55 protein-coding genes, 1 rRNA gene and 1 riboswitch (1 of these 57 only partly in view) are annotated in these 52,915 nt (G+C 72.4%); of the genes, 24 read left to right on the forward strand and 32 right to left on the reverse strand.

Annotated elements, in window-relative coordinates:
- Positions 1 to 758 carry the 3' portion of an undecaprenyl-diphosphate phosphatase gene (locus tag ACIQ9G_RS22990; RefSeq protein ID WP_403612509.1) on the forward strand. It extends 118 nt beyond the left edge of the window, so the window shows 758 of its 876 coding nt (coding positions 119-876); its start codon lies off the left edge, out of view; its stop codon occupies positions 756 to 758.
- 7 nt (positions 759 to 765) lie between these two features.
- Here ACIQ9G_RS22990 and ACIQ9G_RS22995 read toward each other — a convergent pair whose 3' ends face one another.
- Positions 766 to 1,704, reverse strand: a complete 939-nt coding sequence (locus tag ACIQ9G_RS22995; RefSeq protein WP_403612512.1) for an N-acetylmuramoyl-L-alanine amidase — start codon at positions 1,702 to 1,704, stop codon at positions 766 to 768.
- On the opposite strand from ACIQ9G_RS22995, the gene ACIQ9G_RS23000 reads away from it, so the two are divergent.
- Positions 1,703 to 1,855 (forward strand): hypothetical protein, encoded by a 153-nt coding sequence (locus ACIQ9G_RS23000; protein ID WP_403612514.1) that lies wholly within the window; start codon positions 1,703 to 1,705, stop codon positions 1,853 to 1,855. The two genes, ACIQ9G_RS22995 and ACIQ9G_RS23000, sit on opposite strands and share 2 nt — an antisense overlap.
- 45 nt (positions 1,856 to 1,900) lie before the next feature.
- A complete protein-coding gene (locus ACIQ9G_RS23005) occupies positions 1,901 to 2,080 on the forward strand; it encodes a hypothetical protein (RefSeq protein ID WP_392193436.1) in 180 nt (59 codons plus the stop codon).
- 25 nt (positions 2,081 to 2,105) lie between these two features.
- Here the strand turns inward: ACIQ9G_RS23005 and ACIQ9G_RS23010 are convergent, their stop codons facing one another.
- Positions 2,106 to 2,846, reverse strand: coding sequence for an SDR family NAD(P)-dependent oxidoreductase (locus tag ACIQ9G_RS23010; RefSeq protein ID WP_403612517.1), 741 nt, complete (start codon positions 2,844 to 2,846; stop codon positions 2,106 to 2,108).
- A 268-nt stretch (positions 2,847 to 3,114) separates the two neighbouring features.
- On the opposite strand from ACIQ9G_RS23010, the gene ACIQ9G_RS23015 reads away from it, so the two are divergent.
- Entirely contained in the window at positions 3,115 to 3,600 is a 486-nt protein-coding gene (locus tag ACIQ9G_RS23015) for a nuclear transport factor 2 family protein (RefSeq protein ID WP_403612519.1), read from the forward strand.
- A gap of 134 nt (positions 3,601 to 3,734) precedes the next feature.
- Positions 3,735 to 5,309, forward strand: coding sequence for an apolipoprotein N-acyltransferase (gene lnt / locus ACIQ9G_RS23020; RefSeq protein WP_403612522.1), 1,575 nt, complete (start codon positions 3,735 to 3,737; stop codon positions 5,307 to 5,309).
- Here the strand turns inward: lnt and ACIQ9G_RS23025 are convergent.
- Positions 5,227 to 6,138 (reverse strand): Gfo/Idh/MocA family protein, encoded by a 912-nt coding sequence (locus ACIQ9G_RS23025; RefSeq protein ID WP_403612658.1) that lies wholly within the window; start codon positions 6,136 to 6,138, stop codon positions 5,227 to 5,229. The two genes, lnt and ACIQ9G_RS23025, sit on opposite strands and share 83 nt — an antisense overlap.
- An 11-nt stretch (positions 6,139 to 6,149) precedes the next feature.
- Complete coding sequence (locus ACIQ9G_RS23030; RefSeq protein ID WP_403612661.1) at positions 6,150 to 7,334, reverse strand: FAD-dependent monooxygenase; 1,185 nt, start codon at positions 7,332 to 7,334, stop codon at positions 6,150 to 6,152.
- A gap of 149 nt (positions 7,335 to 7,483) precedes the next feature.
- Here ACIQ9G_RS23030 and ACIQ9G_RS23035 point away from each other — a divergent pair, with 149 nt between their 5' ends.
- The 3 genes from ACIQ9G_RS23035 (at position 7,484) to ACIQ9G_RS23045 (ending at position 9,225) form a co-directional block, all read left to right on the forward strand.
- Positions 7,484 to 8,089 carry a TetR/AcrR family transcriptional regulator gene (locus tag ACIQ9G_RS23035; protein WP_403612524.1) on the forward strand — a complete coding sequence of 202 codons (606 nt, stop codon included), beginning with the start codon at positions 7,484 to 7,486 and terminating at the stop codon, positions 8,087 to 8,089.
- Between the two features lie 27 nt (positions 8,090 to 8,116).
- Complete coding sequence (locus tag ACIQ9G_RS23040) at positions 8,117 to 8,629, forward strand: DinB family protein (protein WP_403612526.1); 513 nt, start codon at positions 8,117 to 8,119, stop codon at positions 8,627 to 8,629.
- 125 nt (positions 8,630 to 8,754) lie between these two features.
- The gene (locus ACIQ9G_RS23045; protein WP_403612528.1) at positions 8,755 to 9,225 is read left to right on the forward strand and encodes a hypothetical protein; all 471 of its coding nucleotides are present in this window, start codon (positions 8,755 to 8,757) and stop codon (positions 9,223 to 9,225) included.
- Positions 9,226 to 9,355: 130 nt separating this feature from the next.
- Here ACIQ9G_RS23045 and ACIQ9G_RS23050 read toward each other — a convergent pair whose 3' ends face one another.
- The 7 genes from ACIQ9G_RS23050 to ACIQ9G_RS23080 all read right to left on the reverse strand — a co-directional run bounded on the left by ACIQ9G_RS23050 (position 9,356) and on the right by ACIQ9G_RS23080 (position 15,508).
- Complete coding sequence (locus ACIQ9G_RS23050) at positions 9,356 to 9,877, reverse strand: hypothetical protein (protein WP_403612530.1); 522 nt, start codon at positions 9,875 to 9,877, stop codon at positions 9,356 to 9,358.
- A 167-nt stretch (positions 9,878 to 10,044) separates the two neighbouring features.
- A complete protein-coding gene (ung, locus tag ACIQ9G_RS23055; RefSeq protein ID WP_392193445.1) occupies positions 10,045 to 10,728 on the reverse strand; it encodes a uracil-DNA glycosylase in 684 nt (227 codons plus the stop codon).
- 91 nt (positions 10,729 to 10,819) lie between these two features.
- Positions 10,820 to 12,397 carry an ABC transporter substrate-binding protein gene (locus ACIQ9G_RS23060; protein WP_403612532.1) on the reverse strand — a complete coding sequence of 526 codons (1,578 nt, stop codon included), beginning with the start codon at positions 12,395 to 12,397 and terminating at the stop codon, positions 10,820 to 10,822.
- Positions 12,398 to 12,607: 210 nt separating this feature from the next.
- The gene (locus tag ACIQ9G_RS23065) at positions 12,608 to 13,366 is read right to left on the reverse strand and encodes an SDR family oxidoreductase (RefSeq protein ID WP_403612534.1); all 759 of its coding nucleotides are present in this window, start codon (positions 13,364 to 13,366) and stop codon (positions 12,608 to 12,610) included.
- 17 nt (positions 13,367 to 13,383) lie between these two features.
- Positions 13,384 to 14,145 (reverse strand): 3-oxoacyl-ACP reductase FabG, encoded by a 762-nt coding sequence (gene fabG, locus ACIQ9G_RS23070; protein WP_403612537.1) that lies wholly within the window; start codon positions 14,143 to 14,145, stop codon positions 13,384 to 13,386.
- Between the two features lie 161 nt (positions 14,146 to 14,306).
- On the reverse strand, positions 14,307 to 14,747 hold the full coding sequence (locus ACIQ9G_RS23075) for a DUF3037 domain-containing protein (RefSeq protein WP_403612539.1): 441 nt from the start codon (positions 14,745 to 14,747) through the stop codon (positions 14,307 to 14,309).
- Positions 14,744 to 15,508 (reverse strand): HipA family kinase, encoded by a 765-nt coding sequence (locus ACIQ9G_RS23080; protein ID WP_403612542.1) that lies wholly within the window; start codon positions 15,506 to 15,508, stop codon positions 14,744 to 14,746. Before ACIQ9G_RS23080 ends, ACIQ9G_RS23075 begins: the two co-directional genes overlap by 4 nt.
- A 160-nt stretch (positions 15,509 to 15,668) precedes the next feature.
- Between ACIQ9G_RS23080 and ACIQ9G_RS23085 the strand changes: the two genes are divergently transcribed.
- Entirely contained in the window at positions 15,669 to 16,151 is a 483-nt protein-coding gene (locus ACIQ9G_RS23085) for a Rieske (2Fe-2S) protein (RefSeq protein WP_403612544.1), read from the forward strand.
- A 184-nt stretch (positions 16,152 to 16,335) separates the two neighbouring features.
- A complete protein-coding gene (locus ACIQ9G_RS23090) occupies positions 16,336 to 16,803 on the forward strand; it encodes a pyridoxamine 5'-phosphate oxidase family protein (RefSeq protein WP_403612547.1) in 468 nt (155 codons plus the stop codon).
- A 47-nt stretch (positions 16,804 to 16,850) separates the two neighbouring features.
- Here ACIQ9G_RS23090 and ACIQ9G_RS23095 read toward each other — a convergent pair whose 3' ends face one another.
- A complete protein-coding gene (locus ACIQ9G_RS23095; RefSeq protein WP_403612549.1) occupies positions 16,851 to 17,753 on the reverse strand; it encodes a LysR substrate-binding domain-containing protein in 903 nt (300 codons plus the stop codon).
- A gap of 75 nt (positions 17,754 to 17,828) precedes the next feature.
- Between ACIQ9G_RS23095 and ACIQ9G_RS23100 the strand changes: the two genes are divergently transcribed.
- Positions 17,829 to 18,872, forward strand: coding sequence for a DMT family transporter (locus ACIQ9G_RS23100; RefSeq protein WP_403612552.1), 1,044 nt, complete (start codon positions 17,829 to 17,831; stop codon positions 18,870 to 18,872).
- A 33-nt stretch (positions 18,873 to 18,905) separates the two neighbouring features.
- Here ACIQ9G_RS23100 and ACIQ9G_RS23105 read toward each other — a convergent pair whose 3' ends face one another.
- Positions 18,906 to 20,237, reverse strand: coding sequence for an aminotransferase class I/II-fold pyridoxal phosphate-dependent enzyme (locus ACIQ9G_RS23105; protein WP_403612555.1), 1,332 nt, complete (start codon positions 20,235 to 20,237; stop codon positions 18,906 to 18,908).
- Positions 20,238 to 20,272: 35 nt separating this feature from the next.
- Between ACIQ9G_RS23105 and ACIQ9G_RS23110 the strand changes: the two genes are divergently transcribed.
- Both ACIQ9G_RS23110 and ACIQ9G_RS23115 read left to right on the forward strand, forming a co-directional pair.
- Positions 20,273 to 20,956: a pyridoxamine 5'-phosphate oxidase family protein gene (locus ACIQ9G_RS23110; protein WP_403612663.1), complete on the forward strand. Its 684-nt coding sequence runs from the start codon at positions 20,273 to 20,275 to the stop codon at positions 20,954 to 20,956.
- Complete coding sequence (locus tag ACIQ9G_RS23115; protein WP_403612557.1) at positions 20,956 to 21,588, forward strand: FMN-binding negative transcriptional regulator; 633 nt, start codon at positions 20,956 to 20,958, stop codon at positions 21,586 to 21,588. The genes ACIQ9G_RS23110 and ACIQ9G_RS23115 overlap by 1 nt, the downstream gene beginning before the upstream one ends.
- 51 nt (positions 21,589 to 21,639) lie before the next feature.
- Here the strand turns inward: ACIQ9G_RS23115 and ACIQ9G_RS23120 are convergent, their stop codons facing one another.
- From ACIQ9G_RS23120 to ACIQ9G_RS23135, 4 genes are all read right to left on the reverse strand, one after another.
- A complete protein-coding gene (locus tag ACIQ9G_RS23120; RefSeq protein WP_403612560.1) occupies positions 21,640 to 22,593 on the reverse strand; it encodes a DMT family transporter in 954 nt (317 codons plus the stop codon).
- 178 nt (positions 22,594 to 22,771) lie between these two features.
- Positions 22,772 to 23,779, reverse strand: coding sequence for an EamA family transporter (locus tag ACIQ9G_RS23125; RefSeq protein WP_403612563.1), 1,008 nt, complete (start codon positions 23,777 to 23,779; stop codon positions 22,772 to 22,774).
- An 87-nt stretch (positions 23,780 to 23,866) separates the two neighbouring features.
- On the reverse strand, positions 23,867 to 24,586 hold the full coding sequence (locus ACIQ9G_RS23130) for a Clp protease N-terminal domain-containing protein (protein WP_403612565.1): 720 nt from the start codon (positions 24,584 to 24,586) through the stop codon (positions 23,867 to 23,869).
- Between the two features lie 329 nt (positions 24,587 to 24,915).
- Positions 24,916 to 25,530: a PadR family transcriptional regulator gene (locus tag ACIQ9G_RS23135; protein WP_403612567.1), complete on the reverse strand. Its 615-nt coding sequence runs from the start codon at positions 25,528 to 25,530 to the stop codon at positions 24,916 to 24,918.
- 162 nt (positions 25,531 to 25,692) lie between these two features.
- Between ACIQ9G_RS23135 and ACIQ9G_RS23140 the strand changes: the two genes are divergently transcribed.
- Entirely contained in the window at positions 25,693 to 26,520 is an 828-nt protein-coding gene (locus ACIQ9G_RS23140) for a PhzF family phenazine biosynthesis protein (RefSeq protein WP_403612568.1), read from the forward strand.
- An 18-nt stretch (positions 26,521 to 26,538) separates the two neighbouring features.
- Here the strand turns inward: ACIQ9G_RS23140 and ACIQ9G_RS23145 are convergent, their stop codons facing one another.
- Entirely contained in the window at positions 26,539 to 27,339 is an 801-nt protein-coding gene (locus tag ACIQ9G_RS23145; protein WP_403612571.1) for a CPBP family intramembrane glutamic endopeptidase, read from the reverse strand.
- 250 nt (positions 27,340 to 27,589) lie between these two features.
- Positions 27,590 to 29,107: a glutamate--cysteine ligase gene (locus tag ACIQ9G_RS23150; protein WP_403612573.1), complete on the reverse strand. Its 1,518-nt coding sequence runs from the start codon at positions 29,105 to 29,107 to the stop codon at positions 27,590 to 27,592.
- A 562-nt stretch (positions 29,108 to 29,669) separates the two neighbouring features.
- Here ACIQ9G_RS23150 and ACIQ9G_RS23155 point away from each other — a divergent pair.
- Positions 29,670 to 30,254 carry a hypothetical protein gene (locus ACIQ9G_RS23155; RefSeq protein WP_403612575.1) on the forward strand — a complete coding sequence of 195 codons (585 nt, stop codon included), beginning with the start codon at positions 29,670 to 29,672 and terminating at the stop codon, positions 30,252 to 30,254.
- A 406-nt stretch (positions 30,255 to 30,660) separates the two neighbouring features.
- A complete protein-coding gene (locus ACIQ9G_RS23160) occupies positions 30,661 to 30,867 on the forward strand; it encodes a DUF5999 family protein (protein WP_403612578.1) in 207 nt (68 codons plus the stop codon).
- A gap of 500 nt (positions 30,868 to 31,367) precedes the next feature.
- Here the strand turns inward: ACIQ9G_RS23160 and ACIQ9G_RS23165 are convergent, their stop codons facing one another.
- On the reverse strand, positions 31,368 to 31,595 hold the full coding sequence (locus tag ACIQ9G_RS23165; protein ID WP_403612666.1) for a potassium-transporting ATPase subunit C: 228 nt from the start codon (positions 31,593 to 31,595) through the stop codon (positions 31,368 to 31,370).
- A gap of 141 nt (positions 31,596 to 31,736) precedes the next feature.
- Here ACIQ9G_RS23165 and ACIQ9G_RS23170 point away from each other — a divergent pair, with 141 nt between their 5' ends.
- From ACIQ9G_RS23170 to ACIQ9G_RS23200, 7 genes are all read left to right on the forward strand, one after another.
- Positions 31,737 to 32,333: a hypothetical protein gene (locus ACIQ9G_RS23170; RefSeq protein WP_403612581.1), complete on the forward strand. Its 597-nt coding sequence runs from the start codon at positions 31,737 to 31,739 to the stop codon at positions 32,331 to 32,333.
- Positions 32,334 to 32,641: 308 nt separating this feature from the next.
- Positions 32,642 to 34,591 (forward strand): amino acid transporter, encoded by a 1,950-nt coding sequence (locus tag ACIQ9G_RS23175; protein WP_403612584.1) that lies wholly within the window; start codon positions 32,642 to 32,644, stop codon positions 34,589 to 34,591.
- A 95-nt stretch (positions 34,592 to 34,686) separates the two neighbouring features.
- The gene (locus tag ACIQ9G_RS23180; RefSeq protein WP_356193855.1) at positions 34,687 to 35,082 is read left to right on the forward strand and encodes a helix-turn-helix transcriptional regulator; all 396 of its coding nucleotides are present in this window, start codon (positions 34,687 to 34,689) and stop codon (positions 35,080 to 35,082) included.
- Positions 35,083 to 35,257: 175 nt separating this feature from the next.
- A complete protein-coding gene (modA, locus tag ACIQ9G_RS23185) occupies positions 35,258 to 36,094 on the forward strand; it encodes a molybdate ABC transporter substrate-binding protein (protein ID WP_403612669.1) in 837 nt (278 codons plus the stop codon).
- Complete coding sequence (locus ACIQ9G_RS23190; RefSeq protein WP_403612587.1) at positions 36,091 to 36,933, forward strand: ABC transporter permease; 843 nt, start codon at positions 36,091 to 36,093, stop codon at positions 36,931 to 36,933. Before modA ends, ACIQ9G_RS23190 begins: the two co-directional genes overlap by 4 nt.
- Entirely contained in the window at positions 36,930 to 38,021 is a 1,092-nt protein-coding gene (locus ACIQ9G_RS23195; RefSeq protein ID WP_403612589.1) for an ABC transporter ATP-binding protein, read from the forward strand. Before ACIQ9G_RS23190 ends, ACIQ9G_RS23195 begins: the two co-directional genes overlap by 4 nt.
- Positions 38,022 to 38,109: 88 nt before the next feature.
- Positions 38,110 to 38,529 (forward strand): molybdopterin-binding protein, encoded by a 420-nt coding sequence (locus ACIQ9G_RS23200; RefSeq protein ID WP_403612593.1) that lies wholly within the window; start codon positions 38,110 to 38,112, stop codon positions 38,527 to 38,529.
- 116 nt (positions 38,530 to 38,645) lie between these two features.
- Here the strand turns inward: ACIQ9G_RS23200 and gcvP are convergent, their stop codons facing one another.
- Complete coding sequence (gene gcvP, locus ACIQ9G_RS23205; RefSeq protein ID WP_403612594.1) at positions 38,646 to 41,531, reverse strand: aminomethyl-transferring glycine dehydrogenase; 2,886 nt, start codon at positions 41,529 to 41,531, stop codon at positions 38,646 to 38,648.
- Between the two features lie 174 nt (positions 41,532 to 41,705).
- Positions 41,706 to 41,800: riboswitch (glycine riboswitch) on the reverse strand.
- 113 nt (positions 41,801 to 41,913) lie between these two features.
- On the opposite strand from gcvP, the gene ACIQ9G_RS23210 reads away from it, so the two are divergent.
- On the forward strand, positions 41,914 to 42,285 hold the full coding sequence (locus ACIQ9G_RS23210; protein WP_356193842.1) for a PRC-barrel domain-containing protein: 372 nt from the start codon (positions 41,914 to 41,916) through the stop codon (positions 42,283 to 42,285).
- On the opposite strand, the gene ACIQ9G_RS23215 is transcribed toward ACIQ9G_RS23210, so the two are convergent.
- The 11 genes from ACIQ9G_RS23215 to rrf all read right to left on the reverse strand — a co-directional run.
- Positions 42,207 to 43,808, reverse strand: a complete 1,602-nt coding sequence (locus tag ACIQ9G_RS23215; protein ID WP_403612596.1) for a DNA polymerase IV — start codon at positions 43,806 to 43,808, stop codon at positions 42,207 to 42,209. The genes ACIQ9G_RS23210 and ACIQ9G_RS23215 overlap by 79 nt on opposite strands.
- Positions 43,809 to 43,877: 69 nt before the next feature.
- Entirely contained in the window at positions 43,878 to 44,561 is a 684-nt protein-coding gene (locus tag ACIQ9G_RS23220; protein ID WP_403612598.1) for a MerR family transcriptional regulator, read from the reverse strand.
- A 257-nt stretch (positions 44,562 to 44,818) separates the two neighbouring features.
- A complete protein-coding gene (locus tag ACIQ9G_RS23225) occupies positions 44,819 to 45,292 on the reverse strand; it encodes a bifunctional nuclease family protein (protein ID WP_003988851.1) in 474 nt (157 codons plus the stop codon).
- Positions 45,293 to 45,376: 84 nt separating this feature from the next.
- A complete protein-coding gene (locus ACIQ9G_RS23230) occupies positions 45,377 to 46,114 on the reverse strand; it encodes a MerR family transcriptional regulator (RefSeq protein ID WP_403612602.1) in 738 nt (245 codons plus the stop codon).
- 43 nt (positions 46,115 to 46,157) lie between these two features.
- Positions 46,158 to 46,982 (reverse strand): FHA domain-containing protein, encoded by an 825-nt coding sequence (locus ACIQ9G_RS23235; protein WP_403612604.1) that lies wholly within the window; start codon positions 46,980 to 46,982, stop codon positions 46,158 to 46,160.
- A 190-nt stretch (positions 46,983 to 47,172) separates the two neighbouring features.
- Complete coding sequence (locus ACIQ9G_RS23240) at positions 47,173 to 48,144, reverse strand: DUF881 domain-containing protein (RefSeq protein ID WP_403612607.1); 972 nt, start codon at positions 48,142 to 48,144, stop codon at positions 47,173 to 47,175.
- A 5-nt stretch (positions 48,145 to 48,149) separates the two neighbouring features.
- Entirely contained in the window at positions 48,150 to 48,482 is a 333-nt protein-coding gene (locus ACIQ9G_RS23245; RefSeq protein ID WP_003988855.1) for a small basic family protein, read from the reverse strand.
- On the reverse strand, positions 48,479 to 49,315 hold the full coding sequence (locus tag ACIQ9G_RS23250; protein WP_403612609.1) for a DUF881 domain-containing protein: 837 nt from the start codon (positions 49,313 to 49,315) through the stop codon (positions 48,479 to 48,481). Before ACIQ9G_RS23250 ends, ACIQ9G_RS23245 begins: the two co-directional genes overlap by 4 nt.
- Positions 49,316 to 49,492: 177 nt before the next feature.
- Entirely contained in the window at positions 49,493 to 51,988 is a 2,496-nt protein-coding gene (locus ACIQ9G_RS23255) for a sugar phosphate nucleotidyltransferase (RefSeq protein ID WP_403612611.1), read from the reverse strand.
- A 113-nt stretch (positions 51,989 to 52,101) separates the two neighbouring features.
- A complete protein-coding gene (locus tag ACIQ9G_RS23260) occupies positions 52,102 to 52,710 on the reverse strand; it encodes a CDP-alcohol phosphatidyltransferase family protein (RefSeq protein ID WP_392193480.1) in 609 nt (202 codons plus the stop codon).
- Positions 52,711 to 52,820: 110 nt separating this feature from the next.
- Positions 52,821 to 52,915 (reverse strand): 5S ribosomal RNA (gene rrf, locus ACIQ9G_RS23265); the annotation flags it as partial.

Below are 52,915 nucleotides of genomic sequence, written 5' to 3' on the forward strand. Positions count from 1 at the left end.
GCGCGGCCTTCACCGCGATCACCCAGATCGGCACGGAGTCGGCGGTGCTCATCTACTTCCGCAAGGACATCGGCCGGATCCTGTCCGCCTGGTTCCGCTCGCTCGCCGACAAGGAGATGCGCCGCGACCACGACGCCCGCACGGGCTGGCTGGTGATCGTCGGCTCGATACCCATCGGCGTGCTCGGGGTGACGCTCAAGGACCAGATCGAGGGGCCGTTCCGCGATCTGCGGATCACCGCGACCATGCTGATCGTCGTCGGCGTGGTCATCGGCATCGCGGACCGGCTGGCGGCGCGCGACGAGGCGGGCGGCCGGCACCGCGCGCCCAAGCAGCGCAAGACGCTGGAGAACCTGGGCGTCAAGGACGGTCTGGTCTTCGGCTGCTGCCAGGCCATGGCCCTCATCCCGGGCGTCTCCCGCTCCGGTGCCACCATCAGCGGCGGGCTGTTCATGGGCTACAAGCGGGAGTCGGCGGCCCGCTACTCCTTCCTGCTTGCCGTTCCGGCGGTCCTGGCCTCCGGTGTCTTCGAATTGAAGGACGCGATGGAGAGCGACCACGTGGCGTGGGGGCCGACCCTGTTCGCCACGGTCATCGCGTTCGCGTCCGGATACGCGGTCATCGCCTGGTTCATGAAGTACATCTCGACCAGGAGCTTCATGCCGTTCGTCTGGTATCGGGTGGCCCTCGGAGCGGTGATCATCGCCCTGGTCGGCGCCGGTTTCCTGAGCCCGCACGCGGCGGAGTCCGCGGGCTGAGCGCGCTTCAGGACCCCCTGGCCACCAGGGTGGTCAGCTCCGCGACCGCAGCCCGCAGGTTCGCGACCTCCCGGCGCAGCGCGTCCACGCCCTCGTGCGCGGCGCGGGCGTGCGCGTAGCCCGAGCCGAGCGCGGTGCTCACCGGCACCGAACCGTCCGACAGGGCGCCGTCCTCCGGCCACCGGGCCCGCGCCCACTCCGCGACCGTGACCGCGTCCGCGAGCGTCACCGCCGCGGGCTCGGCCGCGCCCTCGACCGTCCGGCCCGGGCCCACTCTGTCGGCCGTGCCCGTCCCGGCGAGGGCGGCGGCCGGTGCCGGACCGGCGGCGAGCGTCGCCTTCACGTCCGCCCGGACCTGCGGCATCGCCATGATGGTGTCGCGGGCCTGCCCCGGGTCCCACTTGTCCCTCGACCACTCGCCGTGCCCGATGACGGACTTCTCGGACCAGCCGTGGAAGTCGAGCACGGCCGCCGAGAGCCGCAGGGCCGTCCGGTACTGGACCTCGGCCATCGGGTGACTGCCGCTGTACTGGATCTCGACACCGTAGAAGTGGGCGTTGCCGTCGACGCCGTCCCGGTCCCCCTTGGCCGGGTGCAACTGCCCGGTGTAGTCCTCCTCGACGACGTGCCGCAGCACCACCGGGTCGCCGCCGCCGGCGTGGTTGGTGCGGCCCCAGCCGACGAGGTAGACGGTGCCGTCGGCGCCGATGGAGAAGTGGCACAGCGGGCCGGGCAGGCTGGCGTCCCCGTTGAAGAGGTGCCCCGCGGCGTACGCCCGCGCGTCGGGGACGTCGACGCCGGTGTGGTGCCAGACGAATCCGTTGACCGGGCCCCAGGGCCCCTTGTGGTTGCGGTTGTGGGTGGCCCATCCGGAGATCCCGGCGTGCCCGATCCGCCATTTCTTCAGCTGGTCGACGACCTGAGTGGCCGTCATGGGTGCGGCCATGTCGGCCTCCTCCCTGTCGCCGTGGGACGACGGCTGCGACGTCGTCCAGGCCATGGTGCTCCCGATCGGTCCCGGCGGCCGGTATCGACACCCGTGGGAAGCGGGCGGCCGGGGCGCGGCGCGGGTGACCGAGTCCATGCGGTCCGCGTAGCCGTCCGGTAGCGCAGAGTCAGCTCTTGCCCCTAGGCTGGTCGCCATGTTCCCCGAATCCATGGCCCGTGGTTCCGTGCGGTCCGCCGCCGAGCTGAACGAGCGGATCCGGGCGCTGTGGCTGCGCTCGGGCGGTTCCCTGTCGGCTCAGGAGCGCGCGGAGTACGAGCTGTTGGTGGTCGAGTGGGCCGCCGCCCTCCGGGGCGAGGTCATCGAGGCGGCCTGACGTCTTCCGGCCACGCGCCGGGCACTCACCGCCCGCCCGCCACCCGCAGCACCGCTCCCGTCGTGTAGGAGGCGTCCGGAGACATCAGCCAGGCGACCGCCGCGGCGATCTCCTCGGCGCGCCCCGCGCGGCGCAGCGGGATCGTCTCGGCGGCGCGCCGGGCCCGGTCCGGATCGCCCATCGCCGCGTGGATCCCGGTGTCGACGACGCCGGGCGACACCGCGTTGACACGGATGCCGTCCGGGCCGAGCTCCTTGGCGAGGCCCACGGTCAGGGCGTCCACGGCGGCCTTGGTCGCGGCGTAGTGGACGTACTCCCCGGGGCTGCCCAGAGTGGCGGCGGCGGAGGACACGTTCACGATCACGCCGCTGCCCCGGGGCGTCATCAGCTGCGCGGCGCGGCGCGAACAGAGGAGGGTACCCAGGAGGTTGACGTCCACCACCCGCCGCAGGTCGGTCACGTCCGCGTCCGCGAGGCGGCCCAGCGGGCCGGTCACCCCGGCGTTGTTCACCAGCCCGGTCACCGGGCCGAGCCGCTCCTCCGCGGTGGCGAAGAGCCGCTCCACGTCCGCCTCGGCCGACGTGTCCACCGGCACGGTGACGCTGCGCGCCCCGGCCTCGAGCACCTCGTCCGCCACCGCCTCGGCGGCCTCGGCGTCCCGGACGTACCCCACGACCACGTCGTGCCCGTCGGCCGCCAGACGCCGGCAGACCGCGGCGCCGATGCCCCGGCTGCCCCCGGTGACCACGGTGACGAGACGCTTCATACGGACCTCCGCTCCACCCACCGACACCCCCGCACGTGATCACCCTAGGCCCGCGGGCGGCCGGGCACATCGCCGTACCCCGTCGGTCTCCGCCCTGATGTTCCGCCCCGCGCTCCACCGCCGTACCCCGCGCCGCCCCGCGCATCCGCCCGCCCCGGCCGGATCACCCGTCCGGCGCAGCGCGTTCCTCCTCGCGAGCGGCCGTCCGCCTCACACAGTCCCGGCCGCACCCCTTGGCTCCTCGCGTCCGGTGCCCAACACTGAGCCGATGACGCAGCGGATCGAGCTCGCGACGGTGATGGACCGGCTGGCCGTGGACGGCCTGATCACGGAGTACGCGGTGGCGGTGGACGACGGCGACTGGGCCGCCTACCGGGGGCTGTTCACCCCGGACGGGCGCGCGGACTACCGGTCGGCCGGCGGGATCGAGGGCGACGCCGGGCAGGTCGCCGGGTGGCTCGCCGAGACCATGCGGCGGTTCCCGGTGCGCCAGCACCTCATCGCGAACCGTCGGCTGCGGTTCGGGATCCTCGACCAGGACACGGGCGACACCGCCCGGGTGCAGGCCGACTACGTCAACCCGATGCGCCTCGCCGGGGACGACGCGGGAGGGACCGCGCCCGACCTCGTGTGCGGCGGCCGGTACGCGTTCGCGCTGCTGCGCACGGACGAGGGCTGGCGGGTGCGCGAGGTGGTCGTCCACGAGAAGTGGCGCTCCCTGCCCGGCCCCCGGTCGGCGCCGGTGCCCGGCTGACCCGGCTCCCGTTGTGCGGGCCGAGCGGGTGAACCGGGTCCCGCTGTGCGAGCCGGGCGAGTGGGCCGGGGCCCTCTGTGCGAGATCGCCCACAGCACGCACACTGGAATGACCACGGGGTAGGAGGGCGCCGTATGAAGATTTTCGGCAACTGGCCGGCCTCCCCGTGGCGGCGCTCGCTCCTCGCCGCGCTCGCGGGTGCCCTCCCCATGCTCGCCTTCCCCGCGCCCTCGCTGTGGTGGTTCGCCTACGTCGCCCTGGTCCCGTGGATCCTGCTCGCCCGCGCCGCCCCGACCGGGAGGCGGGCCGCGTACGACGGCTGGTGCGGCGGCCTGGGCTTCATGCTGGCCGTGCACCACTGGCTGCTGCCCGAGCTGCACGTCTTCACCGTCGTGATAGCCGGGCTGCTGGGCGCCCTGTGGGCCCCCTGGGGGTGGCTCGTGCGCCGCTTCCTGGCCGGTACTCCCTCACCGGGGCGCGCCGCGGCCGCCCTGGTCGTGCTGCCGTCGGGCTGGCTGGCCGTCGAACTCGTGCGCTCCTGGCAGGGGCTGGGCGGGCCGTGGGGGATGCTCGGCGCCAGCCAGTGGCAGGTGGCTCCGGCGCTGCGGCTGGCCTCGGTCGGCGGCGTGTGGCTGGTCAGCTTCCTCGTGGTGGCGGTGAACGTGGCGGTGGCCGTGCTCGTCTCGGTCCGCGCGTCCCGGGTGCCCGCGGTGGCCGGCCTGGTGGCCACGGCCGCGCTGACCTCCGCGGTCTGGGTCTGGGCGCCGCGCCCGCACGTCGACGGCCGGGTCCGGATGGCCGTGGTGCAGCCGGGCGTCGTCGACGGCGTCGACAGTCCCGGCAAACGCTTCGACCTGGAGGAGCGGCTGACCCGCCGACTGGCTGGCCGGCACGTCGACCTCGTCGTCTGGGGCGAGAGCAGCGTCGGCTACGACCTCGCCCGGCGCCCCGACCTGGCGCGCCGCATCGCCGCACTGTCCCGCGAGACCGGCGCCGACGTCCTGGTCAACGTCGACGCCCGGCGCTCCGACCAGCCCGGCATCTACAAGAGCTCCGTGCTCGTCGGCCCGAACGGCCCGACCGGCGAGCGCTACGACAAGATGCGGCTGGTCCCCTTCGGCGAGTACGTGCCCGCCCGTTCCGTGCTCGGCTGGGCGACGTCCGTCGGCAAGGCGGCCGGCGAGGACCGCAGGCGGGGCACCGCGCAGGTCGTGATGGACGTCGGCCACGGCCTGCGGGTGGGCCCGATGGTGTGCTTCGAGACGGCGTTCCCGGACATGAGCCGGCATCTCGCCGAGGACGGCGCCGGGGTCCTGCTCGCGCAGTCCTCGACCTCCACCTTCCAGCACAGCTGGGCGCCCGAGCAGCACGCGACGCTCGGCGCGCTGCGCGCCGCCGAGACCGGCCGGCCCATGGTGCACGCGACGCTGACCGGCGTCTCCGCCGTCTACGGCCCGGGCGGGCAGCGCATCGGGTCCTGGCTCGGCACCGACGCGAGCACGGCCGCGGTGTACGACGTGCCGACTGCCCACGGGACCACCGTCTACGTCCGCTTCGGCGACTGGCCGGTGTACGGCGCCCTGCTCGTGCTGCTCGCGACCTGCGCCGCGGAGGGCGTGCGGGCGCTCAGGCCGCGGCGGAACGCTCCAGCACGGCTCGTACCACCCGCTCGCACAGGGCGTGGGTCTCCAGCGCGTCCCGGGCGCTGAGCGTCTTGCCGGAGCGCACCGCGTCGAGGAAGGCCAGCACGGCCTGCTCGATGCCGCGCTGCCGGGCGACCGGCACCCAGTCGCCGCGCCGCCGTACGGACGGCTGCCCCTTGTGGTCGACGGTCTCGGCGAGGTTGACGACCTGGCGCTTGGTGTCCTGCCCGGAGACCTCCAGGATCTCCTCGGCCGAGCCGCTGAGCCGGTTCATGACGCCGAGCGCGGTGAACCCGTCACCGGCGAGCTGGAGCACGACGTGGTGCAGCAGGCCGTCGCGCACACGGCCGCGCACGGTGACGTCGTCCACCGGGCCCGGCACCAGGAACCGCAGGGTGTCCACGACGTGGATGAAGTCGTCGAGGATCATCGTCCGCGGCTCCTCGGGCAGCCCGATGCGGTTCTTCTGCATCAGGATCAGCTCGCGCGGGTGCTCGGCGCACTGCGCGTATCCGGGGGCGTGGCGCCGGTTGAAGCCGACGGCGAGCGAGACGCCGCGCTCCTCTGCGAGGGTCACCAGGCGCTCGGAGTCGGCGAGTTCGTAGGCGAGCGGCTTGTCGACGTAGGTCGGGACGCCCGCCTCCAGCAGCCGGGTGACGATCTCCGGGTGGGCGGCGGTGGGGGCGTGCACGAAGGCGGCGTCGAGGTCCTCGGCGAGCAGCGCGTCCAGGCCGGCGTGCCGTCGGCCGGCCGGGAGGTGCAGGCTGTCGGCGACGCTTTCGAGGGTCGCGGGTGTCCGGGTCTGCAGGTGCAGCTCGACCCCGGGCAGGGTGCCGAGCACCGGCAGGTACGCCTTCCGCGCGATGTCGCCGAGTCCGACGCAGCCGACCTTCACTGGGGGCTCCCTCACCGCTCGCCTGTCCCCGCCTGCGTCGCAGCATACGGGGGCTGCGGCGGACGCCAGTCGGCGATCCCGTCGAAACCGCGCAGCAGCAGTGCCGGGCGGGCCCGCGACAACGCGGCCAGGGCGGTGTCTCGCACGGCGGCCCCGGCGCGGCTGCTCGTCATGTTCAGGCGGGCGGCCCGCACGGCCCGGCGGGCGACAGCGGTCGTACGGGGCAGCCGGGCCGCCGTGTAGGCGGCGAGGTCGTCGCGATGGTGGGCGAGCACGACCGCGTCCTCGAGGGCCTGGTTTCCGCCCTGCCCGAGGGTCGGCGGCATGGCGTGCGCGGCGTCCCCGAGGAGGGCGACCCGGCCGCGGTGGTGGGCGGCCAGCGGCTCGGCGAGGTGGTGCACGTCGTGGCGCAGCACGTCCTCGGGGCGGGCCGCCTCGATCACGGCCGGGACGGGGTGGTGCCAGCCGCCGAACCGGCGCAGGAGTTCGGCCCGCTCGTCGTCGGCCGCGTGCTGCCCGGCGGGCGTGACGGCGGCGGCGTACGCGTAGACCCGGCCGTCCTTGAGGGGGTGGGTGCCCCACAGGCAACCCCTTCCCCAGGTCTCGTGCGCGGCGAACTCGGCGCCGGGGACCGGGATCACCAGCCGCCAGGTGGTGAAGCCCGAGTAGACGGGTCCGGGGTGGCCGGGGAACAGGGCCCGGCGTACGGCGGAGTGCAGGCCGTCGGCGCCCACCACCAGGTCTGCCTCCAGTTCGCCGCCGGGGGTGCGGACACGGGCCGGGCGGTGGGCGTCGCCGGGGTCGGCGAGGTGCGCGGCCGTGCCCGTGCGGACCGCGTCGGGCGGCAGGAGCGCGGCCAGGCGGTCGATCAGGGTGGCGCGGTGCAGCAGGACGAGGGGGCCGCCGAAGCGCTCGGCCGCCGCGGCGGCGTCGGTCCTGGCGATCCAGCGGCCGCCCGGGGTGCGCAGCCCGCCGTCGCCCTGCCAGGCCGCGAGGTCGCGGATCGCGTCGCCGATGCCGAGCACGTCCAGGGCACGCAGCGCGTTCGGGGAGAGGGAGATGGCCGCGCCCACGGGCTCCAGGGAGCGGGCCCGCTCCAGGACGATGACCTGCCGGCCGGCCAGGTGCAGCGCGGCGGCCGCGGCGAGGCCCGCGATGCCGCCGCCGATGACGACCACGCGTGACGACTGGGCCATGGCCATGGCTCCTCCTGGTGCGCTGACTACAAGTGTAGTGTCCCGGTCCGCCGACTGTACTACGGGTGTAGTGAGCACGGCTACGGCCGTAGTGGGCGCGGTAACTACGGACGTAGTTCCCCGAGGGAGCCGCGGGTAGGTTCTTCTCCATGGCCGCACACCCCCCGAGCGCCTCGCGCGCCGACCTCGTCGCCGACACCGCCCTCGCCCTGCTCGCCGAACGCGGGATGCGCGGTCTGACGCACCGGGCGGTCGACGAGACGGCCGGGCTGCCGCAGGGCTCCACCTCCAACGTGGCGCGCACCCGCCTGGCCCTGCTCGAGCTGGCGGTGCGGCGGCTCGCCGACCGAGAGGCGCGGGTGCTGGCCCTGCACGAGATGCCGGACCCGCGCGGCGGACTCGACGCGCTGACCGACGGGCTCGCCCTGGCCACGCACCGCGCGCTGACCCTCAACCGCGAACTGACCGTCGCCCGCTACGAACTGGCCCTGGAGGCGACCCGCCGCCCGGAGCTGCGGGCCCACTTCGACGCGGCGGGCGCCCGCTTCCGCGACCAACTGGACGCGCTGGTACGGGCGATGGGCTCGACGGACGCCGACCGGCACGTGCTGTCCCTGGTCGCCTGGGCGGACGGGCTGATGTTCTCCTGCGTGGCCGGGGCCTTCCACACCCGGGTGCCGGGGTTGGACGAGGTGCGGGCGGGGCTGCGCGAACTGCTGGAGGGGATGTTCGGTGCCGGAAAACGGCTGGTGTGACGGCTCGGCCCGGGACAGGATCGGGACATGACGATCGAGCGCCGAGAACCCGCCCTGAACGCCGACGAACGCACCATGCTGGAGGGCTGGCTGGACTACCACCGGCAGACCCTGGCCTGGAAGTGCGAGGGCCTGACCGACGAACAGCTGCGGACCGCGGCCGTTGAGCCGTCCGAACTGTCCCTGATGGGGCTGGTGCGGCACATGGCGGAGGTGGAACGGGGATGGTTCCGCAAGGTGCTGGTGGGAGAGGACGCGGGACCGATCTACTGCACCGACGAGGACCGGGACCGCGACTTCCACCTCGGCGAGGAGGACGGGTGGCAGGAGGCGTACGCCGCGTGGCAGGCCGAGATCGAGGTCGCGCGGCGCAACTGCGTCCCGTTCGCCCTGGACGACCTCTCCAAGGGCCGGAGCAGATCTACGAACGAGCAGTTCAGCCTGCGGTGGATCTACACCCACATGATCGAGGAGTACGCGCGGCACAACGGCCACGCCGACCTGATCCGGGAGCGCCTCGACGGCGCGACCGGGGACTGAGCGCGGCGCCCGGCGTCAGCCGGACGGGCCGCCCGCACTCGCAGGGGGTCAGGAGATCACTCGTGCGGGGCATCCTCCGGCGGTCCGCCGTCCCCCGGTGGCCCTGACCCAGCAGAGTGGCGCGGGTGCATCGAACGACGACCACCGCAACGCTCCTGCTCTCCGTGGCCGTCTCGGCCCTCTCCGGTTGTGTCACGGTCCAGCAGCGGCCGCCCGTCTCCGACCCGCAGACGGCTCCCTCCCGGCCGTCGGCGCCCCGCCCTGACGGGAGCGCCGAGCCGCGGGACGTGCAGGCGCCCGCCCGGGAGGCCCTGGAGCTGATCAGCCCGCAGCGCACGCCCGGGGTGGCCGCCCACGTCCCGGCCGCCCCGGCGGAAGACCGCTCCCACCCCCCAGCGCACTTCCCCGCACCCCACCCGCCCCTCCCGGCACCACGGCACCGCCACGCACCGCCACCGCCGCGCATCGACCTCCCGAAGCTCCCGCCACAGGCGGCGCGGAAGAAGGCGGACGTCTGCGCCCTCGGCCGGAAGTACGGCGGCTGGAAGCCGGGCAGCCCGGAGGCGGTCATCTGCGGGCAGGCGTACGGCCGGTGAGACGGGCGCGGACACCGCGCGCGGCCGGGGCGTCCGGCGGGTTTGGCAGGTTTGGCGGGTTTGGCAGATCCGGCGGCTCCGGCGCGTCCGGCGGCCCCGGCACTTCCGAAGCGGATCGGGCGGGAGGCCGCTACTCCGGGCGCTGGCGGGGCGGGCTCCACCTGCCCCCGGTGGGACCGCCCTCCCCGAGCCGCAGTGCCAGGCGGTGGATCGCCGCGCGGACCCCGTCGCCGTACCGGTCGTCGCCGAGCGCGCCGGCCGCGCAGCGGGCCCGGTGGAGGTGGACGCGGGCGGCCTCGGCGCGGCCGAGCTTCACGTAGTCGGCGGCGAGGTTCAGGTGGAGGGACGGGTAGAGGGTGCGGACCGCCGGCGCGCCCTCGGCGCCGGCGAGCCGGTCGTCCCTGAGCTCCTCGGCCGCCGACAGCGCCCTGAGGTCCCAGGCCAGTTCGTCCTCGGGGTCGTCCTGGGTGTCGGCGAGGTAGTGGGCCAGGGTGCAGCGGTGCAGGGGGTCGCCGTCCTCGCCGATCTCCCCCCACAGGTCGAGGAAACGGCCCCGGGCCTCCTCTCGGTCCCCGGCGTGATGCAGCAGGACGCTCTGCCCGATCCGCGTCAGCACGGCGTCCGGCGCCGCCTGCTCCTGTCGCTCCACCACCAGCGCCTCCAGCCCAGTCCCGGACCCGATCCCCCGACGCTAACCGCAGCGCACACCGATCCGGCTCAGGCACCCCCGAAGAACACCGCCCCGGCGGCGCCTCACCCGGCCGGGCCCGGGCACGCGGCGCCCCCGCGTCCCCCCGGCCCCGTTGCCGGGCGGGACGCTCAGCCCAGGTTCGGGATGTGCCAGTCGATCGGCTCGTGGCCCTGCCGGGCGACCGCCTCGTTGATCTGGGTGAACGGCCGGGAGCCGAAGAACTTCTTGGCGGACAGCGGGGAGGGGTGCGCGCCCTTGACGACCACGTGCCGGGACTCGTCGATCAGCGGGAGCTTCTTCTGCGCGTAGTTGCCCCACAGCACGAAGACCGCCGGGTCGGGACGGCCGGCCACCGCCCGGATCACCGCGTCGGTGAACTTCTCCCAGCCCCGGCCCTTGTGCGAGTTGGCCTCGCCGCCGCGGACCGTGAGCACCGCGTTCAGCAGCAGGACTCCCTGCCGGGCCCAGGGCATCAGATACCCGTTGTCCGGGACGGGCGTGCCCAGTTCCTCGTGCATCTCCTTGTAGATGTTGCGCAGCGACGGCGGGATCCTGACTCCCGGCCGGACGGAGAAGCACAGGCCGTGGCCCTGCCCCTCGCCGTGGTAGGGGTCCTGACCGAGGATCAGGACCTTCACCTCGTCGTACGGCGTGGCGTCCAGCGCGGCGAAGACCTCCTCCCGGGGCGGGTACACCGGACCCTTCGCCCGCTCCTCCTCGACGAACTCGGTCAGCTCCTTGAAGTAGGGCTGCTGCAGTTCGTCGGCCAGAACCCCGCGCCAGGACTCGGGCAGCATGGCGATGTCGGTCACGTCAACGTCCTCACGATGTGCGGTCACTTCCAGGCCTCAGAACCTACCGGCGACCACTGACAGCGGACCTCCGCCCCGGAGAACGCCCCGCCTACCAGCTGGTCTTCCGGGACAGCTCCCACATCATCATGATGGTCGACGGGTCGAGCGCCCGCTCGCCGCCGGAGATGTCGTCGCTCGCGGCCACGTACTGCTTGCCCTGCCACAGCGGCAGCAGCCGCGCGTCGTTCACCAGGATCTGCTGCGCCTGCTCGAACTCCTTCACCACGGCCCCGCGGTCGCTCTCCCCGCGCGACTTCGGCAGCAGCTCCGTGGTGATCTTCGGCGCCGGGTAGGGCGTACCGAGCGCGTTCTGCTGGCCGACGAACGGGGCGATGAAGTTGTCGGCGTCGGGGAAGTCCGGGAACCAGCCACGCCCGAACACCGGGTACTCGCCCTTCTGGTAGCCGACCACGTAGGTCTTCCAGGGGCGGCTCTTCAGGGTGATGGTGAACAGGCCGGACGCCTCCAGCTGCCGCTTGAGCTCCTGGAACTGCAGGGCGGTCTCCGAGCCGTAGCGGTCGGTGGTGTACCAGAGGGTGAGCGGGACCTTCTGGTCGATGCCCGCCGCGGAGAGGATCTTGCGGGCCTTGGCCACGCTGGGGTCGCCGAAGTCGTCGAAGAAGCCGGTGGTGTGGCCGGTCAGGCCCTTGGGGACCATCGAGTACAGCGGGTCGACGGTGTCCTTGTAGACCTTGTGCGCGATCGCCCCGCGGTCCACGACCTGGGCGACTGCCTTGCGGACGGCGACCTTGTCCGCCCAGGGGTCCTTCGGGTTGAACACCAGGTAGCTGATGTCGGTGCCGGCGCCCTCGACGAGCTGGAGGTCCTTGGCGTCCTTGCGCTGCAGGGCGATGATGTCGTCGGCGGCCAGGCCACGGTAGGTGACGTCGATCTGCCGGTTTCGCAGCGCCTTGACCATGGTGGCCGAGTCCTGGAAGTAGCGGATGGTCACCGCATCGTTTCTGCGCTGGGCGAATCCCTTGTAGTTGCCGTTCTTGACCAGCTCGGCCTGCTTGCCGTCCTCGTACGACTTGAGGGCGTACGGCCCCGAGCCGAAGACCTTGTTGTCCTTGCGCAGGGTGCGGGCCGGGTACTCGTCGGGGTCGACGATCGACATGGCCGGGGTGGCGAGGACGAACGGGAAGGTGGCGTCGGGCTTGTTCAGGTGGAAGACGATCTGCTGGTCGCCCAGCACCTGCACCCGGTCCAGGCTGCCGAGCAGCCCCGCCGGGCCGCCGGCCACGTTGATGGTGCGGATGCGGTCGATGGAGTGCTTGACGGCCCGCGCGTCGAGCGGGTCGCCGTCGGCGAACTTCATCCCGGAGCGCAGCACGCAGCTGTAGGTGGTGTTCGCGCTGTCGGTGAACTTGCAGCTCTCGGCGGCGTCGGGCTGGGGCGTGGTCGCACCGTTCGGATAGGCCAGCAGCGTCTGGTAGATGTTCCGGAACAGCTCCCACGAACCGTCCCAGGAGGCGGCCGGATCCAGCGTGCTCGGGGCACTGGTGGTGCCCACGACGATCGGTCCCTGGTCGTCCGGGGTGCCGTCGGAAAAGACGCTGCACCCGGCGACCAGGGATATGGACGCAAGGCCCATTACGGGCCGCAGGCATCGGTTCCGGTTGAACACGCGCACGCTCCTCGATCCGCCATACCCAGGGTTGGCAGACCATACCGCAGTGCCCCGCCGGGTGAACCCGGTCTGAACCAGACCTTGATCAGCACGTGATTGACTACGTTGTCATCCGTGCGCGGCACGGGTCGTACATCGACGCGGGCGCCGTTTCCGTCAAGAGTTCCGCGGAAATCGTCACGGGAACGGAAACGGCGCCCGGGCCGGTCAGCCGACTCCGGCGTTGAGGAAGATGCCGCCGTCGACGACGAGCGTCTGCCCGGTGATCCAGTCGGACTGCTGCGAGGTGAGGAAGGCCGTCGCGCCGCCGATGTCCGAGGGCACGCCGAGCCGGCCGAGCGGATAGGACGCGGCCGCCTCCGCCTCGCGGCCCTCGTACAGGGCCTGGGCGAACTTGGTCTTCACCACGGCCGGCGCGATCGCGTTGACCCGCACCTTCGGCGCGAACTCGTGCGCCAGCTGCTGGGTCAGGTTGATCATCGCGGCCTTGCTGACGCCGTAGGCGCCGATGAAGGGCGAGGGCGCGAGGCCGGCGACGGAGGCGATGTTGACGATCGTGCCGCCGTTGTCCTTCTGCCAGGCGTGCCAGGTGCGCTGGGCGAAGCCCAGCGCGGAGATCACGTTGGTCTCGAAGACCTTGCGCGCCACGTTCAGGTCGAGGTCGGCGATCGGTCCGAACACCGGGTTGGTGCCGGCGTTGTTGACCAGGTGGTCGACGCGGCCGAAGGCCTCCATGACGCGCTCGACGGCCTCGGCCTGGTGCGCCTCGTCATGGGCCTTGCCCGCGACGCCGATGACCCGGTCGGCGCCGAGCCTCTCGACGGCCTCCTTCAGGGCCTCCTCGTTGCGGCCGGTGATGCACACCCGGTCGCCCCTGGCCACCAGCGCCTCGGCGACGCCGTAGCCGATGCCCCGGCTGGCGCCCGTGACGAGCGCGACCTTGCCGGAAAGTTCCACGGAAGTCATGTTCCCGTCCCCCTGCCTCAGTCGAGCGGTCCGCCGGCGACGTACAGCACCTGGCCGGAGACGAAGCCGGCCGCGTCGCCCGTGAAGAAGGCGATCGCGTTGGCGATGTCCTCCGGCTCGCCGACGCGGTGCACCGGGATCTGGGTGGCGGCGGCGGCCTTGAAGTCCTCGAAGCCCATGCCGACGCGCTCGGCGGTGGCCTTGGTCATCTCGGTGGCGATGAAGCCGGGGGCGACGGAGTTGGCGGTGATGCCGAACTTGCCGAGCTCCTTGGCGAGGGTCTTGGTGAAGCCCTGCAGACCGGCCTTGGCGGCGGAGTAGTTGACCTGGCCCCGGTTGCCGAGCGCGGAGGACGAGGAGAGGTTGACGATGCGCCCGAAGCCCGCGTCGACCATGTGCTTCTGGCAGGCCTTGGCCATCAGGAACGAACCGCGCAGGTGCACGTTCATGACGGTGTCCCAGTCGGAGACGCTCATCTTGAACAGCAGGTTGTCGCGGAGCACACCCGCGTTGTTGACGAGGATCGTCGGCGCGCCGAGCTCCTCGACGACGCGCGCGACGGCGGCCTCGACCTGCGCCTCGTCGGAGACGTCGGCGCCGACCGCGATGGCCCTGCCGCCGGCCGCCGTGATCTTCTCCACGGTGTCCTTGCAGGCGGCCTCGTCGAGGTCGATCACGGCGACCGCGCGCCCCTCGGCGGCCAGTCGTACGGCGGTCGCGGCGCCGATGCCGCGCGCGGCACCGGTGACGACGGCCACCCGCTGCTCAGTGGTGGACATTGCTGGTTCTCCTCGCCCTTGGAAAGCCTGGAACACCTTCGGAACATCTGCGGCTGCAACGGTACGCCCCTCAGGTGAGCGACCGCTTAGTACCTTCAGCAGACGTGACGCTAGAAGCCCTGGCACCCGGTGTCAACGGCACACCCGGTGCGTGTGATCCATTACCTCACCAGGAGGTCCAGCAACCGCTCCGTCTCCGCGGCCGGATCGGTGGTCAGTCCGGTGTGCGCGGGTCCCGGCTGGACGATGGTGGAGCGGGGCGCGATCAGCCAGCGGAAACGCCGTCCCGCGTCGTCGCCCGCGGCCTGCCCGGCGGCCTCGCCCCCCGCGCACACGCCCTCGACGGCACGCAGCGCGGCCCGCACGCCCGGGACGTCCGCCTCCGGGTCGAGCGCCAGCAGCCGCGCCTCGTCCAGGTGGGTGCGGGCGCCGACGTAGGCCGTGGCCCGGCAGTAGACGAGCACGCCGGCGTTGACGCACTCGCCGCGCTCGATGCGCGGCACCACGCGCAGCAGGGCGTACTCGAAGACGTGCCGGTCGCTCGCCGGGCCGCCCCTGATGATGTGGCGGTCGTCCGGACGGCCGCCGCGCTGCCCGCTCATGCGGCCTCCCCGATGCCCCGGACGCGCTCGTGGATGACGGCGGCCCGCGCGAGCAGGGGCCGCGCGTAGGCCCGGCGCAGTTCGTCCGGGCCGGCGAAGCCGGGCTCGCCGGTCAGCCAGGCGTCCGGGATCTCGGCGGTCACCTCGGCGAGCAGGTCCTCGGTGACCAGGGGCGCGAGGCGTGCGGCGGCGGCCGCGACATCCGGGTGGAAGGGCAGCAGGGCGTGCTCCGAGGCGTCGTAGGGACGGGCGGCCGAGGTCTCGGCGCCGGGCCAGTTGTGGTGCCAGATCATGGTGGCGCCGTGGTCGATGAGCCACAGGCCGCCCCGCCATCTGAGCAGGTTGGGGTTGCGCCAGGAGCGGTCCACGTTGTTCACCAGCGCGTCGAACCAGACGATCCGCCCGGCCTCCTCGGGGTCCACCGGGAAGGCGAGGGGGTCGAAGCCGAGGGCGCCGGAGAGGAAGTCCATGCCGAGGTTGGTGCCGCCGCTGGACCGCAGCAGCTCCTGCACCTGCTCGTCGGGCTCGCCGAGCCCCAGCACCGGGTCGAGGCCGACGGTCACCAGCCGGGGCACCCGGAAACCCAGCCGCCGGGCGAGTTCCCCGCACACCACCTCGGCGACCAGCGTCTTGCGGCCCTGCCCGGCGCCGGTGAACTTCAGGACGTACGTACCGAAGTCGTCGGCCTCGACGAGTCCCGGCAGCGAGCCACCCTCGCGCAGCGGCGTGATGAAGCGGGTCGCGGTGACTTCCTTGAGCATCGCCCCAGGTTACCGGCGTGCGGCGGGGCCGGTCACCGGCGCGCGGCCGGGCCCGGGCCCCCCGGCGGCAGGCGGCCCGCGGGGCCCCTCTGAACACCTCGGGCCCGCCGGCCGTACCCCTGTGCGGACGCACGAAGCCTGCGCGGAAGGGAACATCAGCATGACCAGCGAATCGCTTCAGCCCCCGGGGTCACCGGCCCGCCGCACCGTCGTGGCGGCGGTGGGCGCGGCGGGACTCGCCGCCGCGCTGGCCGCGTGCGGGTCGGACGACGAGTCGTCCGGCTCCTCCAGCACCGGCAACGACAGCAACGGCACTGGTGGCAGCGGCGGTTCGGGCGGCGGGGCCGCGGCCGGCGGCGCGGTCCTCGCGAAGACCGCCGACATCCCGGAGGGCGGCGGCAAGGTGTTCGCGAGCCAGGGCGTGGTCGTCACCCAGCCGACGAAGGGCGAGTTCAAGGCGTTCTCGTCGAAGTGCACCCACCAGGGCTGCGCGGTGAACCGGATCGCCGGCGGTGTGATCAGCTGTCCGTGCCACAAGAGCGAGTTCTCGGCCACCGACGGCAGCGTCAAGAAGGGTCCCGCGACCCAGCCGCTGCCCGCCAAGAACATCACGGTGTCCGGTGAGGAGATCACGCTCGCCTGACGCTCACGCCCGGCCCGCCGACCGGTCTCCCCTTGCCGCGGGCGGTGCGGCCGGGCGAGAGTGGCCACCGTTGCGTGCGGAGGGAAGACGACCCATCCTTTTCTGACGTGATGTCAGAGAATCTCTCCCGGGCGGGCCGGGGGACTTTCCCCTCTGGCACGACGTGAGACATGGAGGGGGCCGCATGACCGCCACACAGCGCCGGGGCCGGAAGATCATGATGACGCCGGGCGAGCTGGACGAGTTCCTCACCACCCAGCGCACCTGCCGGGTGGCCACGGTGTCCACCGGCGGCGCCCCGCACGTGAGCGCCCTCTGGTTCGCCTGGGACGGCACCTCGCTGTGGCTGTACTCCGTGGTGCGCAGCAGGCGCTGGGCCGACCTGCGCCGCGATCCCCGGGTGGCGGTCGTGGTCGACACGGGCGAGGAGTACGACCAGCTGCGCGGTGTGGAGCTGTCCGGCACGGTGGAGTTCGTGGGCGAGATCCCCCGCACCGGGGAGCTGCACGCCGAACTCGACGTGCCGGAGACCCTGTTCGCCCGCAAGAACTTCGGGCTGGACGAGATGCCCCACGACGGCCGGCACGCGTGGCTGCGCCTGACCCCGGAGAAGACCGTCTCCTGGGACTTCCGCAAACTCGGCTCGGCCTGATCCCGACTGAGGGCCCTCGGGACCCGCCCGTCGACTCGGGCCGCGGCTCAGGCGATCCCCTCCCCCGCCGCACGCAGGGCGTCGGCCGCCGCGCGGATGGAGGGGCGGCGGTCGGCGTCGGCCCGCCACATGGCGTAGACGTGCCGCCGCACCGCCTGCCGCACCGGGACCGTGCGCACGCCCGCAGGCAGCGGACCGCGCCCCAGCCGCGGGGCCACGCAGACTCCGAGTCCGGCGGCGACCAGGGCGAGTTGCGTGGCGTGCTCCTCGGCGCGGTGCGCGATGCGTGGTTCGACGCCCTTGGAGCGCAGGGTGTCCAGCAGCCACTCGTGGCAGAACTCGGCCTCGCCCCAGGTGATCCAGTCGTCGTCCGCGAACTCCTCCAGGTCCGCCTCGGCGCGGGCCGCGAGGGGATGGGCCGCGGGCAGGGCCACATCGGCGGGGTCGTCGAGGATCGGGGCCCGGCTGAGCCCGTCGGGGACGGGCAGCGGCTTGTTGTACCAGTCCAGGACGACGGCCAGGTCGACGTCGCCGCGCAGCACCGCGCGCACGGCCGCCGCCGGCTCCATCTCGGTGGTGGTGACCCGCAGGCCCGGGTGCCGGTCGCGCAGATGGCCGAGCGCGGCGGGGAACAACCCGCGCGCGGCGGTGGGAAACGCGCCGAGCCGCAGCCCACCGACGACCTGCCCGCGCTGCGCCTCCAGATCGGACTGGGCGATCTCCACCTGGGAGAGGATGCGCGCCGCGTGCTCGGCGAGCAGCCGGCCCGCGTCCGTCAGCCGCACCCCCCGGCCGTTCCTGGCGAGGAGCTGCTGGCCCACCTCCCGCTCCAGCTTGGCCATCTGCTGGGAGACGGCCGACGTCGTCACGTGCAGCCCTTCCGCCGCGCCGCTCACCGAGCCGTGGCGGGCGAGCGCGTCCAGGGTGCGCAGGCGCTCCAAGTTCAACATGTAAGCGATGCTACGAGATACAGCGCTCGAATTCTCGCTTGTGCTACGAGGTTGCCGGGCGGCATGGTTACGGTCATGACCATCGCGCCCGCCGCCCCGTCGACCCCGTCCCGTCCCGCCGCACGCGCCCGCGGGCCTCTTCCGTGGCGGGTCCGTTTCGCCTTCCTGTCGTCCGTGTGGGGCTTCAGCTTCCTGTTCATCAAGGTCGGCACGGAGGGGTTCGCCCCCTTCCAGGTCACGTTCGGACGGCTGCTGTTCGGCACGGCGGTGCTCGCGGCCGCGATGGCGGTGAAGCGGGAGCGGCTGCCCCGCGGGGTGCGGACCTGGATGCATCTGGCCGTCGCGGCGTTCTTCCTCAACGCGCTGCCGTTCTCGCTCTTCGCCTACTCGGAGCTCACGATCCCGTCGACGCTCGCGGGCATCTGCAACGCCACCTCGCCGCTGTGGGGCATGGCCCTGTCCCTGGTCGCCCTCTCGGAGGACCGCCCGAGCCGGGTGCGGGTCGCGGGGCTCGGGCTCGGCTTCCTCGGGGTGCTCACCGTGCTGGGCGCCTGGCAGGGCTTCCACGGCCTGGACGCCGCGGGCACGGCGATGGCCCTGCTGGCCTCGCTGAGCTACCCGGTGGGCTGGATCTACGTCCGGCGCACCCTGGCCGGTTCCACCGAGTCGCACCTGGCGCTGACCGGCGGGCAGTTGCTGCTGGCCACGCTGCAACTGGCGGTCGTCACACCGCTGTTCACCAGCCTGCCGAGCCACGTGTCCGCACTGCCCCTGCTGGCGGTCGCCGCGCTGGGCGCCCTGGGCACCGGCCTGGCCATGCTCGTCCAGTACGGCCTGGTGGCCGAGGTCGGCCCGACGACGGCGCAGATGGTCACCTACTTCGTCCCGATCATCGCCACGGCCGCGGGTGTCGCCGTGCTCGGCGAGCATCTGGCCTGGTCGACCCCGGTGGGCGCGGCGATCGTCCTGGCGGGCGCGGCCCTGACCCAGGCCCGCCCGAAGCGGCGGACCGAGCCCGCCCGGGAGCCTGCCCGGGAGCCGGCCCCGCGGCCCGAGGACGAGGTCCCCCGCTCCGGCGACGAACTCACGGCCTGCACGGCCCCGGCGGCCCAGGCCTGAGGCCCGGCCCGGAGACCGGAGGCTCCTGCACTCCTAGACGTAGCTGCGGGCGGGCGCCGGGCCGAGGGCGGCGGCGACCGCGTCCGCCAGTACGGCGATGTCCTCGTCGGTCAGTGCCGAGACGGTGATCCGGATGCCCGGAGGGGCGCTCATGCGGAAGCGTGCGCCGGGTGCGACGGCCCAGCCGGCGTGGAGCAGCCGGGCGACGGCCCCCGTCTCGTCCGGCACGGGCACCCACACGTTCATCCCGCTGCGCCCGTGGGCCCGCACCCCGCGCCGGGCCAGCGCGCCGATCAGAAGGTCGCGCCGTCTGCCGTACTCCGCCGCCACCGCCCGCGTGTCGAGCACGCCGTCCGCCCACAGCCGCACCACGGCCCGTTGCAGCAGCAGACCGACCCAGCCGGGTCCGAGCCGCTGCCGGCCCCGGACCCGGTCGACCGTGACGTCGTCGCCGGTCAGCAGGGCGAGACGCAGGTCGGGCCCGTACGCCTTGGCGACCGATCGTACGAAGGCCCAGTGCCGGGTGACCCCGGCGAGCGGGTGCAGGGGCAGGTCGACGATCCCGTGGCCGTGGTCGTCCTCGATGACCAGCGTCTCGGGGTGCTCGCGCAGGACGGCCCGCAGGGCACGCGCGCGCGTGGCGGTCACCGCGGCGCCCGTCGGGTTCTGCGCGCGGTCGGTGACGATGAGGGCCCGCGCGCCGCCCTCGAGGGCGCGCCGTACGTCGTCGGGGAGCGGCCCCTCGTCGTCGACGCCGACGCCGGCCGTGCGCAGGCCGAGGGCGGGGACGAGGTCGAGGGTCCGGCCCCAGCCCGGGTCCTCGACGGCGACCGTGTCACCGGGCTTGAGGTGGGCGGCGAGGACGCGTTCCACGCCGTCGAGCGCGCCGGACAGGACGGCGAGCGGGCCGTCCGGCACTCCGTCCGCGTCCAGGCCGGCGCGCGCGATCCGCGCCAGCTCGGGCTCCACGGCGTCGTCCCCGTAGAGCACCGGCTTGCGGTCGCCCTGTGCGGCGGCCGCCGTGAACGCGGGCGCCAGCGGCGGCAGCAGCGCCGGGTCCGGGTTGCCGCTCGATACGTCGCGCACGCCCTCGGGCACGTCCACGCGGATGTGGTCCCGCCCGGTCGTGGCGGGCGCGGGCCGCACCCGGCTGCCCCGGCGCCCGGCGGTCTCGATGACTCCACGCTCCCGCAGGATGCGGTAGGCGGCCGCGACGGTGTTCGGGTTCACGCCCACTTCGAGCGCCAACTCCCGCATGGGCGGCAGCAGTTGACCGGGCTCCAGCTCTCCTGAACCGACCGCGCGTTCGACGCTCGCCGCGATCTCCGCTGCGCCTCGCCCCTCGATCCGATATCCTCCTAGCACAAACGTGATTATGCACTAGTGCAATGGAGACCGCAATGCAGGGGACCCAGCAGCCGACGTCACCGCCCAGCGCCTACGCTCCGACCGACCGGACGGTCCCCACGCGCTCCGCGAAGCGGGCGTCGTACGACAGGGAACTGGTGCACGCGATCCTCGACGCGGACTACGTCTGCCACCTCGGCTTCGTCCGCGACGGCGCGCCCGTGGTGCTGCCCACGCTCTACGGCCGGATCGGCGAACGGCTCTACGTGCACGGCTCGACGGGCTCACGCCCCCTGCGCATGACGGGCAAGGCGGACCCGGGGCTCCCGGTCTGCCTGACGGTCACCCTGGTCGACGAACTGGTCCTCGCCCGCTCCGCCTTCCACCACTCGGTCAACTACCGCTCCGTCGTGGTGCACGGCATCGCCCACCAGGTCACCGACCCCGAGGAGAAGCGCACGGCGCTGGACGCGCTGGTCGACCACGTGGTGGCCGGCCGCTCGGCCGACTCCCGGCCCGCGAACGCCAAGGAGCTGGCCGCGACCGCGGTGATCCGGCTCGATCTGGACGAGGTCTCCGCCAAGGTGCACACCGGGGGCGTGGTCGACGAGCCCGAGGACCTCCCCCTCCCCCACTGGGCGGGCCTCGTCCCCGTCCGCAGGCAGTACGGCGCCCCGGTCCCCGACCCCGGCCTGGCTCCCGGCACCGCGCTCCCGGACTACCTGACGAGCCTGTGATGCTGATACACCCCTGGGACGCGCCCCGCGACGACGAGGAGTGGCAGCGCTGGCTGGCCGCCCACGACTTCGGCCAGCTCGCCGTCAACGGCCCGGCCGGCGCACCGCCGTTCGTCCAGCCGGTCCACTTCGCCTACGACCCGCGGCGGGGCGAGGCCGTCACCCATCTCGCCCGCCCCAACCCGCTGTGGCCCGCCCTGGAGGCGAACCCGACGGTGCTGCTGAGCGTGGTCGACGACTACGTGTACGTCCCCGGCCCCTGGCAGGCGGCTCCGGACTCCCCGCCCGAGCACGGGGTGCCGACGAGCCTGTACGCGGCCGTCCAACTCACCTGCACCGCGCGGATCGTGGACGATCCGCGGGAGAAGTCCGAGCTGCTGAACCGGCAGACGGGCCACTTCCAGCCGGAGGGCGGTTCGGCCCGGGCCGCGGCGGACGAGGAACCGTACGGGCGTCTGCTGTCCGGCATCCGCGGACTGCGGCTGGCCGTCACCGGCGTAAGCGCCAAGTTCAAGTACGCGGGAAAGAGGTCCGAGCAGGTCCGGGACCGCATCGCGGTGGGGCTCGGGGAGCGCGGGGGCGCGCGCGACGCGGCGGCGCGCGAGCACCTGCTGCGCCGCGGCGGGGCATGACGCCGTGAAGGCGGGGGGCGAGCCCTGGCGGCCAGGGTTCGGCCCCCGCGGTCACACCAGGACCGGCTCCCGCTCCGCCCGCACGACCCGCGCCCCGCGTGCCTCGGCGTATGCCAGGCCCGTGACCGAGCCGAGCATCAGCGCGGTGCCGGCCAGGGTCGCCGCCGTCAGCCGCTCACCGAGGGCGACGGCGAGCACGGCCGCGCTGACGGGCTCCAGCAGCATGATCACCGACACGGTGGCCGACCGTACGACGGCCGCGCCCGCGAAATAGAGGGCGTAGGCCAGGGCGGTGGGGACCGTGGCGATGTAGGCGACCAGCCACAGCAGACGCCCGGGGTCGGCGGTGTGCGGCACCAGCCCCTCGGCGAACGCGAACGGCAGCAGGCACAGGGTGGTGACCGCGAACGCCCCCACGGTCGTACCGGAGTTGTCCGCGCCGCCGTCCCGGCCCCACCAGCGGGTGAGCAGCGTCATCAGTGAGTAGCCGGCCGCCGACGCCAGTGCGAGCAGGACACCCCACGGGCGCACCGTGGCGCCTTGGCCGCCGAGCACCAGCACCGCGAGACCGGCGAGCGCCCCGGCGACGGCGATCAGGCCGCCGCGGCCCAGCCGCTCGCCCAGCGCGAGCCTGGCCCCGAGCGCGATGAGGACGGGACCGGCGCCCAGCGTCACGACGGTCGCCACGGCGAGGCCGGTGGCCGACACCGCGGCGAAGTAGGCCGTCTGGAACACCGCGAGGCCGATCCCGGTGGCACCGGCCCGCACCGCCCTGCGCCGCAGGGGCACCGAGGGTGCGGACCGGTCGCGCGGACGCAGCAGCCGGGCGGCGATCAGCAGCACGGACCCGGTGGCGCAGCGCCAGAAGGACAGCGCGACCGGGCCCATGTCGCTGGTCCGGTAGACCAGCAGCGCGGCCGCGCCCGCGGTGCCCCAGGCGGCGCCGGCGACGATCAGGTAGAGGAGGCCACGCCCGACGGGCAGGCCGGAGGAAACTTCGGACACGAGATTTCTCCGCAGAGTGCAGAAGTTCGGGAAGGGACCCCGGTCGAGCGGGGTCGGCGGACTTCTTCTGCGGGCAGCACCGTTCGGCCCGGCACAGCGCCGGGCTCGGTCACCGGAGGGCCCGCCTCAGGCGGCCGGCGGCGGAAGAACGAGTGCGTGCAGGTGCATGACCGTCACCCTAGGCCGCCGTTCCCCGGGCCGCCAACTCCCTTTCCGCGCCGCCGCTCGCCACCGGCTCCGCGGAGCTCTTCGCGGGCGCCGACGACTGCGCGATGAACGCGCCCAGCAGCACGACCACACCACCGACGACCTGTGGCGCCGAGAGGTGCTCGCCGAGCAGCACCCAGGCCAGCACGGTGGCGATGACCGCCTCCAGGCAGGCGACCACGCCCGCCACCTGCGGCGAGAGCCGGCGCACGGACAGCACTCCGGTGACGTAGGCGAGGACCGTGGCGACCAGCACGATCCAGGCCAGCAGCGCGGCCGCCGGGACCGCGGTGCCGTCCATGCGCGCGGGGTGCGCGAGCACCGTCCAGTCCATGGTCCAGGGACGTGCCACGGCGGTCAGCGCGGCGGCGCCGACCAGCAGCCCGTACGCGATGACGCCGAGCGGGTCCGGGGCGGCCGCGCCACCCGGTTCGCCGCCGTGGTCGGAGAGGATGAAGTAGCCGACCTGGCAGCACGCGGCGCCGAGCGCGAACAGCAGCCCGAGGGCGTCGAAGCCCAGGCCCGACCAGATCTCCACGACACAGGCGAGTCCACCGACCGCGAGCACCACACCGAGGGCGGCGGCCCGGGTCACCGGCCGTCGCTGCACGAACCGCACCCAGCCGAGCACCAGGGCGGGCGCCAAGTACTCGACGAGCAGGGCGACTCCGACGGGTATGCGGGAGATCGCGGCGAAGTAGCACGCCTGGACGCCCGCCACGGCGAGCAGCCCGTAGCCCAGGAGCAGGGCGGGGCGGCGGCGCAGCAGCGCGCGGTGCCGCACGGCGAGCGGGGCCATGACGAGGGCCGCGCCGGTGACACGCAGCCAGACGACGTGCAGTGGGTCCAGGCCCGCCTCGATCAGCGGCTTGGCCGCCACACCCGACCCGCCGAAGGCCACCGCGGAGACGAGCGCCAGGCCGAGCCCGGCACCCTTGCCGGAGCGGCCCCGACTGCTCTCAGACGTACGCATCGGCACATGATGACAGGGGATGACATGAGCGTCACCCCCGATGGCACCTGTCTCATCGGCTGGACAGGCACACCTCCCTGCGCCGGGCGGCGCTCAGGGGCCGGTTCCGCCGCCTCCGGCGCACTCCCCCACGCGGCCGGTTCCGCCGCCTCCGGCACACTCCCCCACGCGGCCCTCGGCATCGTTGGCGAGGCCCGTCCCGAGATCGTCGCCGAGCTCGCCGTCGAGCTTGTTGCCGAGCTCGTTCTCGAGCCGGAGGGCGAGATCCTCGGCGTCGATGCCGGCGCGCCTGAGCACCTCGACGGCACGCGCCCGCGGGTGCGCGACGCTGCCGGCGAGCAGGTCGACGCCGCGCGCCAGGACGTCGCCGCGCCGGCCGGCCCGCGCCCGAGCGCACTCCAGGGCGGCCGCGGCCAGGGGCGAGAAGCCGTCGGCGTCCGTCACCGCGGGCCGGTCCCCCGCGGGCCCGGTCACCAGCCGTCCGGACACGAGGGGTCCGGTCGCCGTCGGTCCGGCGCCGAAGTCCTCCACCGCGCTCTGCCAGCGCAGGCCGTAGCCGATGCTGCGCTGTACGAGATAGCCGAGCAGCCGGGCGACCTGCGGGCCGACGAAGACGGCGCGCACCCCGGGGTCGGCCTCCAGCAGCGAGTGCAGCAGGTGGGCGGTGTCGATCTGCCGGTCCCCGTCCCGGACGGCCCTCCGGCGGGCACCGGCGACCACCGTCGCCAGTTCGGCGCTGAGCAGTCCGGCATCGCCGTCAGGGCGGCGGTCGCCCTGCTCATCGGCCGACTGCCGCGGAATACGGGGGTGCACATCCCCCACCTCATCAGCCCCCGGCGGCCCGGGGCATCCCCGGCGGGAAGCATCTTCGCGTCCCACGGAGAGTGGACTCGGGCCGGCGAAATCTCCTCCTTGCGGATGAGATCAGGCCGACCGCCACACCTTCCTGACGGTTCATCGGTACGGAACATCGCCGTTCCGGCCGCCGCGTTCCGCGACACGCCCTTGCTGCGCCCGGACGACGGCTCGCATCGCATGCGAGGGCGCCCCGCGGACGGTCCGCGGGGCGCCTGTGCCCGCCTGCGTCCGGGTGGGCCGGTGGGGCCGGTCGGCCGCCCTTGCCAGCCGGGCCCGGCGGCCCGTCAGTCCTCCTCGGCGAGGATCAGATACAGCTTCTTGCGGGCCTCGTTGATGACGGTGAGCGCCTTCTCGCGCTGCTCCTTGCTCCCCGTCTTCCAGACCTGCCCGAAGGCCTCCATCAGACCGAAGCCGGCCTGGCGGATCTCCCCCAGAGCCTCCCAGTCGACCCCGCGCGAGGCCTCCTCCCACGGGGCGTCCGCCCCCTCGGCGGCCGCGGCACGCCCCGCCTCGGTGAGCGAGAACAGCTTCTTGCCGCCCTCGCTCTCACTGGCGATCAGCCCCTCGTCCTCCAGCAGTTGGAGCGTGGGGTAGACCGAGCCCGGGCTGGGCTTCCACGCGCCGCCGCTGCGCTCGGCGATCTCCTGGATCATCTCGTAACCGTGCATGGGCCGGTCCTTCAACAGGGCCAGGATCGACGCCCGTACGTCACCGCGCCGGGCCCTCCCGCGCGGTCCGCCGCGCCCTCGCCCACCCCAGGACCCCGGACCGAAACCCGGCCCGAAGCCGGGACCGCCCGGACCGAAGGGGCCGAAGGCTGCCCGCCGCCCCTCGAAGCCGCCCCGACCGCCCCGGGGGCCGTCCTGCCGGTGGCCATGCTCGAATCCATGGCTGCGCATTGTCACGCTCCATTCCATCGTTGACCGTTCGCGATGCCTCAACGATATATCGGAATAGCTCGTGCGACAATCCCCCGCCGGCCCCTGTCGACTCCCCCGTGGGGGCCGCCGACCGCGAATTGGCCTTGGCCTGCGACTTCACCGACCGCCTAGCGTCGGAACATGCGCATACGAATCGTCGACGCCTTCACGGACCGTCCCTTCTCCGGCAACCCGGCGGGGGTCCTGCTCCTCGACGCCTTTCCCGAGGACGACTGGCTCCAGAAGGTGGCACTGGAGGTCAACCACGCCGAGACCGCGTTCGCGCACCGGCTGCCCGAGGGCGGTGAGGCCGACTGGGCACTGCGCTGGTTCACCCCCGCCACCGAGGTCGCGATGTGCGGCCACGCGACCCTGGCCACCGCCCATGTGCTGCACGCCACCGGCGCCCACGACGGCCCGGTGCGCTTCGCCACCCGCAGCGGCGTACTCGTCGCGACACCCGCCGCCGACGGCTCGATCACCCTGGACTTCCCCACCGCGCCGCTCACCGCGGTCGAGGTCCCCGACGGCGTCGCCGAAGCCCTCCGCGCCGAGCCGCGCACCGCCTTCGACACCGGTCCGAACGTGGGTGACCTGGTCCTGGAGCTCGCCGACGAGAAGACCGTCCGCGGCCTCACCCCCGACCACAGGGCCCTGGCCGCGTACTCCACCCGCGGTGTCATCGCCACCGCCCGTGCCGAGGACCCCGCCCGCGGCTACGACTTCGTCTCCCGGTGCTTCTTCCCGAACGTCGGCATCGACGAGGACCCCGTCACGGGCAGCGCGCACACCGCGCTGGCCCCCTACTGGTCCGAACGGCTCGGCCGCCCCGACCTCACCGGACTCCAGGCCTCCCCGCGTTCCGGCCTGGTCCGCACCGGCCTGCGCGGCGAACGCACCCTCCTCACCGGCCGGGCCGTCACCGTGATCGACGGCGAACTGCTCGCCGGGCCCGGGCCTGCCCGTTAGGGCCTGTTCCCGGGCGGCTCACGCGGTGGGCAGCCAGCCCACCTTCCCGGCCAGCAGCGCGTACCCCACGAAGGCCCCGATGTCGAGCAGGGAGTGCGCGACCACCAGGGGGCCGACCCGGCCCCAGCGCCGGTACAGCCAGACGAACACCACGCCCATCACCATGTTGCCGACGAAGCCGCCGATGCCCTGGTAGAGGTGGTACGAGCCGCGCAGCACGGAGCTGGCCACCAGCGCGGTCCCCGGGGTCCAGCCGAGCTGCCCGAGCCGGCGCAGCAGATAGCCCACGACGATGACCTCTTCGAGGATCGCGTTCTGCAGCGCCGACAGGATCAGCACCGGGTACTTCCACCACACGTCGGGCAGCGCCTCCGGCACCACCGTGAGGTTGAAGCCGAGGCCGCGGGCGGCCAGGTAGAAGGCGATGCCGGTGCCACCGATCACCGCGGCGATCCCGGCGCCCCGGCCGAGGTCGGGCCACGGCCGGGTGCGGTCGAAACCGATCGTGCGCAGACTGCGGCCCTCCCGCAGCAGCAGGTGAGCGACGAGTGCGACCGGCACCAGCGCCGACGCGATCCCGAACAGCTGCCAGGCGAGGTCGAGCCAGGGGCGGCCCGGGGCCGCGGAGGCGTTGAGGGTGGCCGCCTGGTCCTTGAGGCCGCCGGGCTTGGTGACCGACCCGACGAAGCTGATCAGGGCGGACACCCCGCTCGCCCCGAGCGAGAGCGCGAGCACGAGCAGGGTCTCGTCGCGCAGGATCCGCCGCGACGGCCGCTCCCGCCATTCGGCATCGGCCCTCGGTCCCGCCTCCGCGTCCACACCTGCCTCCAGTCGCGTAGTCCCGCCTCGTCCCCCGTCCTCACCCGGTCCGCATCCCTGTCCGCGCCGGGCCGAACAGAGGCGACCGGGCCGATGGGAACACGCGGTGACAAGGCCGTCGTAGGCAGGGGTACGACCGTCCTAGGACGTCACAGCTTGCCCCATCCGCCCGGCGTGCACACCGGCGGCCCCGGAAACACGTGTGAACCGGGGACCGTGCGACCGGAGGATCGACGTCACACCCGGCGGCTCACCCCGTCGGCACGGGCTGCGGCAGGCCCACCGGCCAGGTGTGCACGGGCTCGCCGAGGTGCATCAGCCGGCAGTACTCACGCGTGGTGGCGGCCAGCGCGGCCTCCCGGCCGAGCCCCTGTTCGAGGGCCTGGTGGAAGGTGGCGACCTGCCAGGACGCGCCGTTGACCCGGCGCCGGCAGCGCTCCTCGATCACCCCGAGGTACAGGTCCCGGTCGGCGGGCTCCACGCCCCAGGCGTTCAGGCCCGACTCGGCGAGCGGCAGCAGTTCGTCGCGGACCAGGCTGACGGCGTCGACCTCGGCCGTGCCGGAATGGCGGCCGCGCCGCGGCCAGCTGAGGCGGGCGTCGATGCCGTACTTGCAGGCGGCGTCGAAGTTGGCGGCCGCCGCCTCGAACGGCAGCCGGGTCCACACCGGCCGCGACTCCTCCGCGAGGGCGCGGACCAAGCCGTAGTAGAAGGCCGCGTTGGCGACCACGTCGACGACGGAGGGCCCGGCGGGCAGCACGCGGTTCTCCACCCGCAGATGGGGGACGCCGTCCGCGATGTCGTAGACGGGGCGGTTCCAGCGGTAGACGGTGCCGTTGTGCAGCACGAGCTCGGCGAGCTTCGGGACGCCGCCCTTGTCGAGCACGTCGAGGGGGTCCTCGTCGTCGCAGATGGGCAGCAGGGCCGGGAAGTAGCGCAAATTCTCCTCGAACAGGTCGTGCGCCGAGGAGATCCACCGTTCGCCGAACCAGGTGCGCGGCCGTACGCCCTGGGCCTGGAGCTCGGGCGGGCGGGTGTCGGTGGACTGCTGGAACAGCGGGGGCCGGGACTCGCGCCACAGCTCGCGGCCGAAGAGGAAGGGCGAGTTGGCGCCTATGGCGATCTGCGCGGCGGATGCGGCCTGCGCCGCGTTCCACACGTCGGCGAAACGGCCCGGGGTGACCTGGAGATGCAGTTGCACGGAGGTGCACGCGGCCTCGGGAGCGATGGACTTCGAGGTGCAGCGGAGGTGCTCCACCCCTTCGATGTCGAGCGTGAAGTCCTCCCCGCGGGCCGCGACGATCTGGTCGTTTAGGAGGGTGTAGCGGTCGACGTCGGAAAGGTTCGAGGAGACCAGGTCGTCCCGGTCGAGGGTCGGCAGGATGCCGATCATCGCAATTCCGGCGTCGACCTCTCCCGCTTTTCGGTGGGCATATGCCAGAGAGGTCGTCACCTCTTCGGCGAGCCGGTCGAATACCCGGCCGCCGAGCCGGTGGGGAGCGATGTTGACTTCCAGGTTGAACATGGCGAGTTCTGTTTGGAAGTCCCGGCTCGCGATGCGCTCCAGTACTTGCGCGTTCAGCATTTTCGGCGTCCCGTCGGAGCCGACGAGATTCAATTCGATCTCCAACCCCATGAGGTTCTTGGGGCGATCGAACCGCTTTTCCTCCAGGAGCAGCTCCAGCCCCTGCAGGCACCGCTTGAGCTTGTCGCGGTAGCGGTTGCGATCGGACAGGTCGAACTGGCCTGCCACGACCTTCTCGCCCATCGCAGTGTCCCTCCTTGCACGGGCGGGCCGCACGTACGGCCGCCTGGGGTCCCGGTCAGGTGTGATGATGCCCCGCGAACGCGATCGATAACGTCCCACGGCGGCCCCGCACCGACTACTCTGGATCCAGGTGACCAGAGGCACATTCACGAGGCATGGGGCATGAAGCAGTTTCCGTTCCCCGGGGAACTCGTGAAAAACGCCGACGAGAACGGGCCGACCGCCCCGCGGGCACAACCCGAGGTCAGCGCGGCGAAGCCGGTTCGGAAACGGGACCATTCCCGCATATCCGCGGCCGAATAGACCCTTGTTCTGCGCGCCGGAAACGGCTAGACGAAACACCGTCTGAACATGCGTCGTATAAACTCCACACCACAGGCAGAAGGTTGGCGCCCACGGCCCTGGATCCTGCCGCCAAGGTCACGTGTGCAGGCCGCACTTCGCACTCCCTCGTTTCGCCGCTCCCGGCCCCACCCTCCCCTGCCTCGAGAGCTGACAGCGCCGTCCGCCCCCGCCCCGCGCCCTCGCGCCACCGTGCCTGTCGAAAGAGAGGCGACCCACCATGCCCCTGCACGTCCCCCCGGCTCCCGCGCCCGCACTGCGTTCCGTCCTCACGGCCCTCGCGTCCCCCACCGCCGTCCGCGAGGCCCGCACCCCCGCCCTCCGCGCCGCCCACGAACCCGCCACCGCCGAGCTTCCGCTGCCCGTGCACGTACTTGACCGGATCACCCCCGAGGGGGTCTCCGCGACCAGACTGGCCGGCTGGCGTTTCCAGATCCGGTGCGGCAGCCACGCGGTGGCCGCCGCGGAGACCATGCTGACGCCCGACGGCTGGGCCTTCTCCCACTTCTTCGAGGGCCCCTACGTCACCTCGACCGAACGCGCGCTGCGGCAGGCCGAGACCATGAGCCAGCCCTACCAGCCGCGTCTGCTGTCCGTCCCCGGCCTGTACATGCTGACGCTGTGGCTGCACGGCGACCTCTCCGCCGACGGTGCCACCGGTCACCCGGCCGCCACCGACCTGCTCGTCCCGCTGGCGCCGGCTCCGCCCGGCATCGCGGCCAACCGGCCCCTGCGGGTCGCCGAACTGCTCCCGGTCCTCACCCACCGGGTGACTCCCGTCCGGCTCATGGGATCACCCGCCTGACAACGCGCTTCTCCCTCGCCTCGTACCCCGCCGCCGGTTTTCCCGGAGGCGGGGTACGTCGCCTTTTTACGGAGGGTACGCAGGCGTTTGGCACAGAATTACGCTCGGACGAGCCGGATTACGCTCGCATGAGCCGGAAAAGAGTGCACCTCCACCGGACTAGCCCCATCCGGCCACGCCGAACCACCCAAAGGGACAGGGCAGTTGGGATGAACCGCCCAGGTGGGTGACGCGTCCTCATCCTGTGAGAAGCGGTGCCGCGAAATGCCTGCGGAATCACGCCCGTGGGGCAACACTGGGTTCAGACCGACTTATCAAACGGGGGGCGGCCATGGAGAATGTCTCTAGCCGCGGGACACGTACGACATCCAGCCCACACCACACGACAGAGCGAAAGATCCCACCAATGTGCCAGCACCAGCCACCGTGCCCGTCAGCCGACTCCGCCGACCGGGAATCCGCCCGCCTCCTGGCGCATCACCCGGAGCAGGGATGGAGCCTGCTGTGCAACGGCGTTCTGCTCTTCGAGGACACCGGTGAGCTCCTGCCGGACGGCCAGATCATCGCCCCGCACCGCCCGCTCGGCAGCGACAAGGTGATGACGGCCGCCTAGAGCCTCTCTTTCGGATCCTGCCGGGGCCACGGGGCCTGGCATCTCAGAAGGCACCGCCGCCCGGAGCCGGCCTGATCCGCAGGAAGGGCACTGGCGGCCCGGACAGCCCGCGCGGCCGTCCGTGATTTCCAGGGGCCGGCCCGCACCCACGCGGTGCGCACCGGCCCCGACGCATGTCCGGGGGCGACTACTCCGGGTAGCCGACTGGGAACGCGGCACCCCGGCCAGCGCGCCCGTCGCGACGCGCCGGCCGGACGGGCACTCACGTGCTGAGGCGGGCTGACGTGCGTCAACACGCCGAGGCGGCCCGGCACGTCCGCGCCGGCGAGCGAAGCGCCCCGGACGCGGGGAGGCGGACCGGGGCTGGGCCCGACCCTATGCCCGGCACCCCGCTCCCGGACATCCCCCCGACGCGATGCTGACGGTGATCGGCCCGCCGCGGACACGGCGGTGACACCCGGGTGGCGGATCCCACCCCGGCCACCCGGCGCGGACGCGCTTCACCAGGTGGGGGGCCGTCCGCCACGGTCGGCGCCCGGTCCCCGGTCGCCCTCGGTCGGCTCCCAGGGCACGGTATCGATTTCAACGACGTTCACCCGGGGCTCGCCCGGGAGACCGCGCGTGCGCCCCGGGACGTGGTCCCTGACCAGCCACTCCACCCGGGTGGCGGGCAGATGGTCCCTCACCGCGACCCGGTCCACCCGGATCCGTGCGCACGCCGGGGAGATGTCCGGATCCGGTCATGAAGGCCGGCGCTCCCCGCGGCGGCCGAGATTCGCCGCTGTCAGGGCGTCAAGAAAGACCCCCCGGCCGTCAGAGACGTATCAACGCGCGCGGCACCGGCCCCACCCGGCCCTACGGTGGGTCGTATGCGACATCGTGACGACGCGCGGCCGGGCGCGGCGGACCGGACCGGCACGGCAGGCGCTGCAGGCGCGACGAGCCCGACCGGCACTCGAACCGGCGGACCCGCCCTCCACGACCGCCACTGGGCGCGGGACGTGCGCGGCTCGACCGGCTGCGCGGCGGCCCTCCTCGCCCTGCTGCTCCTGCTGGACTGGGCCTCGGGCAGCCTCACCTGGTGGCATGCCGCTCTGTGGGGCGCCCTCGCGGTACTGCTCTTCCTGGTGCTCTGCCCGGCCCGGGTCTCCGCCGGCGAGGGCTGGCTCGCCTCCCGGTCGTTGCTGTGCGAGCGAGCGGTGCGCACCGATCTGCTGGTGTCGGTGCGGTGCCCGGACGGCGTCTGCCGGCGCGTGGTGCTGCGCGACGCCCTCGGGGGCCGCGTGGAGATGGACCCCGAGGTCCTGGTGGACAACCCGGACCTCTGGTACCGGCTCGACGCGGACGCGCGTACATCGCCGGTCCGCGGCTCCCCGCCGTACGACCCGGACGGGCTGCGGAGCCTGGCGGAGCGGGTCGAGCGTGAGACCGCCCTGTCCGTGTTCCGGATCTCCGGGCTGGAGTGAGGGCTGCCGGGGTGGCCGCCCCCGGCCGGGGGCCCCTGCGTCCGACGACGCCCGGCCCCCGTGCGCAGATGACGCTGAGTGCGCACCTCCGGCCCGTCCGCCGTGCGTCCCCGCACGGCCGATCCCCTGCGAGACGGGGCTCGCCGGCCCTCCCTGGTGCACCTTTCCCGCACTGGGGCCCGTTCTTAACGGAAGATTGACGCCCGCGAGGCCAGACATCCGTGGGCCCTCACATCACCCTCCGCATACGCTGGTGCCGCCGTCTGCGTGATGGCGCACTCCCGTACCGCACACCAGGAGCCGGGCCGATGGCCACCACCGATCACCCTCCCAGTCGTCTGCGCGCCTGGATGCTGGAGGGCCTGTCCGACATGGGCAAGGGCGTGCAGCAGGCGCCGCACGCCGCACCCGAGCCCGCGCACAAGGGCCAGCGATGGTGGCGGGTGATGTGCCTGACGGGTGTCGACTACTTCTCCACCCTCGGCTACCAGCCGGGCATCGCCGCGCTGGCGGCCGGCCTCCTCTCGCCGGTGGCGACCCTCGTGCTGGTGATCGTCACCCTCGCGGGCGCGCTGCCTGTGTACCGGCGCGTGGCCGCGGAGAGCCCGCACGGCGAGGGCTCCATCGCGATGCTGGAGCGGCTGCTGTCCTTCTGGCAGGGCAAGCTGTTCGTCCTGACGCTGCTCGGCTTCGCCGCCACCGACTTCCTGATCACCATCACCCTGTCGGCCGCCGACGCCTCCACCCACCTGGTGGAGAACCCGCATCTGACGGGCGTGCTGCAGAACCAGCAGATGCTGATCACCCTCCTGCTCGTGGCGCTGCTGGGCGCGGTCTTCCTCAAGGGGTTCCTGGAGGCGGTCGGTGTCGCCGTCGCTCTGGTGGGCGTCTATCTCGCACTGAACGCCGTGGTGGTGGCCGTCGGCCTGTGGCACGTCATGACCGCCGGCCAGTTGGTCACGGACTGGTCCCATGCGCTGACGGCCGAGCACGGCAACGCCTTCGCGATGGTCGGTGTGGCCCTCCTGGTGTTCCCCAAGCTCGCCCTCGGCCTCTCCGGGTTCGAGACCGGCGTCGCCGTCATGCCGCATGTGCGGGGCAATCCGGACGACACCGAGGAGCACCCCACCGGCCGGATCCGGGACACCAGGAAGCTGCTCACCACCGCCGCCCTGATCATGAGCGTCTTCCTGATCGCGACGAGCTTCATCACCACCCTGCTCATCCCGGCGAAGGAGTTCAAGGCCGGCGGCCAGGCCAACGGGCGCGCGCTGGCGTATCTGGCGCACGAGTACCTGGGCAACGCCTTCGGCACGGTCTACGACGTCTCCACCATCGCCATCCTGTGGTTCGCGGGCGCCTCCGCGATGGCCGGTCTGCTGAACCTCATGCCGCGTTACCTGCCCCGGTACGGCATGGCACCGCACTGGGCGCGCGCCGTGCGTCCGATGGTCATCGTCTTCACCCTCATCGGCTTCCTGGTCACCTGGATCTTCGACGCCAACGTCGACAAGCAGGGCGGCGCCTACGCCACCGGCGTGCTGGTGCTGATCAGCTCGGCGGCGATCGCCGTGACCATCGCCGCCCGCAAGGCGGGCCAGCGGAGGTGGACCGTCGCCTTCGGGGGGATCGCCGCGGTCTTCCTCTACACGACGGTGGCCAACGTCGTCGAACGGCCGGACGGCGTGAAGATCGGCGCCTGCTTCATCGTCGGCATCATCCTGGTCTCGCTGCTGTCCCGGCTGGCCCGGTCCTTCGAGCTGCGGGTGACCAGCGTGACGCTGGACCCCATGGCGGAGCGCTTCGTCCGGGACATGGCCACCCGCAAGATACGGCTCATCGCCAACAAGCCGGGACTGCGCGACAAGGCCGAGTACCGCGACAAGGTCGAGCAGATCCGCCAGGACAACGACATCCCGGCCACCGAGGACTTCGTGTTCGTCGAGGTGACGGTCACCGACCCGTCCGAGTTCGAGGCCGGCCTCACGGTGCGCGGCGAGGTGCTGCACAACCGCTACCGCGTCCTGAGCCTGGAATCCGCCTCCATTCCCAACGCGCTGGCCGCCCTCCTGCTGCACATCCGCGAGCGCACGGGCTGCACCCCGCACATCTACTTCGAGTGGACCGAGGGCAACCCGTTCGCCAACTTCCTCCGCTTCTTCCTCTTCGGGCAGGGCGAGGTCGCCCCGGTCACCCGCGAGGTGCTGCGCGAGGCGGAGCCGGACCGCGCCAAGCGGCCACGGGTGCACACCGGCTGAGCGATCCGCACGGGCGGGGCCCGCGCCCGGTGACAGGGGCCCCACTGCGGCCCCACGTCCGCGGTGGGCTCCCACAGGGCCCTATCGTGACCGGCATGCAGTCCTACACGATCGGTCAGGCGGCCCGGCTGCTCGGCGTCAGCCCGGACACCGCCCGCCGCTGGGCGGACGCGGGCCGGGTCGCCACGCACCGCGACGACACCGGGCGGCGGCTCATCGACGGCCGCGACCTCGCCGCGTTCTCCGTCGAGCTCGCCCGGTCCGGGGACGGCGAGGAGATCCCCTCCCGCACCTCGGTCCGCAACGCCTTCCCCGGCATCGTGACCGCCGTCAAGCTGGGCGACGTCGCCGCCCAGGTGGAGATCCAGGCCGGACCGCACCGTCTCGTCTCCCTGCTGACCCGGGAGGCCGTGGAGGAGCTGGGCCTGGAGGTCGGCATGGAGGCCACGGCCCGGGTGAAGTCGACGAACGTCCACATCGACCGGACCTGAGCGGAAGGCCGTACGAACGCACATGCAGCTCCCTGTGCACCTCTTGCCCGGCTCATGCGATGCGACAAGGGACTTCTGCCTCGCACATGCGGCAGTATGATCGCCGCATGGCCGCCGAGAGGCCGTGGCAGGACCGGGGGGTCCTGGTGAGCGCCACCAGAGGGAGTCGACCGTGATCATCCGTCCCGTGTGCCGGACCCGCCGCACCCTGCGGGCGGCCGGCGCCGCGACCGCCGCGCTGCTGGCCCTGAGCGCCTGCTCCTCGGGGTCGGACTCGTCGGACTCGGCGCGGTCGCAGAAGCCGGCCGGCTCCGGCCCGTCCTCCCCCGCGAAGCTGTCCGGGACCGTCACCGTCTTCGCCGCGGCCTCCCTCAAGGAGAGCTTCACGGCGCTCGGCAAGGAGTTCGAGAAGCAGCACCCCGGCACGAAGGTCACGTTCAGCTTCGGCGGCAGCGACAGCCTCGCCGCGGGCATCACCGGCGGTGCCCCCGCCGACGTGTTCGCCGCGGCCAGCCCCAAGACCATGGCGATGGTGACGGGCCGGCGGGACGCGGCCGGCCCGCCGGTCACCTTCGTCCGCAACCAGCTGGAGATCGCCACCCTGCCCGGCAACCCGGACAAGGTCTCCTCCCTCAAGGACCTGACCAGGCCCGGGCTCAAGGTCGTCCTGTGCGACAGGACGGTGCCGTGCGGCGCCGCGGCCCGGAAGGCGCTCGCCGCCGGCGGCCTCGAACTGACCCCCGTCTCCTACGAGCAGGACGTCAAGAGCGCCCTGACGAAGGTGGAGCTGAAGGAGGCCGACGCGGCCGTCGTCTACAAGACCGACGTGCGGGCGGCCGGGGGCAAGGTCGAGGGCGTGGAGTTCCCCGAGTCCGCCCAGGCCGTCAACGACTACCCGATCACCCTGCTGAAGAACGCGCCCAACGCCCCGGCCGCCAAGGCGTTCGTCGCGCTGGTGCGCTCCGCGGCGGGCCAGAGGGTCCTCACCGCGGCGGGATTCCTCAAGCCATGACCGCAACCGCCAGGTCCGATGCGGTGACCCCGGCGGGCGGGTCGCGGCGCGAGCGCCTCCTCCGCCCCGTCCCGCTGCCCCTGCTGGTCCCCGCGCTCGTGGGCCTGGCGTTCCTGCTGCTGCCCCTGCTCGCCCTGCTGGTACGGGCGCCGTGGCGCAGCCTGCCGGACCAGCTGACCAGCCCCGAGGTCTGGCAGGCGCTCCGGCTGTCCCTGGTCAGCGCGACCGCCGCCACCGCCGTCAGCCTGGTGCTCGGCGTGCCGCTGGCCTGGCTGCTGGCCCGCACGACCTTCCCCGGGCGCGGACTGGTGCGGGCACTGGTGACACTGCCGCTGGTCCTGCCGCCGGTGGTGGGCGGTGTGGCGCTGCTGCTGGCGCTCGGCCGGGGCGGTGTCGTCGGGCAGTGGCTGGACTCCTGGTTCGGGCTCACCCTGCCGTTCACCACGGCCGGGGTGGTGGTCGCGGAGACGTTCGTGGCCATGCCGTTCCTCGTCATCAGCGTCGAGGGCACCCTGCGCGCCGCCGACCCGCGCTACGAGGAGGCGGCCACCACACTCGGCGCCTCCCGCTTCACCGCGTTCCGCCGGGTCACCCTGCCGCTGATCGCACCCGGCGTCGCGGCGGGTGCGGTGCTGGCCTGGGCGCGGGCGCTCGGCGAGTTCGGCGCGACGATCACCTTCGCGGGCAACTTCCCCGGCCGTACCCAGACGATGCCGCTGGCGGTCTATCTGGCACTGCAGAACGACCCGGCCGCCGCCATCGCCCTGAGCCTGGTGCTGCTCGCCGTGTCGATCACGGTCCTGGCGGGGCTGCGCGACCGATGGATGACCGCGTCATGACCGACCTCGACGACACCACGCGCGGCGCTCTCGCCGCGGGCACCCGCGCCCTGGGTCTCGACGCCCGTCTCGTCGTCGAGCGAGGGGGCTTCCGACTCGATGTACGGCTGACCGCCGCCCCCGGCGACGTCGTCGCGCTCCTCGGCCCGAACGGCGCCGGCAAGACCACGGCCCTGCGCGCGCTCGCGGGTCTGATCCCGCTCACCGCCGGGCACCTGCGCCTGGACGGTGCCGCGCTGGACCGTACGCCGCCCGAGGCCCGCCCGGTCGGCGTCGTCTTCCAGGACTACCTGCTCTTCCCGCACCTCTCCGCGCTGGACAACGTGGCCTTCGGGCCGCGCTGCCGGGGCTCCTCCAAGACGGAGGCCCGCGCTCAGGCCGCCGCCTGGCTGGAGCGGATGGGTCTCGCCGACCACGCCGGTGCCCGGCCCCGCCGTCTCTCCGGGGGCCAGGCGCAGCGCGTCGCGCTCGCCCGCGCCCTGGCCACCCGGCCCCGGCTGCTGCTCCTGGACGAACCGCTCGCCGCGCTCGACGCCCGTACCCGGCTGGAGGTCCGTGCCGGGCTGCGGCGCCATCTCGCCGAGTTCGAGGCGGTCGCCGTCCTGGTCACCCACGATCCGCTGGACGCGATGGTGCTGGCCGACCGGCTCGTCGTCGTCGAGGACGGCCGCGTGGTCCAGGAGGGCACCCCGTCCGACATCGCCCGCCACCCGCGGACGGACTACGTGGCCCAGTTGGTCGGGCTCAATCTGTACCGGGGCCGGGCCGAGGGCCACCTGGTCCGGCTCGACGGCGGTGCCGCCCTCACCACCACCGAGATCCTGACGGGTCCGGTCTTCGTGGCGTTCCCGCCCGCCGCGGTCACCCTCCACCGGGACCGGCCCATCGGCTCCAGCGCCCGGAACCTGTGGCGCTGCGAGGTCGCCGGTCTGGAGACCCACGGCGACCAGATCCGCGCGGACCTGACCGGCGAGCTGCCCCTCACCGCGGACCTGACCACGGTCGCCGCGGCCGAACTCGACCTGCACCCCGGTGCACCGGTCTGGGCGACGGTGAAGGCGGCGCAGACCCACGCCTACCCGGCCTGAGCCGGCCGCCGCGGCTACGGTGAGGACCGCCAGGGGGTGAAATACCCCGGTACCTCCCGTTCCTCCTCACCTCTGCGAGGCGTGACCGATGAGCCTGAGCATCCGCAACCGACTGCCCGGTACCGTCACCGCCGTCAACCCGGGCGAGGCCATGGCCACGGTCGGGGTCCGTCTGGACGGCGGGCAGGACCTGACCGCCGCGATCACCCGCGAGTCCTTCGACGAACTGGGCCTGACCGTGGGCTCCGCCGTCCGCGCCCTGGTGAAGTCCACCGAGGTGTCCCTGGCCACCGGGCCGGTCGAGGGCCTGTCCATCCGCAACCGGCTGCCCGGCACGGTCACGGGCATCGCCACCGGCCGGGCCATGGCGTCCGTCAAGGTCGGCGTCGACGGCGGGGAACTGACCGCCGCGATCACCCAGGACGCCGTCACCGAGCTGGGCCTCACGGCGGGTTCCCCCGTCGTCGCCCTGATCAAGTCGACCGAGGTCGCGCTCTCGACGCCCTGACGTGACGCCGAGGGGCACCTGCCCGAGGGAGCCGGGCCCTTGCCGGGCAGGACCGCGGCACGGCGAAGGCTCCGCCCCGGCCTCCGAGGGGCCAGGGCGGAGCCCCGTCACGGTGTTCAGTCCTCGTACGCGTCCAGCGGCGGGCACGAGCAGACCAGGTTGCGGTCGCCGAAGGCCTGGTCGATGCGGCGCACCGGCGGCCAGTACTTGTCGGCGGCAGAGACCCCGGCCGGGAAGACCGCCTCCTCACGGCTGTAGGCGTGCTCCCACTCCCCGCCGAGCGCGGCGGCGGTGTGCGGCGCGTGCCGCAGCGGGTTGTCCTCCGCGGGCCACTCGCCCGAGGCGACCTTCTCGATCTCGGCGCGGATCGCGATCATCGCGTCGCAGAACCGGTCCAGCTCGGCCAGGTCCTCGGACTCGGTCGGCTCGATCATCAGCGTGCCGGCCACCGGGAAGGACATCGTCGGCGCGTGGAAGCCGTAGTCGATCAGCCGCTTGGCGACGTCGTCGACGCTCACCCCGGTCGCCTTGGTCAGCGGCCGCAGGTCGATGATGCACTCGTGCGCGACCAGGCCGCCCGGGCCGGTGTAGAGCACCGGGTAGTGCGGCTCCAGGCGCTTGGCGACGTAGTTGGCGGAGAGCACGGCCACCTGCGTGGCCCGCTTGAGGCCCTCGCCGCCCATGAGACGGACGTACGCCCACGAGATCGGCAGGATGCCCGCCGAACCCCAGGGCGCGGCCGAGAGCGGGCCGACCCCGCTCTCCGGACCGGCCTCGGGCTGGAGGGGGTGGTTCGGCAGGTACGGCGCGAGGTGCTCGCGGACCGCCACCGGGCCGACGCCCGGACCGCCGCCGCCGTGCGGGATGCAGAACGTCTTGTGCAGGTTGAGGTGCGAGACGTCGCCGCCGAAGTGGCCGGGCTCGGCGAGGCCGACGAGGGCGTTGAGGTTGGCGCCGTCGACGTACACCTGGCCGCCGGCCTCGTGCACCGCCGCGCAGATGTCGGCGACGTGCTCCTCGAAGACACCGTGCGTGGACGGGTAGGTGATCATCAGCACCGCGAGCTCGTCCCGGTACTGCTCGATCTTCGCCCGCAGGTCCGTCACGTCGATCTCGCCGTCCTCGGCGGTCTTCACGACGACGACCTTCATGCCGGCCATCACGGCGCTGGCGGCGTTGGTGCCGTGCGCGGAGGAGGGGATGAGGCAGACGGTGCGCTGGGCGTCGCCGTTGGCGCGGTGGTAGCCGCGGACGGCGAGCAGACCGGCGAGCTCGCCCTGGCTGCCGGCGTTCGGCTGCAGGGAGACCTTGTCGTATCCGGTGACCTCGGCGAGGCGCTCCTCCAGCTCGCGGATGAGCGTGAGGTAGCCCTGCGCCTGCTCGGCGGGCGCGAAGGGGTGCAGCTGACCGAACTCCGGCCAGGTCACCGGCTCCATCTCGGTGGTCGCGTTGAGCTTCATGGTGCAGGAGCCCAGCGGGATCATGCCGCGGTCGAGCGCGTAGTCGCGGTCGGCCAGCCTGCGCAGGTAGCGCAGCATCGCGGTCTCGGAGCGGTGCTGGTGGAAGACCGGGTGGGTGAGGTAGTCGTCGGTGCGCAGCAGCGACTGCGGCAGGACGTCCGCGGCGGTCTCGTCCAGTGCCTCGACGTCGCCCTCGACCCCGAACGCGGACCACACGGCGTCCAACTGGGCACGGGTGGTGGTCTCGTCGCAGGCGATCGAGACGTGGTCGGCGTCGACGAGGCGCAGGTTGACGCCGTTGCGGCGGGCGGCGGCGACCACGTCGGCGGCACGGCCCTCGGCCCGGACGGTCAGCGTGTCGAAGTAGGCGCCGTGGACGACCTCGGCACCGCCCGCGGTGAGCCCCTCGGCGAGCACGGAGGCGTAGCGGTGGGTGCGGCGCGCGATGGTCCGCAGCCCCTCGGGGCCGTGGTAGACGGCGTACATGCCCGCCATCACGGCGAGCAGCACCTGGGCGGTGCAGATGTTGCTGGTGGCCTTCTCCCGGCGGATGTGCTGCTCGCGGGTCTGCAGGGCCAGGCGGTAGGCCCTGTTCCCGTCCACGTCGACGGAGACGCCGACCAGGCGGCCCGGAAGGCTGCGGGCGAACTTCTCGTGCACCGCCATGTAGCCGGCGTGCGGCCCCCCGAAGCCCATCGGCACACCGAAGCGCTGCGTGGTGCCGACCGCGATGTCCGCGCCGAGCTCCCCGGGCGACTTCAGCAGCGTGAGGGCGAGCAGGTCGGCGGCGACGGTGACCAGCGCACCCAGCTCGTGCGCCTGGTCGATGACGGGCTTCAGGTCGCGTACGGCACCGGAGGCGCCCGGGTACTGCAGGAGCACGCCGTTGATCTCACGCTCGGCGACCTCGGCCGGGATGCCCTCGCTCAGGTCCGCGACGACGACCTCGACGCCGGACGGCTCGGCGCGGGTCCGGATGACGGCCACGGTCTGCGGCAGCGCGTCCGCGTCGATCAGGAACAGGCCCTTCTTGTTGCGGCCCATGCGTCGGGACAGGGCCATGGCCTCGGCCGCGGCGGTGCCCTCGTCGAGCAGGGAGGCGCCGGAGGTCGGCAGGCCGGTCAGCTCGGCGACCATCGTCTGGAAGTTCAGCAGCGCCTCCAGGCGGCCCTGGGAGATCTCCGGCTGGTAGGGGGTGTACGCCGTGTACCAGGCCGGGTTCTCCATGACATTCCGCAGGATCACCGGGGGCGTGAAGGTCCCGTAATACCCCAGGCCGATCATGGAGCCGAGGACCTCGTTGCGGTCGGCGAGCGAGCGCAGCTCGGCGAGCACCTCGGCCTCGGTCCGCGCGTCCGGCAGGTCCAGCGCGCCGGCGTTCTTGATCACATCGGGGACCGCGGCGGCCGTGAGGTCGTCGAGCGAGCCGTAGCCGACCTGCGCGAGCATCTTGGCCCGGGCCTCGTGATCGGGGCCGATGTGGCGCTGCTCGAAGGGGATTCCCTGTTCGAGCTCGGAGAGCGGAATGCGATGGGCGGTCATGTGGAGGCCTCCTGGTCTGACGCGACCTTCGAGGGCACCACGGCGCGGGTGCCCGAACGGCCTCCCCCTCTGTCATCTCGACCTGAGAGCTTCACCGGGTCGCACTGGGGCTCCCGGCTTTCACCGTCGGTGAGAGCGGAAGCCGTCGACACCCGCCCTGCTTTCCAGAGTGACCTCGTCCGTGCGGTACGTGGGCCTGAGAGATTCCGGGGAGGATTTGCTCCTTCGGCGCCTCCGATGATGCTGGAGGACTCTCCCGCACGGGGTCAGCAGCCGCTGCCAGCGTACCAGCGGGCCCACCACACGGGCTTTCGAGTGGCCGCCCATCGTGATGTGCTCTTTTGTAGTGCTAACGGATGTATTGCGACCATGTGGAGGGCCCGTGCAGACCGACATCGATCCGCGCAACCTGATCGGCCGCAAGGCGTTCGACCGTAGAGGCATCAAGATCGGCACGGTGGACGAGGTCTATCTCGACGACGCGACCGGGGTGCCGGAGTGGGCGGCCATACGCACCGGCCTGTTCTCCAGGGACGCCTTCGTGCCCCTGGAGCCGAGCGAGCTCGTCGAAGGCGCCCTGCGCGTCCCCTTCGACCGGGCCCTGATCAGGGACGCCCCCGACTTCGGCGTCGGCCGCCATCTCTCCCCCGAACAGGAACTGCAGCTCTATCACCACTACGGCCTCGACGTGGCCGCTCCTCCGGCCGTTCCGGACCGTGACTTCGGCAAGCTGGCGGGCTCGGAGGAGGCCTGAGCCACGGCGCCGGCCGCCTCCGCCGCAGCCCCTTCGGCCGCGTCGGGCGCCCTCGTCCCGTCGCCGTCCGACGACATCGCCTCACCGTCCGGCGACATCACGTCGACCGCCTCCGGCGACGTCCTCGCGGCCGCGTCCGAACCCCGATCGGCCGAACCCGCCGAGGTTTCCCCCGCCCCGTGCGATCCCGGTCTTCGCGCCACCAGCGGCAGCGGATCCACCGGCTCCAGTTCCGGGTCCTCCACGCGGAACGTGCGCACGCGTCCGGGCTCCGAGTCGGGAGTCTCGAAGCGGACCGTGACCCGGCCGAGCCCGCTGCCCTGGACCCATCCGTGGCCGTACACCGTGTGCCGCACGTCGTGACCCGCCGGCCAGCGCCGCTCGGCGGGCGCCGGCCGCTCCACGGCCGGCTCGACCGCGGGTTCCTCCTCGGGCCCGTCCGGCCGGGCTCCCGCCGCCTGGGCGAACAGGTCCTCCTGGGTGTAGTCGGCGAGCCCGGAGACGCCCACGCCGAGCAGCCGCACCCCGCCCGTGGTGTCGACGGAGTCCAGCAGCCGGGCCGCGGCCTCCCGCACCACCGCCGGATCGTCCGTGGGCCCGCGCAGCGTCTCCGACCGGGTGAGGGTGGAGAAGTCGTACCGGCGGACCTTCAGCACGATGGTCCGCCCCGACAGTCCGGCCCCGCGCAGCCGCCGTACGCAGCGGTCGGCGAGCCGCTGCACCTCGAACCCCACCCGCACCCGGTCGTGGATGTCCACGTCGTAGGTGTCCTCCACCGACACCGACTTGGCCTCGCGCTCGGCGACCACGGGCCGCTCGTCACGGGCCAGCGCCATGGCGTACAGCGCGTGCCCGTGCGCCCTGCCCACCAGCCGGACGAGCTCGTCCTCGCCCGCCTCGGCGAGCTCCTCGACGGTGTGGATCCCGGCCCGTCGCAGATGGTCACCCGTGGCCGGGCCCACACCCGGAAGGGCGCGCACCGACAGGGGACCGAGCAGGGCCCGCTCGGTGCCGGGCCGGATGAGCACCAGCCCGTCCGGCTTCGCCTGCTCCGAGGCGATCTTGGCGAGCATCTTGGACGCGGCCAGCCCCACGGACCCGGTCAGGCCCGTGACGGCCCGTATGTCGTCGCGCAGCCGCCTCCCCACCCGTCCGGCCGACTCCTCGTCCCGGGCCGCTCCCCCGGCCTCCAGGTCCACGAACGCCTCGTCCAGGCTGAGCGGCTCCACCAGCGGCGACAGTGCCCGCAACAGCCCCATGACCTGCTCGCTGATCGACCGGTAGAAGGCGAAGCGCGGCACCAGGTACGCCGCGTTCGGCGCCAGACGGCGCGCCTGGGCCGTCGGCATCGCCGAGTGGACGCCGAAGACCCGTGCCTCGTACGACGCGGTGGCGACCACCCCGCGCGGCCCGAGGCCGCCCACGACGACCGCCTTGCCGCGCAGGCTCGGCTTGGACGCCTGCTCCGCCGAGGCGAAGAAGGCATCCATGTCGAGATGCAGGATCGTGGGCGCACTTCTCACATGTCCGATGCTGCACCACACCACTGACAATGCGGCGAAAGTGCCCCCGGCGGGGCGGCCGGAGCGCTGTCAGACGGCCCGGTTGCGCCGCCGGGCCAGCTCGTCACCGGGGTTGTGACCCACCAGGGTCTCCCCGGTGTCGACACGCTCCCCGTGCAGCTGCGACAGCGCGTTCTCCACGTCGCGCCACACCACGCCGACGGCGATCCCGAAGATGCCCTGGCCGCCCTGGAGCAGGGCGTGGACCTCGTCCGGCGAGGTGCACTCGTAGACGGTGGCGCCGTCGCTCATCAGCGTCATCCGCTCCAGGTCGCTGAAGCCGCGCTCCCGCAGGTGCTGGACGGCGGTGCGGATGTTCTGCAGCGAGACCCCGGTGTCCAGGAACCGCTTGACGATCTTGAGGACGACGACGTCGCGGAAGCTGTACAGCCGCTGCGTGCCGGACCCGTGGGCGGGCCGCACACTCGGCTCGACCAGGCCGGTGCGCGCCCAGTAGTCCAGTTGCCGGTAGGTGATGCCGGCGGCCGCGCAGGCCGTCGGGCCGCGATAGCCGATCTGCTCGGACGCCACGGACGTCGCCCCTCCGCTGTTCGGCACGGCTGCCGGCCGCTGCGGAACGTGGTCGGCCGCGCCGCCGTGAGGGGGATATCCCCTGCTCGCGCGGAGCCGAGAGTGCGTGGGAGGGTACGGGTCGTTCCCCCCGACACCGCGTTCGGGGGCACCCCCAGCCGTACCGTCGCCGCTGCTTCTCACGCCGACCTCCGTCCTTGACCTGCCTCCTCGACGGTAGGCAGTCACCTGGGGTGCGTCAACGATCGCCACACTCGGCACGCCGAGTGATAATCACCCTAAGAGTGGTTTCCCGTGCCCCACCGCGGGGAAAGGCTAGCCGAATGGCCTCGCGGAAACCCGCAGGACGCCCTCAATGGCCGACGGCATGTGCCGACGGCCGGCTCGGCCCCGACCGGACGACCGCTCCGGCAGGCCGCGGCCCCTCTCAAGCCCGGCGGTCACTGGCTGCTGCTGCCGAAGTCCTCCGGCGAGATCTGGTCGAGGAACTCGCGGAACTTCTCCACCTCGTCCTCCTGCTCGTCCGGGATCGCGATCCCCGCGTCGTCGAGCACCGTGTCGCTGCCATAGATCGGCGTCCCGGTGCGCAGGGCCAGCGCTATGGCGTCGGACGGCCGGGCGCTCACCTCGACCCCACTGGCGAAGACCAGCTCGGCGTAGAACACACCCTCGCGCAGATCCGTGATGCGCACCTCGGTGAGCTCCTGGCCGACGGCCTCCAGCACGTCCTTGAACAGGTCGTGGGTCAGCGGCCGCGCGGGCGCCATGCCCTGCTGGGCGAAGGCGATGGCCGTGGCCTCCCCGGGCCCGATCCAAATGGGGAGGTAGCGGTCGCCTCCCACTTCACGCAGGAGCACGATCGGTTGGTTGGAGGGCATTTCGACCCGGACACCTACGACATCGAGCTCGTTCACACAGCAACCCTAGGCCGTGCCCGCAAGGTTTGGGTAGTCGGGCCGGAAACGGGAGGCCGATCCGGCCGCCGCGACGCCCGGCGCTCAGGGCAGGCGCAGCCCCAGCGCGGTCTGCACCAGCGCGGCGTGCAGCTTCACCGTGAGCGCCGCGAGTTCCCTCGCGCGGGCCTCGGCATGGGCGCGGGTCTGCGGGTTGCGGTGGCGCCTGAGCGGGGCCACCACCTGGTCGACGAGGCCCGCCTCACGGTCGGCGGCCGCCTTCATCACGCGCAGATGCCGTGGCTCGATCCCGAACCGCCCCAGCTCGGTGACGAGCGAGGCCACGGTGATCGCCTCGGCGTCGTAGGCCCCACCCTCCAGTGGGGTGATGAGCCCGTACGACTCCCATTCCCGCAGGTCCGTGTCGTCGATCCCGGCGGCGGCGAGCAGCTCGGCCCGCCCGACCCGGGCCACCGCGGGAGCCTCGGCGGACGCCGGCACGGGCTCACCGTCGCGCTGGCGTCCCACGGCCGGCAGCGGGGCGGCCTCCCCGCGCTCCATCGCGTCCAGGTGTTCGCGGATCACCTTCAGCGGCAGGTAGTGGTCCCGCTGCATTCTCAGGACGTGCCCGAGGCGCTCGACGTCCTCGGCACTGAACTTGCGATACCCCGAGGGGGTGCGCTGCGGGTCGATGAGCCCTTCCGACTCCAGGAACCGGATCTTGGAGATGGTGACTTCGGGGAACTCGTCGCGCAGCGCGTTCAGCACCGCGCCGATGCTCATCAGCCCACTGTCCGCGGCGGCGGTGCCGTGCCAGGCACCGCCGCTCGGTGTTTGACGCATGGACCTTCCCTCGACATCCCCCCGGAACCGGTCCGGGAGAGGGTCAGATGGCCTGCCGGCTCGAGTAGAACACCAGCCGGTACTTGCCGATCTGCACCTCGTCGCCATTGGACAGTGCCACCGAGTCGATCCGCTCCCGGTTGACGTACGTGCCGTTCAGGCTGCCCACGTCGGCCACCGTGAACGAGCCGTCCGGGCTGCGCCGGAACTCCACGTGGCGACGGGAGACGGTCACGTCGTCCAGGAAGATGTCGCTCTGCGGATGACGCCCGGCCGTGGTCAGCTCGCCGTCCAGGAGGAAGCGGCTGCCCGAGTTCGGGCCACGGCGCACCACCAGCAGGGCGGAGCCCAGCGGCAGCGCGTCGACGGCCGCCTGCGCCTCCGGAGAGAGCATCGGGGTCTGGCCGGTGGCCTCGGAGTCATATGCCTCCAGGCCCGAGATGGAGATCGTGGACGTCGTCTCCGAGGGACGCTCCGGAGCGACGCCCGGACGCAGCGGGGCACCGCAGTTGGAACAGAAGCGGCTGTTCTCCGCGTTGCGGTTACCGCACCTCGTACACACCAGGGCCGACATGGACGGATCCTCCTGCCGAGGCTGCCCCGCAGGGGCATGGGACGCGTACGGGTCGGAGGCAAACCCTCCACCCGTACCTGAGGTTGACGGTTGCCCGAAACCTATGTCGCCCGCGTGGGCAGGGTCAACAGACGGCACGCCCTGACCACCGGAAATGTCGCCGCCCGGACCGGGAACCTGGTCCCGGAACAGCGGGCGCCGGCCTTCCGCGTCGGGCTGTGCGCGATGCCGAGCGGTCGCGTTGTCGCTGTCCTCTCGCGCGCTCTTGCCGAACAACTTCGCAAACAACTTCACGGGCGATTCCCCTTGACCGAAACAGACCCGCCCGTGGGGCAGGACGAACCCTGATTGCGTACACCGGTCGACCCGGACATCCTCACAACGTCCGTATCCACCAAACAGTTTCCATCACGCACCACCCAATCGGTGCGCCGACCCCCCGCAACCTCCTGCCCCTGCCGGACGGCCGCCATGCACCCCCGGTTCACTGGGAGGACGACCGAGCGTAGTCAGGCCGCTTCGCCGCCCGCAAGGCGTCGACGACGATCTTGCCCGACTGCTCCACGGTAACGGTGGCCTGCTCCTTCTCCAGGGTCTGCACCACGCCTCCGGGGATGTTGAGCGCCGGCTCGAGGTCCTGCGGCTTGCCGATGACCTTGAAACGATAGGGGGCGTTGATCTTGTTCCCGTCGACGTCCACGCTCTTCCCGGAGTCCGTCAGGTAGGTGCCCGCCACGACCCGCACACCGTTCACCTGGATCGCCTCCGCACCGGCGGCGCGCAGCTCCTGTATCGCGTCGAGCAGCATGTCCGCCTGGACCGTCCCCTTCGCGTCCTCGATCGTGATCGTGATGCCGGGTCCCTGCGCACCCACGGTCCCCGCCAGAATGCCGAGTTGCTTCTCCTTCTCGGCCGTCTGCTTGCGGGCCTCCGCGGCCTGGTCCGAGCTGTTCTGGAGCTCCTGGCGCTGCTTCTCGAGACCTTGCTTCTCGTCCTCAAGACGCTGGGTGCGGCCATCCAGTTCGTCGAGGATGCGCACGAGATCCTCCTGGCGGGCGCCACGCAGCGCGCTGTCGCTGTCGCTGTTGGACGCCACCTGGACGGCCAGCCCGAAGCCGAGGCCGAACAACAGCACGGCCACGATGAGTTGGGCCCGGCTGACGCGCGGCGGCCACAGTCCCTCGGCCAGTCGCTGACGGCCGGTCAGCGTCGGCTCGGTCCGCTCCTCGTCTCCGGAGGGGCGGCCGGGATCGGAGGTCTGTTCGGCTCCGGGCTCCGTCGCGGCCTCGGCCTCGGCGTTGGCCTCGGGGGCGGTATCCGAAGCCGCCGCGGGAACCTCCTGGGGGAGCTCCTTGCGCAGCCTGTTGCCGGAATGATCGCGGTGCGGTTCGCTCCCGGCCTGCTCGCGGGACAGGCCGTCGCGGGACACCTGGGGCCTTTCGTCCTGGTTGCTCATCGGTCTCACGCCCGGAACACGTGGCGCCGGATCGCCGCGGCGTTGGAGAAGATGCGGATACCGAGGACGACCACGACGCCCGTGGACAGCTGCGCCCCGACGCCCAGCTTGTCGCCGAGGAACACGATCAGCGCGGCGACGACCACGTTCGACAGGAACGACACCACGAAGACCTTGTCGTCGAAGATGCCGTCGAGCATCGCCCGCAGACCGCCGAAGACGGCGTCCAGGGCCGCCACGACGGCAATCGGCAGATAAGGCTCGACGACCGCCGGAACCTCCGGCCGGACCAAAAGGCCGGCCACGACTCCCACGACGAGGCCCAGTACGGCGATCACGATGTGCCCTTCTCAGTGCTCGGCTGTGCTGTACGTACGATCACGCTCGGTGCGGCGGGCAGCCGGAGGTCGCCCTCCGTGGAGATGCTGGTCCGGATGCCGTAGTTCTCCTGCAGGGCATGGAGGTACAGCCCGTCCGGGCTGTTCTGGAACCGGGTGCTCAGCGTGTCGCCGTCCCCCACCGCCAGGACCGTGTAGGGCGGCACCAGCGGCTTGTTGTCGACCAGTATGGCGTCACCGGCCGCCCTGACCGCGGACAGGGCGGTCAGCCGCTGCCCGTTGATGGAGACGGCCTCGGCGCCCGACTGCCACAGTCCGTTGACCACGCGCTGCATGTCCCGGTCGCGTACCCGGCCGGTGTCGGAGAAACCCGACGTCTCACGCGGGTTGCCGCCGCCGCCCGAGCTGGCCTCCTTGGCGTCGTTCACGACCAGCTTGACCCCGGGGCCGTGCACCGCGGTCGCGCCCGCCAGGATGCCCACGAGGTCGGCCCGCGCGTTGCCGCCGCTCTTCTGGAGCGCCTGCCGCTGGCGCGCGCTCACGTCGTCACGCAGCTTGTCCACGGTGCCCTCGAGGTCGTCCGCCGCCGCCGTCTCGCGGTCGATGCGGTCGACCAGCTCCTGGCGCTCCTTGGCGACGACGGGAGCGGCCACCCTCGCCTGTGCCGCGCCCACCGTGACCACGAGCGCCGCCAGCACCAGACCGGCGGCCAGTCCCAGGCGCGCCCTGAGGGTCTTCGGCATCCCGCTCTCGCCCGCGGCCTTCTTCCGCGCGGCCGCCTCGGCGTAACCGTCGTCGAGACTGTGGTCCATGACGTTCGTGATCAACGACATGGAGGCATCCGGACGGGAGGGCCGCGAGGGGGTGCTCCGAATGGGGGGTTGCTGCGGCATGTCGCACATAGTCGCACGGGGCGGCCGTGTCCTCCGAATGGCCCCACCGGCGTGCCGGACAGGCCCCCTTGGGGACACTTGTCCGGCACGCGTGCGCGCTGTCCGTTTTGCTACCGGTCAGCGCCCGGCGCTGTCCACGACCTCGGCCCACTCGTCCAGCAGGGCCTGGGCGGAGGCGTCGTCCGGACCCTCGGCCCACAGGTGCGTGACGGCCTCGGCGGGGTCAGGCAGAACCATCACCCAGCGACCGTCGGTCTCCACCACACGCACACCGTCCGTGGTGTCGACGGAGCGGTCTCCGGCCTCCTCCACGACCCGGCGCATCACCAGTCCCTTGACGGCCCACGGCGTCGCCAGGTCCCGCTTGATGACATGCGCCCGCGGGATCCGCGCGTCGATCTGGCTCAGCGTGAGCTGAGTCCGCGCCACCAGGCCGATGAGCCTGACGAAGGCGGCCGTGCCGTCGTAGACACTGCTGAACTCCGGAACGATGAAGCCGCCCTTGCCGTCACCGCCGAAGATCGTGCCCTCCTCGCCGCCGACCCGCTGCAGGTCGTCCGGAGAGGTGGTCGTCCACTCCACCTGCGTGCCGTGGTAGGCGGCCACCTGTTCGGCGATCCGGGTGGTGGTCACCGGCAGCGCGACCCGGCCGCTGCGCCGCTCGGCCGCGACGAGGTCGAGCATGACCAGCAGAGCCCGGTCGTCCTCGATGATGCGGCCCTTCTCGTCCACCAGGGACAGCCGCTCGCCCACCGGGTCGAACCGGATGCCGAAGGCCGCTCCGGAGGACGCCACGATCTCGCCGAGGCGCACCAGCCCCGCTCGCCGCATGTCGGCGGTCTCGGTCGGCCGTGACTCGTCGAGACCAGGGTTGATGGTCAGCGAATCCACACCGAGCTTGCCCAGCAGGCTGGGCAGGACGAGGCCGGCACTGCCGTTGGACGCGTCGACGACGACCTTCAGTCCCGACTCGGCGATCCCGGTCGTGTCGACGTTCCGCAGCAGCGATCCGGTGTACGAGTCGAAGACGCTGGACGGGAAGTACAGGTCTCCGATCTCGCCCGGGAACGCGCGCCGGTACTCCTGCCGCGCGAAGACCCGGTCCAGCTTCCGCTGCTTGGCCTGCGAGAGGTCGGCGCCCTCCCCGTCGAAGAACATGATGTCGACGGAGTCGGGCACTCCGGGCGAGGTCCGGATCATGATGCCGCCGGCACTGCCCCGGGCGGTCTGCTGCCGTGCGACCGGAAGCGGAACGTTCTCCAGGTCCCGTACGTCGATGGCGCTGGCCTGGAGGGCGGAGATGACCGCCCGCTTGAGCGCACGGGCACCACGGGAGTGGTCACGGGCCGTGGTGACGGTGGAGCCCTTCTTCAGCGTCGTCGCATAGGCGCCGGCGAGCCGTACGGCGAGCTCCGGGGTGATCTCCACGTTCAGGATGCCGGAGACCCCGCGCGCCCCGAAGAGGTGTGCCTGGCCCCGCGACTCCCAGATGACGGAGGTGTTGACGAACGCGCCGGCCTCGATCGTCTTGAACGGGTAGACCCGCACGTTGCCCTGCACGATCGATTCTTCGCCGATGAGGCACTCGTCGCCGATGACGGCGCCGTCCTCGATCCGCGCCGCCCGCATGATGTCGGTGTTCTTCCCGACGACGCAGCCGCGGAGATTGCTGTGCTGCCCGACGTACACGTTGTCGTGGACGACGGCCTTGTGCAGGAAGGCACCGCTCTTCACGACGACGTTCGAACCGACGACCGTGTGCTCGCGGATCTCGGCGCCGGCCTCCACCTTGGCGTAGTCGCCGATGTAGAGCGGGCCCCGGAGCACCGCGTCGGGGTGCACCTCGGCGCCCTCCGCGACCCAGACGCCGGGCGAGATCTCGAAGCCGTCGATCTCGACGTCGACCTTGCCCTCCAGGACGTCCGCCTGGGCCTTCACATAGCTCTCGTGAGTGCCGACGTCCTCCCAGTAGCCCTCGGCGACATAGCCGTAGATCGGCTTGCCTTCCTTCATCAGCTGCGGGAAGACATCACCGGACCAGTCGACCGGAACATCGGCTTCGACATAGTCGAAGACCTCGGGCTCCATCACGTAAATGCCCGTGTTCACGGTGTCGGAGAAGACCTGGCCCCAGGTCGGCTTCTCGAGAAAACGCTCGACCTTCCCCTCTTCGTCGACGATGGTGATGCCGAATTCCAGGGGGTTGGGCACGCGGGTGAGACACACGGTCACCATCGCGCCCTTTTCCTTGTGGAACCGGATCAGGTCGGTGAGGTCGAAGTCGGTCAGGGCATCGCCGGAGATGACCAGGAAGGCATCGTCCTTCAACGCCTCTTCGGCGTTCTTGACGCTTCCGGCGGTTCCGAGAGGCTTCTCCTCGTTGGCGTAGGTGAGCTCCATGTCGAGTTCTTCACCGTCACCGAAGTAGTTCTTGACCAAGGAGGCCAGGAACTGGACGGTGACGACGGTCTCGTTCAGCCCGTGCCTTTTGAGCAGCCGGAGAACGTGCTCCATGATCGGCCGGTTGGCCACCGGCAGGAGCGGTTTCGGCATACTCGAAGTCATGGGACGAAGGCGAGTGCCTTCGCCTCCGGCCATCACGACGGCCTTCATGTCGGAAGCGTCCTCCTCAGAGACGACGGTCTAGCCGACTTCACCCGTCAAGATTGTCCCGCACTTTTCCCCAGCGGGCCATCGAGCCACCGCAGCCGCCCCCATTGGCAGGCTCAGTCGGCCATGGCGTCCGCACGGACCAGGCGGCGGACTTGTACCACGTAGAGGACTCCTGCCCACCAATAGAGGGTTGTACCCCATCCGGCGAACGCCCATCCGAAAACAGCGGCCAGTGACGCGATCCATCCGCTTCCGTCGCTGAGCAGCAGAAGCGGGAAGGCGTACATCAGGTTGAAGGTCGCGGCCTTGCCCAGGAAGTTCACCTGCGGCGGCGGATACCCGTGGCGCCGGAGAACGCCCACGGCCACCAGCAGCATCAGTTCCCGCGCCAGGAGAAGCGCGGTCAGCCAGGGCGGCAGAATCTCACGCCAGGTGAGCCCGAGCAACGTCGAAAGGACGTACAAGCGGTCGGCCGCGGGGTCGAGAAGCCGGCCGAGGCTGCTGATCTGGTTCCAGCGCCGTGCGAGCTTGCCGTCGAGGTAGTCGCTGACGCCGCTCAGCGCGAGCACCAGCAGGGCCCAGCCATCGCTCTTGGGACCGCCGAACTCCGGCCGGAGAATCAGCCACAGGAAGAGCGGCACACCAACGAGCCGCGCCATGCTGAGGATGTTCGGGATGGTGAGGACCCGGTCCGTCTGGACACGGGTCTCCTGGACCTCCACCCGGGGGCCTCCTGTGGGAAACGTACCGATCGATTCCCCCCGACCCTACCTCAACGCAAAAAAGCTCCGGCTCCTGGGCTGTGTGCCCAGGAGCCGGAGCTCTAAAGGTAGTTCGGCGGCGTCCTACTCTCCCACAGGGTCCCCCCTGCAGTACCATCGGCGCTGTGAGGCTTAGCTTCCGGGTTCGGAATGTAACCGGGCGTTT

The sequence above is a fragment of the Streptomyces sp. NPDC096152 genome (genome assembly GCF_044763235.1).
Taxonomy (GTDB): domain Bacteria; phylum Actinomycetota; class Actinomycetes; order Streptomycetales; family Streptomycetaceae; genus Streptomyces.

Excerpts from the sequence above, each read along its gene's own strand:
- ACIQ9G_RS23000 (WP_403612514.1), top strand. The coding sequence starts at position 1,703 with ATGTCGGCCTCCTCCCTGTCGCCGTGGGACGACGGCTGCGACGTCGTC.
- ACIQ9G_RS22995 (WP_403612512.1), bottom strand. The coding sequence starts at position 1,704 with ATGGCCGCACCCATGACGGCCACTCAGGTCGTCGACCAGCTGAAGAAA.
- ACIQ9G_RS23005 (WP_392193436.1), top strand. The coding sequence starts at position 1,901 with ATGTTCCCCGAATCCATGGCCCGTGGTTCCGTGCGGTCCGCCGCCGAG.
- ACIQ9G_RS23010 (WP_403612517.1), bottom strand. The coding sequence starts at position 2,846 with ATGAAGCGTCTCGTCACCGTGGTCACCGGGGGCAGCCGGGGCATCGGC.
- ACIQ9G_RS23015 (WP_403612519.1), top strand. The coding sequence starts at position 3,115 with ATGACGCAGCGGATCGAGCTCGCGACGGTGATGGACCGGCTGGCCGTG.
- lnt (WP_403612522.1), top strand. The coding sequence starts at position 3,735 with ATGAAGATTTTCGGCAACTGGCCGGCCTCCCCGTGGCGGCGCTCGCTC.
- ACIQ9G_RS23030 (WP_403612661.1), bottom strand. The coding sequence starts at position 7,334 with ATGGCCCAGTCGTCACGCGTGGTCGTCATCGGCGGCGGCATCGCGGGC.
- ACIQ9G_RS23035 (WP_403612524.1), top strand. The coding sequence starts at position 7,484 with ATGGCCGCACACCCCCCGAGCGCCTCGCGCGCCGACCTCGTCGCCGAC.
- ACIQ9G_RS23040 (WP_403612526.1), top strand. The coding sequence starts at position 8,117 with ATGACGATCGAGCGCCGAGAACCCGCCCTGAACGCCGACGAACGCACC.
- ACIQ9G_RS23065 (WP_403612534.1), bottom strand. The coding sequence starts at position 13,366 with ATGACTTCCGTGGAACTTTCCGGCAAGGTCGCGCTCGTCACGGGCGCC.
- fabG (WP_403612537.1), bottom strand. The coding sequence starts at position 14,145 with ATGTCCACCACTGAGCAGCGGGTGGCCGTCGTCACCGGTGCCGCGCGC.
- ACIQ9G_RS23075 (WP_403612539.1), bottom strand. The coding sequence starts at position 14,747 with ATGAGCGGGCAGCGCGGCGGCCGTCCGGACGACCGCCACATCATCAGG.
- ACIQ9G_RS23080 (WP_403612542.1), bottom strand. The coding sequence starts at position 15,508 with ATGCTCAAGGAAGTCACCGCGACCCGCTTCATCACGCCGCTGCGCGAG.
- ACIQ9G_RS23085 (WP_403612544.1), top strand. The coding sequence starts at position 15,669 with ATGACCAGCGAATCGCTTCAGCCCCCGGGGTCACCGGCCCGCCGCACC.
- ACIQ9G_RS23090 (WP_403612547.1), top strand. The coding sequence starts at position 16,336 with ATGACCGCCACACAGCGCCGGGGCCGGAAGATCATGATGACGCCGGGC.
- ACIQ9G_RS23095 (WP_403612549.1), bottom strand. The coding sequence starts at position 17,753 with ATGTTGAACTTGGAGCGCCTGCGCACCCTGGACGCGCTCGCCCGCCAC.
- ACIQ9G_RS23100 (WP_403612552.1), top strand. The coding sequence starts at position 17,829 with ATGACCATCGCGCCCGCCGCCCCGTCGACCCCGTCCCGTCCCGCCGCA.
- ACIQ9G_RS23110 (WP_403612663.1), top strand. The coding sequence starts at position 20,273 with ATGCAGGGGACCCAGCAGCCGACGTCACCGCCCAGCGCCTACGCTCCG.
- ACIQ9G_RS23115 (WP_403612557.1), top strand. The coding sequence starts at position 20,956 with ATGCTGATACACCCCTGGGACGCGCCCCGCGACGACGAGGAGTGGCAG.
- ACIQ9G_RS23135 (WP_403612567.1), bottom strand. The coding sequence starts at position 25,530 with ATGCGCAGCCATGGATTCGAGCATGGCCACCGGCAGGACGGCCCCCGG.
- ACIQ9G_RS23140 (WP_403612568.1), top strand. The coding sequence starts at position 25,693 with ATGCGCATACGAATCGTCGACGCCTTCACGGACCGTCCCTTCTCCGGC.
- ACIQ9G_RS23150 (WP_403612573.1), bottom strand. The coding sequence starts at position 29,107 with ATGGGCGAGAAGGTCGTGGCAGGCCAGTTCGACCTGTCCGATCGCAAC.
- ACIQ9G_RS23155 (WP_403612575.1), top strand. The coding sequence starts at position 29,670 with ATGCCCCTGCACGTCCCCCCGGCTCCCGCGCCCGCACTGCGTTCCGTC.
- ACIQ9G_RS23160 (WP_403612578.1), top strand. The coding sequence starts at position 30,661 with ATGTGCCAGCACCAGCCACCGTGCCCGTCAGCCGACTCCGCCGACCGG.
- ACIQ9G_RS23170 (WP_403612581.1), top strand. The coding sequence starts at position 31,737 with ATGCGACATCGTGACGACGCGCGGCCGGGCGCGGCGGACCGGACCGGC.
- ACIQ9G_RS23175 (WP_403612584.1), top strand. The coding sequence starts at position 32,642 with ATGGCCACCACCGATCACCCTCCCAGTCGTCTGCGCGCCTGGATGCTG.
- ACIQ9G_RS23180 (WP_356193855.1), top strand. The coding sequence starts at position 34,687 with ATGCAGTCCTACACGATCGGTCAGGCGGCCCGGCTGCTCGGCGTCAGC.
- ACIQ9G_RS23190 (WP_403612587.1), top strand. The coding sequence starts at position 36,091 with ATGACCGCAACCGCCAGGTCCGATGCGGTGACCCCGGCGGGCGGGTCG.
- ACIQ9G_RS23195 (WP_403612589.1), top strand. The coding sequence starts at position 36,930 with ATGACCGACCTCGACGACACCACGCGCGGCGCTCTCGCCGCGGGCACC.
- ACIQ9G_RS23200 (WP_403612593.1), top strand. The coding sequence starts at position 38,110 with ATGAGCCTGAGCATCCGCAACCGACTGCCCGGTACCGTCACCGCCGTC.
- gcvP (WP_403612594.1), bottom strand. The coding sequence starts at position 41,531 with ATGACCGCCCATCGCATTCCGCTCTCCGAGCTCGAACAGGGAATCCCC.
- ACIQ9G_RS23230 (WP_403612602.1), bottom strand. The coding sequence starts at position 46,114 with ATGCGTCAAACACCGAGCGGCGGTGCCTGGCACGGCACCGCCGCCGCG.
- ACIQ9G_RS23240 (WP_403612607.1), bottom strand. The coding sequence starts at position 48,144 with ATGAGCAACCAGGACGAAAGGCCCCAGGTGTCCCGCGACGGCCTGTCC.
- ACIQ9G_RS23250 (WP_403612609.1), bottom strand. The coding sequence starts at position 49,315 with ATGTCGTTGATCACGAACGTCATGGACCACAGTCTCGACGACGGTTAC.
- ACIQ9G_RS23255 (WP_403612611.1), bottom strand. The coding sequence starts at position 51,988 with ATGAAGGCCGTCGTGATGGCCGGAGGCGAAGGCACTCGCCTTCGTCCC.